Raw genomic sequence first — 57,390 nt, forward strand, 5'->3', positions numbered from 1 at the left:
CCGCTGGACCCGCCGATCGCCGCGGCGGTGGGGCAGCAGGTCGCCCGCTGGCTGCACGACCAGCACGCGGCGTACGGGATCGAGACGGTGACCACGACGCTCGAGTCGGTCCAGGTGACCGGCGGCGGCGTAGCCGCCCAGCTGCACGGCGAGCCGGACTCGCGTACGTTCGACGCGGTGCTCGTCGGGGTCGGCATGGTGCCCGAGACCGGGCTCGCCGAGGCGGCCGGCCTCGAGGTCGACCGCGGCGTCCTCGTCGACGAGGACCAGGTCACCAGCCACCCGCGGGTGCTCGCGATCGGCGACTCCGCCCGGCTGCGCGACCACCCCCGCACCGAGCACTGGGAGGCCGCGCAGCGCGACGGCGAGCGGGCCGCCGCCACGATCCTCGGCGGGGCCCGCCCGGCCGGGGCCGCCTCCTGGTTCTGGACCGACCGCCACCACCGCCACGTCGAGGGCGTCGGCACCATGCGCGAGCCCGACGCTGAGCACGCCGTCGTCCTGCGCGGGGAGCCGGGGGAGAGCCCCTTCTCCGCGTTCACGCTCCATGCGGGTCGGGTGATCGGGGCGGTCGCGGTCGACGACTCCCAGGCCGTACGCGCCGCGCGTCGGCTGATCGACCGCGGGATCGCCGTCGACCCCGAGCTTCTCGCCGACCCCGCGACCAACCTCCGCAAGCTGCTGCGCGGCTGAACCACCGGGCCCACTGGCCCGCAGACCCACGTGCCGAGCGGCGGAACAGGCCGAGTCGGCGCCGCCTCCGAAGGGATCGAATGTGACCGTGACCACTGCATCCACCATGAGCGGGGCTGCTGCCGCACCAGCGGCCGGAGCGCTGGCAGACCTGCAGACCCACTTCGAGGTCGAGCAGCTCTACTTCCGCGAGGCCGAGCTCCTCGACGAGGGCCGCTACGCCGACTGGCTGGAGCTGCTCGCCGACGACCTCGACTACTGGATGCCGACCCGCACCAACCGCCTCCGTCGCCAGCAGGCGCTCTCCGTCGCCCAGCGCGGCGAGGCAGCGTTCTACGACGAGAGCAAGGAGTCCCTGGCCTGGCGGATCCGGCGCTTCGACTCCGGGATGGCCTGGGCTGAGGACCCGCCCTCGCGCACCCGCCACCTGGTCACCAACGTGACCGCCCACCACGTCGACCCGGTGGAGCACGAGGGATTCACCACCGTCGACCTCGTCGTACGCTCCGCCTTCCTCGTCTACCGCAACCGGCTCGAGCGCGAGGAGAACGTCTTCGCCGGCGGCCGCACCGACGTGCTCCGGCGTACGCCGCAGGGGCTGCTCGTCGCTCGCCGGACGATCTTGCTCGACCAGAACGTCCTCATGTCCAAGAACATCTCCACCTTCTTCTGAGAGGACCCCACGTGACCGCCACCGAGCTCGAGCTCACCCGCCACACCGTGTCGACCAGCCGCGGCGAGATCGCCGTCGCCGAGGCCGGCACCGGGCCGGCACTCGTGATGCTGCACGGCGGTGGTCCCGGCGCGTCCGGGATCGCCAACTACCACCAGAACCTCGCCGCGCTGGCCAAGCACTTCCGGGTCGTGCTGCCGGACCAGCCCGGCTTCGGTGACTCCTACCGGCCGAGCCAGGACGAGCTCGACGCCGACTCGATCACCCAGATCGCGGTCGAGGCGCTCGTCGGGGCCCTCGACCACCTGGGCATCAGCACGTTCCACCTCCTCGGCAACTCGCTCGGTGGCGCTGCCGCGATCGCGCTGGCCCAGCAGCACCCCGACCGGGTCGAGAAGCTCATCCTGATGGCACCCGGGGGTGGCTGGCTGCCGTTCGGCCCGACTCCGACCGAGGGCCAGAAGGAGATGTGGAAGTACTACAACGGCGAGGGCCCGACGCTGAAGAAGATGAAGTCCTTCATCGGCGTGATGACCGCTCAGCCGAAGAAGTGGGCCGAGACGGCGCAAGCGCGCTACGAGGCCTCGCTCGACGAGAGCCACATCGATTTCTACCACCGGCTCAACGACCACTTCGCCAAGCGCCGCGGCATGGACCCGCTCTGGCGCGACCTGCACAAGGTCAAGTCGCCAACGCTGCTGCTGTGGGGTCGCGACGACCGCACGATCACGCTCGAGGGCGCCCAGATCATGCTCAAGTACATCCGTGACGTGCAGCTGCACGTCTTCGGCAGCTGCGGCCACTGGGTGCAGGTGGAGCGCCAGGCGGAGTTCGAACGCCTCGTCACCGACTTCGTCGGCGGTGGACAGTGATGGGCTGGCTGGAGGGCTACGTCGCCCTGATCACCGGCGGCGGCTCCGGCATCGGCGCCGCGGTCGCGCACCGCTTCGTCGCCGAGGGTGCCAGCGTCGCCGTGCTCGGACGCGAGCAGGACCGCCTCGACGCCGTGGTGAAGAGCTCGGCCAACCCCGGTCGTATGCACGCGGTCGTCGGCGACGTACGCAGCATAGAGGATGTGGCGGCCGCGGTCGCCGGCACCGTCGAGCGGTTCGGGAAGCTCGACACGCTGGTGCCCAACGCCGGGATGTGGGACTTCCAGCGGCAGATCACCCGGCTCACCGCCGAGCAACTCTCGGAGAGCTTCGACGAGCTGTTCGCGGTCAACGTCAAGGGCTATCTGCTCGCCGCGCACGCCGCCTGGCCCGAGCTCGTCAAGACCCGCGGCAGCATCGTGATGACCCTGTCGAACGCGTCGTTCTACGTCAACGGCGGCGGCCCCGTCTACACCGCGAGCAAGCACGCGTGCCTCGGCCTGATGCGTGAGCTCGCTTGGGAGCTGGCCCCCAAGGTTCGTGTCAACGGCGTCGCCTGCGGCGGCATGAGCACCGACCTGCGCGGCCCGGCTTCTCTCGACCTTGCCGACCGTTCTATCTCGGCCTCGTTCGCCAAGCAGCTGCCCGACGGCCCTCCGCCGCCGATCCCGCTGCACGACTCCAGCACCGACCCCCACGATTTCACCGGTCCGTACGTGCTGCTCGCCTCGCGCGAGCAGTCCGGGCCGATCACCGGCCATGCCATCTCCGTCGACGGCGGAATGGGCGTACGCGGCTTCCGCAGCGACGCCGGTGGCGACCACCTCTAAGGAGCACCGATGAGCAACCAGATCTCGATGCCCGTGTCGGCCGAGCAGGTCGACACCCCGGCAGGTCCTGTCACCGGCCACCCGGCCAACTCGGGTCACCGGGTCGACATCAACCCGGCGACTGCTGTGGCCCGCCATGCCCGGTTCCGTCCGGACGCGACGGCGGTGATCTACGAGGGCGGCGATCTGACGTTCGGCCAACTCGACGACCGTGCCGCGCGGCTCGCGGCGGCGCTGGCCGCGGGCGGGCTCGGCACCGGCGACCGGGTGGCCTACCTCGGCCTCAACAGCCCTGCGTTCCTGGTGACGATGCTGGCCGCCTTCCGGCTGGGCGCGATCTTCGTGCCGGTCAACTTCCGCCTCGCTGGGCCTGAGCTGTCCTCGGTCGTCGCGCGTAGCGGTGCCACCGTGCTGGTCGCCGAGCAGGGGCACCGGGCCGCAGTCGACGCGCTCGGCGACACCGCCGTCGCCCGGCGCCTGCTCGTCGATGACGACCCGGCCTGCCCGGCGGACACGCTCGATGCGGCCTGGGAGTCCTGGTCGGCTCTGCTCAGCGACTCCTCACAGCCGCCGTCGGTCGCCGTGGCGGACTTCGACAACCCTGCCATCTTGATGTTCACCTCCGGCACGACCGGCCTGCCGAAGGGAGTCGTGCTCACCTACGGCAACGCCTGGTGGAACTCGATCAACGTCGAGCTCATGGTCGACAGCCGCGTCGGTGACACCACGCACGCCGCGGCGCCGATCTTCCACATCGGCGCCCTGAACTCCTTCGCGCTCCGTTCCCTGGTCCGTGGCAACCGGCTCGTGCTGCGTCGCGCCTTCGACCCGGAGCAGACCCTCGACGACTACGTCCGCTACCGCGTCGCCTCTACCTTCGCGGTCCCGGCGATGTTCCAGGCGCTGAAGCGGGTGCCCGTCTTCGCCGAGGCCGACCTATCCGCGCTGCGCTCGATCGTGGTCGCCGGTGCGCCCGTGCCGCCCTCGATGATCCGGGAGTACGCCGAGCGTGGCATCCACCTGCAGCAGGCCTGGGGCCTCACCGAGACCGCTCCGTTCGCCACCCACCTGCCCGTGGAGTTCACGCTCACCAAGACCGGGTCGGCCGGCGTCCCGATGCCCTACACCGAGGTCGCCGTCGTGGACATGCAGACCGGCAAGCCGCTCGCCGCCGGCCAGCCCGGCGAGCTCGTCGTACGCGGGCCCAACGTGACACCCGGCTACTGGGAGAACCCTGACGCGACCGCGGCCGCGTTCGATGAGGAGGGCTGGTTCCACTCCGGTGACGTCGGCTACCTCGACGAGGACGGCTTCCTCTACATCGTCGACCGGCTCAAGGACATGATCATCAGCGGCGGCGAGAACGTATATCCCGCCGAGGTCGAGCGTGCACTCGCCGACCTGCCCGGAGCCGTGGACGTCGCGGTCGTCGGTGCACCGGACGAGAAATGGGGCGAGGCGGTGGTCGCCGTCGTCGCGGTGGCGCCCGGGGTGGAGCTTACCCTCGAGCAGGTACGCGAGCATGCGGGCGCACGGCTTGCCCGCTACAAGCTGCCCAGCAGGCTGCAGGTCGCCGAGGCGGTGCCGCGCAACGCCTCTGGCAAGCTCGACAAGGGGCGTATCCGCACGATGGTGTGGGAGGGCTGATGGTCACCCCGCCGCCGCCCGTCGACCTCACAGGCTGGGGCCAGGTCGACCACTCGGCGAGGCGGGCCACCAACCGGACGACGTTGCGTGGGGCGTCCGGTGCCGCCGTCGACGTGGAGCTGGTGCGCTGCGCCGCGGGGCGGCTGCGGGAGGCGTACCCGGTCAGCGAGCATGACGTGGAGGTGCGTGTGGGGGCGGCCAGCGCAGGGGGAGTGGAGCCGGCCGCACTGACGGCACTGCTCGGCGACCTGGTGCAGGCGGTGCTGGCGAGCGACCCCGAGTGCCGTCGGGTGGTCCTCGCGATCCCCGAGGGCGACCTCGAGGTGCTCGCCGCGGCCGAGGACGCCGGGTTCCGGTACGTGGTGGACGTCGACCTCCCCGACGAGGCGGTCAGCCTGGCCGTCGCCGAGCCGGCCTGGGTCACCGCGATCGACATGGACCTCGACCATGTCCCGACCTGACCGGGCGGCGAGCCAACGGCTCAGGCGATCGCTCGCTGCCGGCGCACGGTCGAGCCGACCCCGGACCGCTGCAGGGCCTGCGAGGCGGCACGGGCGACCCGGCGCAGCGGCGCGGCCTGGGCCCGAGGGTCGAAGGTGGCCACCGGGCCGCTGACCGAGAGCGCCGCGAGCGGGCGGCCATCGGAGCCGAAGACGGCGACGGCGACGCAGTTGAGGCCGGGGGCGGCCTCCTGGTCGTCGAAGGCGATGCCCTCCTGCCTGATCCGCACCAGCTGCGCGGCCAGCACGGTGGCATCGGAGAGCGTACGAGATGTGAGGGCTCGCAGCGGAGCCGCTGTGACGGTGTCGAACGCGCTCGGGCTGTAGGCGAGGAGCACCTTGCCCACTGCGGTGCAGTGGGCCGGCACGCGGCCGCCGACCCGCGACGGGCTGGGCACACGTCGATGACCGAACAGCTTGGCGAGATAGACGACGTCGGTCCCGTGCAGCGAGGCGAGATGGACGGTCTCGTGGGTCATCTCGTAGAGATCAGCCAGGAACGGGGTCAGCACCTCGCGCAACGCCTCGTGCTCGGCGGAGTAGACCTTGGTCCCGAGATCGTGGAGGCGGGAGCCCAGACGATACGACCTGTCCACCTTCTCGACGACGCCGTTGCGTTCGAGCATGCCGAGGACCCGGAACGCGGTGGACTTGCTCAGGGCCGCACGGCGGGCCAGCTCGCTGACCCCGAGGCCCGTGCTTGCTTGATCACCGAAGGAAAGAAGCAGGCTTACGGCCTTGTCGATGGCGGCTCGATCGTCGCGAGTGGGGGTGATCGTGGTCATCGGTGCCTCCATCGTTCTTCATGTCGTGCTCTATATGTGACAGACTGCACAACAGAAGTGACGTTTGGCAAGAGTGACGTAGAGTCAATTAAAAGTGACGCAGTCATCACCTATTTCAATGGGTGATGCGAGGAGGTGCTCCATGACCGAAGGCAACGACCTGGTGGCACGCAACGTGAGGCGGTTCCGTATCGAGCGTGGCCTCTCGCTGGGCGAGGTCGCCCGCCGCTCGGGCCTCTCCAAGCAGACCGTCTCCAAGCTCGAGCTCGGCACAGGCAATCCCACCGTCGACACGCTGATCGCGCTCGGCGCGGCGCTCGACGTGCCCGCCCGGCGGTTGCTCACCGAGTGGGGCACGCCGGTCTTCGTGCAGAGGACCGACGAGGCAGAGTGGATCGACCAGGGAGGGACTCAGGAGCGTTCGTTGGACCAGATCTACGGCTCGGGCTACGTCATCACCCGTGTCCTACGACTCGAGAAGGGCCGCGACACCGCCGAGCTCGCGCCGCAGCCGCAGGGCACGCTGCACCACGCGTACGTGATCAGTGGCAAGGTCCGGATGGGGCCGGTCACCGACGCGGTCGAGCTCGCGGCCGGCGACTTCGTGCGCTTCCCGGCCGACGTCCCCTACAGGCACGTGTGCCTTAGCGAGCGAGCGGTAGTGCAGGTGACGGTCACGATGCCGCAGGTGCGGCAGTTCGCGCCCGAGGTCCTTGGGACCTGAAGTGTGCGGTGTTGAGACAGAATCGTCCGAAGGCTCGAGTCCTAAAGGCTCGGGGTCAAGAGGGTTCAGATCCCCGGCGTCAAATGTCGTGCATCACTGAAACACTGGGGGCACGTTGGCGGCCAGGAAGGCGACCTGGTCGCTGACTACTCGCTCGAACCCCTCGCCGACGTAGATGTCGAAGTGGCCGACGTCGTATCGCTTCAGGGTGCCCCGAGGTGCCTTGGAGAGGTGACGGATGGTCGTCTTGGCTGGCGCCACGCTGTCGCGGTCGCACACCGCGAACAGCGCTGGGCAGGCGATCTTCTTCGCACTCTTACCGGGCATGTAGGTCGCGACCTCGAACATGACGCGCGCCGGCACGGCGATGTTCGCTTGATCGAGACCGGAAGCTGCCAGCAAGGCCTCGAAGCCTGGCAAAGCGTCCGGAGAGGTCATCACGGCCAACCCTCCTGGTCGTCCCATCGCGTCGATCCGTACGGGCACTCGTCCGAGACGAGCAGCGAGGACGTCCTGGAACGCCTTGCCCATCAGCTTGAAGGCAGTCAGCCGGGGCATGGCCATGCCTGCCGCTTGACCGTCGGTGAAGGGACATTGAGAGATGACAGCGGCGATCCCGGGATCGTGCGCGGCCGTCACCAGGACGTGCCCGCCAGCGAACGACGTGCCCCACAAGATGACTCGGTCAACGTCGGCCTCGGGCACCGAACGGGCGAACGTGACCGCGTTGCGCCAGTCCTGAAGTTGGCGCTTGATATTGACGAGCTCGCGCGGCATTCCTTCGCTTCCGCCGAAATGGCGGTAGTCGAATACCAGGCACGCGTATCCAGCGGTTACGAAGCGGTCGGCGAACGCGTCGAGCCGTTGCTCCTTGACACCGGTGAACCCATGCGCCATCACGACGATCGGAACCTGGTGCTCGGGGCCGGCCCCGTCGGGCAAGTACAGCCAAGCCGCGCAGTTGTCCTCTTCGGACTGAAAGTGCGCGTCTGTACGGGTCGGTCTGGGGGTAGTCATGTCGTCCTCGATTAGAATCAGCGCCCATCTGGAGCGCGGATGGCTGCCGTGGTGTCGGTCATGAACTTCCTCAGGCGGGGTTGCGGCCGATGAAGAACTCCCGGAACGGGTCCATGCTCGGCTCGAGACCTGAGTCGATGAGCCCCTTCCTCAGGGCGTACATCTGGCTGTCGTGGATTCGCTGTGTCGGCTGGCGCAGCGGTCCACCGTTGTATCCCTGGAGCCATCCTTGGTACTTCCAGGCCTGGCGGTTGATGAAGGCACCGCCGTTGAGCGTGGGCGCCAGAGCCGCCTTGGCCTTGCGGGCCGGGTGTGTCTGCCAGAACAGCTCGGTCGCGTCGTCGAACTTGCCGTCACGCAGCAGGTTCATGACCCGCGGAATGATCGGTCCGTAGTACTCGTGGTCGCTGGTGGCCGACAGCTGGATGGGAAACAGCTGGGACAACGTGATGAGGTCCGCCTCGATCGGCATCGAGATGACGACTTCGTCGCCGAAGAGACGCTGGCACTCGATGAGTCCCTGGACGTAGGGAAAGCCGCCCTCCGCCTTGATAACGGCGATGTTGGGGCAGTCGTCGAGCAGCCGGCGGATCAGGCGAGCCGGGATGTCGGCAGGGTGGATACGAGGACTGAATCCCCACAGGAACATCGGGAACAGGATCACGGCGAGGTCGGTGGCGTCGCAGACGGCCTTGGTGTAGTCGTAGATGTCCTGCTCGGACTCGGGATAGAAGTTCGGCGGGTACGACAGCAGCACGATGTCCGCCCCCGCGTCCTCGGCGCCGCGGACGGCTTCGAGGTTGTCCTCGAGGGTGCTCCAGCTCCCGTGGTGCACGATGACGAACTCACTCCCGGCCTCGTCGCGAGCCATGCGCATGAAGTCGAGGTACTCGGGGAGCGTGATGGCTACCTCCGAGACCGCCAGGGAACCGAGGAAGCCGTGCTCCTTCGCAAGCCGGATGTCGTGACGGATGCCGGCCTCGTTGAGCCCCTTCAGGTCGCCGGTGAACGAGGGGATCGTGCAGTTGATGGCGCCAAAGAGCTTCTCGCGCGCCCATTCGCGAGCCTCGCTGCGGGTGTAGTCAGCCATGGTGGCGTTTCCTTTCGTCGTGCAGATGGACCGTCTGCGGGAGAGCACGCAGATCGGGTGAGAGCGTGGGTGGACCTATTGCGAGCCAGCACCTTCCCAGGCGACGTACTTCATCTCGAGGTACTCGTCGATGCCGTAGACCGAGCCCTCACGCCCGAGACCGGATTGCTTGACGCCACCGAACGGAGCGATCTCGTTGGAGATGAGTCCGGTGTTGATGCCGACCATGCCGGTCTCCAGCGCCGCGGCGACGCGCCAGGTGCGCTCTGCGTCTCGGGTGAAGAGGTACGCCGCGAGGCCGAGCTCGGTGTCGTTGGCCCATGCGATAACCTGCGCCTCCTCCTCAAAACGGATCAGAGGCAGTACCGGACCGAACGTCTCCTCGCGCGTCACGAGCATTCCGGGCACCACGTCGACGAGCACAGTGGGCTGGTAGAACAGCCCGCCGCGCTCGTGCGCGGCGCCGCCGGCGAGGACGCGGGCCCCGCCGGCTGTCGCGTCGGCGACGTGCTTCCTGACCTTGGCAACGGCGTCGTCGTCGATCAGCGGGCCGATCTGTGCGCCCTCCTCGAGGCCCGGGGCCACCCGAAGGGCAGCCGCTCGGTCGGCCAGCGCCGCCGCGAACGCCTCGTACACGCCGGACTGGACGTAGACGCGGTTGCCGCCGATGCACGACTCACCGGAGTTTCGGAACTTGGCGGTCATGACGCCGTTGACCGCGGTCTCGATGTCGGCATCGTTGAAGACGACGATCGGGGCATTACCGCCCAGCTCCATCGATGTCTTCTTGATGGTCGTCGCGGACTGCGAGAGGAGGAGGCGCCCGACCTCGGTCGACCCGGTGAAGGTCACCTTGCGGACGAGCGGGTTGCCGGTGAGCTGCGGTCCGATCTCGTGAGGATCGCCGACCACGACGTTGAAGGCGCCGGCAGGAACGCCGGCGCGCTCTGCGAGCTCGGCGAGCGCCAGTGCGGTCAACGGGGTCTGCTCGGCCGGCTTGACGACCATGGTGCATCCCGCTGCGAGTGCCGGGGCTGCCTTGCGGGTGATCATTGCTGCGGGGAAGTTCCACGGCGTGATGGCAGCGCAGACACCGACCGGCTCGCGCAAGACGACGATGCGACGTGATGCCTCCGGCGCGTCGAAGACGTCACCGCGCACCCGCTTGGCCTCCTCGCCGAACCACTCGATGAACGATGCGGCGTACTTCACCTCTCCGACCGCCTCGGCAAGGGGCTTGCCCTCCTCGAGCGAGATCAGCCGAGCCAGGTCATCGATGTTGTCGCGCACCAGCTCGAACCATCGGCGGAGGATCAGCGACCGCGCCTTGCCCGACAGTGCGCGCCACGCGGTCAAGGCGCGATCGGCAGCCTCGATCGCCGCCGCGGTCTCGGCGGCCCCGGCGGCCGGGATGTCGGCGAGGGTCTCGCCGGTCGACGGGTTGTCCACAACCAACCGGGGGCCTCCGGCCCAAGCGAGCCATTGCCCGTCGACGTACGAGGAAGTCCTGAACAGCGACGGGTCATTCAGCCCGAGGGACGGCAGGGAGGTGGTTGTCATGGTGGGAGCGCCTTACTTCTGCACAGGGGGGATGGAGATCGGAAGAGGGACGCCGGCGCCGTTGCGACGAGCCTCGGCGAGACACATGGCGGCCACCGCGATGTCCTGCACGGCAGACCCCACCGACTTGTAGACCACAATCTGGTCGGGGTCGGTGCGTCCCAGGCGGCTGCCGCCCACGAGCTCGGCCAGCGAGATCGTCTTCGCCCCAAGGTCGACGCCAGCCTCCGCGGCCGCCAGGGCGTCGCCGGTGTCGTGCAGGACCTCGTTGACCATGTCGGCCACGATCACGTGGGCGCGGTCGAGCAGCTCGGGGTCCACCTCGCGCTGTTCGGGCAGGGTCGACCCCACGGAGATAACCGTGGTCCCGGGCTCGAACCACTCGCCGATGACCGTCGGGGACTCGTCGTGCGACCGAGCTGCGCAGATCACCAGCGTCGCAGAGCGGACCGCGCTCTCGGCGGCGTCGGCAGGAGTGATCGGGAACCCCAGGTCGGACAGCTCCTCCGCGAAGGCCTGCCGGCTCGCCTCGCGCGGACTCCACACCGTGGCGGAGCGAACGGGACGAATAGCGGCTAGGGCACAAAGGTGCTTCTTGGCCTCGAAGCCGGAGCCGATGACGGCGACGGCGAGTGGGTCGGGTCCGGCCAGGAGATCAGCTGCGACGGCCGAGGTGGCGGCGGTGCGGATGCCGGTGATCGACTGCCCGTCGAGCAGTGCGACGAGCGCGGCGTTGTCGTCGAAGAGCGGGATCAAGTACGACGCCTGGCGCGCCTTCATCGAGGCCGCGATGAGCTTCGTGCCCATCAGTCCAGTGTCCGCAGAGACGCCCGCCAGCGTTCGGAGCCACGTGTCGTCACCGCGAGCCATTGTGCGGTCCGGGTAGCGAGAGGCGGAGACGTCGCCGCCGTACGTCGCGCGAAGGGCTTCGATGGCGAGCTTCCAGTCGAAGGATTCCCGGACGGTCTGGTCGTCGATCAACAGGGTCATCGATGGTTCTCGCATCTGATTGAGCGGGCATGGAACATTCACGTCGCGACGCACTCGATCCGTCGGGATGAAGCCGTCAGGGAGTCGGCGGCGGGCGCGTATGTCGGTGCGTTAACACCACCGACATACGCAGATTAGGTCGACCCACCTCCGCGGTCTAACACTCTCTTTAGATGGCATGCCATTGATGGCATCGATACATCGCCGGATTCGTAGCGGAGGACGCCAACCCAGATGCACAGCGTGGGGATGGATCTCAAGATGCCGGATGTAACTTGGAACTCATCAATGACATCAATGTCAGAGCATCGAGAGATGTGGCTTCCGCGCCTGTGACGACAGTCATACGATGCTGCCGAGAGGCCGTTGGCACCACGCCGCAGGTCTCGTCTAGGACGTGCTTGCAAGGAGCCGAAATGACCGTAGTAGAACCGAACGTCGCCCACGGGGTCTTGAACATCCTCGCCCGGGTGGAGAACGAGCTGGCGAGGAACCGTGTGCCGGTCGAGATCTGGAACAGCGACGCCGTGTTCCGTGCCGAGATGGATCAGGTCTTCGGAACCTGCTGGGTGTTCGTCGCTCATGAGAGCGAGATTCCCAAGGCGGGTGACTTCGTCCAGCGTCGAATCGGTCTGGATCCCGTCATTGTCACGCGTGACGGCAAAGGCGGTATCAACGTGTTGTCGAACTACTGCCGTCATCGCGGCACCCAGGTGTGCCAGACCGATGCTGGCAACTCGCGGTTCTTCAAGTGCCCGTACCACGGCTGGACCTACTCGAACAACGGCGATCTTGTGGGCACCCCCCACATGCACGAGGCCTACGGCGAGCGCATGGACCCGAAGGAGTGGAGCCTGAAGAAGGCACCGCGCGTCGACGTTCGTTCGGGCTTCATCTTCGCGTCCCTGGCCCAGGAGGGGCCGACGCTCGAGGAGTACCTCGGCGGCGGCGGCTGGATGCTCGACATTCTGGTCAACCTCGCGCCCGGAGGGATGCGCGTCGCTGGGCCTCCGGAGCGCTACCAGATCAACGCAGACTGGAAGGCAGGGGCCGAGAACTTCTCGGGCGACGCCTACCACGTGGACACGCTGCACTGGAGCAACGAGGAAGTCGGGATGATCCAGGGAACGACCGCGAACGCCGAGATGATGCACGCCTACGATCTCGGCGGTGGCCACGGGACCCTCGGGTTCCCATGGCCGATGATCGGTCTCCCTCTGTGGGGTTATCCGCCCGAGATCGTCGAAAAGTTCGACTTGTCCACGTTCGACGATGCGCAGCGCTACGTTCTCGAGACCAATCTGCCGACGGTTGGCAACATCTTCCCGAACTTCAGCTACTTGCGAGCCTTCGCGCCGGTCACTCCGGGCGGCCCCACGACGACGGTCACGACGTTCCGCGTGTGGCAGCCGATCGCCCCCGGCAAGATGGAGCTGTGGAACTGGCAGTTCGTGTTCGACTTCCAGACCGACGAAGAGGCGCATGACTCCTATGTGACGGGTCAGCTGCTGTTCGGCTCGGCCGGCACGTTCGAGCAGGACGACACCGTGGCCTGGGAGGGTGCCGGTCGTGCCGCGCAGAGCGCGTGGATGCAGCGTGAGCAGATGAGCTTCAGCTTCGACCAGGCCGGCCGCACGACGGCAGACACGACATTCGACGCGGATTACCACGGGCCTGGCACGAAGCGGCGCACCGGCTTCGGGGAGTTCAACCAGCTGAGCTTCTACAAGCGCTGGCTGGCTGTCATGCGCGGCGACACCGCAACCGTCTCGGGTGAAGGAGCCACGACGCGATGACCACGATCGACACCCCTGATCTCGCTCCGGCCGGCCCGGTGGTGGGTCCGCTGGCCGATGCCGCGCTCCAGAACACGGCGACCCAGTTCCTAGCCCTCGAGTCGAAGCTGCTCGACGAGGCTCGTGAGGAGGACTGGTTCCAGCTGCTCGATACCGATCTCCTCTATGTCATCCCGATCCGGCAGGCAACGGAGAGACGCGAGGACGAGGTCAACCGCAAGGCCTACCGTGTCCGCGACACGCTGGCGCACGTCCGCCTGCGTCTCGACCGGCTGGCAACGGGTGTCGCCTACTCGGAGATTCCGCCGTCGCGAACGATGCGCCTCGTCGGCTCGGTCCTTGCGACGCGCACCGACCAGGAGGACGTCATCGCCGTCTCGAGTGCCGTGCTGCTGTACAGGCAGCGCGGTATCGATCCGCACTTCGACCTGCTGCCGTACCGGCGTAACGACACGTTGCGACTCACCTCCGACGGGCCCCGGCTGCTCTCGAGGGAGATACTCCTGACCGAGGTGGCGCTTGCCACCCCCAACCTGGGACTCTTCCTGTGAGCGCCGCGACGACTGTCGAGCTCGATCAAGGCCGTTGTCGCGGCTACGGCATCTGCGTGAGCATCTTGCCCGACGTCTTCGACCTGCCAGCAGATTCCAAGGTCGCCGTGCTGCTGCGTGACGAGGTCGACGCGGACGACGTCGACGACCTGGAGGAGTCGGTCCGCGCTTGCCCCGCGCAAGCCATCATCCAGGGCGCAAGGTCCATCTGATGACAGGTCTGGATCAGAGCCGACGAATGGTCGTGGTCGGAGCTTCGGCGGCCGGTCTCTCAGCCGCCGACGGCTTGCGGGAAGCGGGCTTCGAAGGCTCCATCACCGTGCTCGGCTCGGAGCTGCACCATCCGTACGACCGACCGACGCTCTCGAAGGGCCTGCTGCTTGCGCAGGGCGAACCTGAGCTCCTCGAGCTGCGCTCGGCCGAGCGCATGGAGGAGAGCAGGATCGACCTGATCCTCGGTCGACGGGCAGTCGGTCTCGACGTAGACCGCAAGTACGTCGTCACCGATCACGGTGACGCCCTGCCATGGGATGCGGTCGTCCTGGCAAGCGGCGGACGAGCTCGGCCGCTGACGACCGACGGGGGCGAGGTCCTGCCTGTGCTGCGAACGCCGGACGATCTGCGTGCGCTGCGTCAGGGGGCCGCGCGACACGGTGAGGTGACCGTCGTCGGTGCCGGCCTGATCGGGCTCGAGATCGCCGCAGGTCTGAGTGCGCACGGTGTGGCTGTCACGGTGCTGCACGACACCGCCCTGCCCGTCGATCGCATCGTCGGGCCCGAGCTGGGCCAGGTATTCTTCGAGCTGCACTCCCAGCACGGTGTACGGCTCCGCATGCTGAGTGCCGTCGTCTCCGTCGGGGGTGTGGAGGGGGACTACGAGCTGCGTCTGGTCGACGGAACGATCCATCGGACTCCCTACGTCGTCGTCGGGATCGGGGTCGAGCCCGACGTCGACTGGCTAGAAGGATCGGGGGTTGCCCTCAGCGGAGGAGTCCTCACCGATGCCGCAGGGCGCACCAACGTGCCCGGGGTATGGGCGGCGGGAGACGTAGCCCGCTCGGCTCATCCGATGTTCGGTGATCCTGTCCGGGTCGAGCACTGGACGCACGCGGTCGAGAAGGGCCGTCACGTCGGGCTCAACGCGGCACGCGGCACGGCGGAGCCGTTCGCAGGCGTCCCCTACTTCTGGAGTGACCAGTTCGGCCGGCGATTCCAGAGCTTCGGGCGGCGGCGTGACGGCGACACGATGTTCGTGGCCGAAGGGTCGCTGGACGCCGAGGAGTTCCTGGTGCTCTTCGGAGCCGACGGTGAGTTCCACGCGGCGTTCGCGAGCGGACAGTCGCGCTCCTTGCGCGGCTATCGCAAGCTCCTCGCTCGCGGTGCTCGCTGGGACGAGGCCATCGATCTGGCCCGCCCGGCCAATCCCGACCTGGCCGACTCAGTCGCCAGATGACGCTTTGACCCGCCGCACGGCCGTCATCGCACCACACACCACGAGTTTCAAAGGACTGCACATGACGCTTCTTGACGACCACGTCGTTCTCATCACGGGATCGGGCTCGGGCCTCGGCCTGGGCATTGCCCGCCACTTCCAGCAGGAGGGGGCGCAGCTGGCGTTGCTGGAGTACGACGACGACAAGGTGAGGACGCTGAGGGACGAGTTCGGCGACGACGTCGTGGTGGTCCACGGCGATGTCCGCAGCCTCGACGACCTCGAGCGCTGCCGCGATGAGATCGTCGCGAGGTTCGGACGCCTGACCGCAGTGGTCGGGGCCCAAGGGATCTGGGACGGCAACGTCAGGCTCCGCGACATCCCCGCCGATCGGGTCGACTCACTGCTCGACGAGGTCTTCGCGGTCAACGTCAAGGGCTATGCGCTCACAGCTCGTGTCTTCCTCGACCTCCTCGACGCGGAGCAGGGCGCGTTGGTCCTGACCTGCTCACAAGCCGCCTTCGCCGCCGACGGCGGCGGCATCGCCTACACGGCAAGCAAGGGCGCGGTTCGGAGCCTGGTCAATCAGCTGTCCTTCGAGCTCGCTCCACGCATCCGGGTCAATGCGGTGGCACCCACCGGGATCGCCAACAGCCAGCTTCGAGGACCGGCGGCGCTGGACCTGCAGGACTCCAAGCAGTCAGACATCCCGGCCGACGCCTTCCGGCAGCAGTTCGAGTGGCTCGCCCCGATGCAGCACATGCCGTCTCCGGAGGAGTACGGGCCGCTCTATGCCTTCTTGGCGTCGCGCCAGAACACCATCATGACGGGGCAAACAGTGCTCGCAGACCAGGGCAGCCTCAACCGCGCGCTCATCAGCATGGGTGATCTCCTCACCACGATGCCGAGGGCCTGAGCGCCGAGCTCGACCGCTCCCGACGACCCCACGACAGAAGTAAGGAAACACATGTTCGAGTACTTCCCCGGCAACTACGTCTGGAGCTTTGCCGTCATCGGAGCCATCAACTCCGACAGTCAGATCGATGAGATCGACCGTGCCTGTCGTCCGCTACTCGAGGTGGCCAAGGCGGGCAGCGACGCGGGAACGGGCGACTTCCTGAGGGTCTGGACCGATCTCACCGACTCGCTGGTGGTCAAGGCGGAGGAGGCAGAGAAGGCCGGTCACCTCCTCACGGCTGGTGGCATCTACTCTCGCGCGGCCAACTACCTGAGCACCGCGGAGCGCATGCTGTCTGCGTCCGACCCCGATCGGGCGTCGGTCTACCGCCGTGTGCTCGAGCTTGCACAGAAGGGATTCGACCTCCGCGACCACACGATCACCCGCGTGGCCATCCCGTTCGAGGACACGACGCTGCCAGCCTACTTCTCGGCCGCGCCGGCCACTGCGGACGGTCCCGCCCCTGTCGTGGTGCTGCTGAACGGACTGGACTCCACGAAGGAGCATCAGTACGGCTCGGGCTTCTGGTCCGAGCTGGCCGATCGCGGGATCTCCTGCTTGATGCTCGACCAGCCGGGATCAGGCGAAGCGCTCCGCCTGCAAGGACTGACCGCACGTCGCGAGTCCGAGACGTGGGCCAGCTGGGTCGTCGACTGGCTCGAGGCCCGCGGCGACGTCGACCCGGCTCGGATGGGCGTCGTCGGCTGGTCGCTCGGCGGATACTACTCACCACGCGTGGCGGCGTTCGAGAAGCGTTTCTCGCTGTGCGTCGCGTGGGGCGCCAACCACAACTGGGGTGCCGTGCAGCGGCGTCGGCTCCAGCGCGAGGGGGAGCACCCGGTGCCGCACTACTGGGACCACGTCAAGTGGGTCTGGGGCTACGACGACCTCGATGAGTTCATCGAGTTCGCCGACACGATCCACCTCGACGGAGTGGTCGAGAAGATCACGGTGCCCTTCCTGATCGTGCACGGCGAGAACGATCGGCAGATCCCGCTGGAGTACGCGCACCGATCGTACGACCAGGCAGTCAACGCGGCATCTCGCCAGCTGCGGATCTTCACGCGGGAGGAGGGCGGGGCCGAGCACATCGGTCTCGACGACCTCCCGAAGGTCAGCTCCTACGTCGCGGACTGGGTCAGCGACAGCTTCGGGTCCACGTCGTCACAGCCCACCGTCTAGCTTCCTCCGAGCACAGAAGGACTTCTTCATGTCCAAGTACGACCAGGTCGACACCTCGAGTCCGTTCTACTCCCCGGTCGCGGAGGCAGCCATCGCAGAGGTAGCGGCGCGAGTCTCCAACCACGGCCGATGGGGAGATGACGACGTCCTCGGCACCATGAACTTCCTCGACGAGGCCAAGCGGATCGAAGGCGCCAGCCGTGTTCAACGCGGGGTGACCTTCTCACTGGCCCAGAGTTACGACGGCAACGGGCCGCAGATGGGGTGGCGTCGGCGCATGAACCCCATCCACACCATGCTGGTGTCGGGCCTCGATGCCGAGTTCGGCCCCGTGGACATGCCCCACGGTTTCGGCGGTTCCGACGACTACGTCGTGATGCCGTTGCAGGCATCGACCCAGTGGGACGGTCTCGGGCACATCTTCGACCACGGCGTCGCTTACAACGGGCGTCGCGCGGGTTCGGTCGTCACGAGCGAAGGTGACCAGGTGACCGGCATCGAGACGGTCGCCGACCGCATAGCCGGACGAGGAGTCCTGCTCGACGTCGGCAGGGTGCTCGGCGAGAACGGCGAGCTCCCCGACGGGTACGCCATCACCGTCGACGACCTGGAGAAGACCATCGCCGCACAGGGCGAGACGTCGGCCGTCGGCCGTGGCGACATCATGCTCGTGCGGACCGGCCAGCTGTCACGCGTTCGCCGAGACGGTTGGGGCAGTTACGCCGGCGGTGACGCCCCCGGCCTGTCGTTCACGACGGCCGAATGGCTTCACGAACGCGAGATAGCCGCGATCGCGACCGACACCTGGGGCTTCGAGGTAAGGCCGAACGAGTTCGAGAACGCATTCCAGCCTCTACACCAGGTGGTGATCCCGCACATGGGACTGTTCATCGGCGAGATGTGGGATCTGGAAGATCTCGGTGCCGACTGCGCGATCGATGGCGTCTACGACTTCCTCCTGGCCGCCGCCCCGGTGCCGGTGACGGGTGCCGTCGGGTCCCCGGTCAACCCGATCGCCATCAAGTAGTAGACCGGCCGTTCCGGCTCACTTTTCTTTCAGCACACGTCATGACAGGAGCTCGAATCGATGCGTTTCGCCACGTGGGAGCACGATGGTCACATCACCACCGGAGTCGCCAGCGATGCCGGCCTGCACGCCTTCGAGCACCAGGTCTCCATTCTCGAGGTGGTGAGGTCCGGCCTACCGGCGGCCTTGAGGCTGGGCGCCGCGACGCTGCTAAGAGATCCGGTCGACGCGGCGGAGGTACGCCTGCTCCCGCCGATCGAGCCGCCGACCGTTCGTGACTTCATGGCCTTCGCGGAGCACGTCGACGGGGTCTCACGCGCCTTGGCGAGTGAGGGCGGCGTCCCGGCCGAGTACTACTCGGCGCCAGTCTTCTACTTCACCAACCCCTACGCGATGATCGGTGCGCACGACGACGTGGCGATTCCGCCAGGTTGCCGGGTGTTCGACTACGAGCTCGAGGTGGCGGCCGTGGTTTCGCGTGACGGTTCGTCCGTCGCTCCGGCCGACGCGAGCGACTACATCTTCGGTTATGTGATCTTCAACGACTGGTCGGCCCGCGACATCCAGAAGCAGGAGATGAAGGTGGGACTCGGTCCGTCGAAAGGAAAGGACTCCGCGACGACGTTGGGCCCGTTCCTCGTGACCGCCGACGAGCTGGACGGACGCCGCACCGCCGAAGGATTGCTGGATCTCGATGCCTCCGTTTCGGTGAACGGCACCGTCATCGGACGGGACAACCTGCGCAACATGAGCTGGTCGTTCGACGAACTACTGGCCCACGCGTCCCGTGGGACGTGGGTGAAGGCGGGCGATGTCCTCGGATCGGGCACGCTCGGCAACGGCGGATGCCTCGTTGAGCTGTGGGGACGCTCGGGGGAACAGAAGCCCGAGCCGCTGAAGATTGGCGATGTCGTGGAGATGACCGTCGAGATGCTCGGTACGACCCGCAACGTGGTGGTGGCGGGCGATGACGCTCCGGCCATTGCCGAGGGCCGGCGATATCACTGGGACAGCAACCGCCGAAGCTGAAATGTGCTGACCAAGAAGAGTGTGGCGGGTTCGGACTGGTGTTCGTCTTCGTCGCCGTCGTGATCTTGTTCAGTGTGTTGCATGATGTGCGCCATCCCGAGTGGCGCTGCGTGACGCCTTGGCCGGCACGATCTTGTTCCTGGCATCGGATGCTGCTGGGTTCGTGACCGGTCAGAACATCATGGCCAACGGGGGCTCCACCTTCTCGTGAGCGTCGTCCTGCCTGTCAGTGACCAGGCGTGGCGATGAGCTTGGCCGCCTGAGCCCGCAGCTGGTCGCGGAACCAGACCTGAGCTGGGTCCCCATCCATGCGCCGCAGCCACAGCAGCGATTCGCTGATCGGCTGGAGCTGCATGGGGGGATCGATGAGCTGGAGGTTCGCGGACTTTGCCACTCGGCTGGCCACGATCTGCGGGATCAATGTGACTAGGGTGGTGTCGCGCAGCATGAAAGGCGCTACCGCGAAGCTGGTGCTGACCTCGACCCGACGAGGGATGCCGAGCACGTCGAGGTTGGAGTCGCCGAGCGACTGCATCGCGTTGCCGAAGGTCGCCGCCAGGTACGGCATGGAGCTGAACTCATCGATCGTCATGGTGGGCCGGATCGCGCGATTGTTGGCGTCTGCTGCAAGGACGTAACGGTCTCGATACAAAAGCTCGTGGCGGACGTCATCGCTCTGCAGCGCGGGGAATGTGGAGATGGCGTTCCGCGGAACGACGATGACATCCACTCGACCGCGGAGCAGCGCGAACGTTATGTCCTCCGAGATGGGGTGAATGTGGACACGGATGTTCGGATTGGTCGACGAGATCTCGACCAGCAGCGGGTGGAGAAGTGCGACTGCGGCGTAGTCGCTGGCCATGACGGTGAAGGAGTGCTCGTCGGTGTCGGGGTCGAACGACCCTTGGCGACTGAGGGTCACCTGGAGCTCAGCCAGCGTGGTGCTGACGGTGTCGGCGACCGCATTGGCCAGCGGGGTCGTGATCATGGCCCGGCCCTGGCGCACGAGGATCGGGTCGTTGAAGAGTTTGCGGATGCGTCCCAAGGTGGAACTCATCGCCGACTGCCCGATGGCGAGCCGCTCGGCGGCCCCCGTCACGCTTCGCTCGGACATCAGCGCCTCGAAGGCGACCAGCAAGTTCAGGTCGACACGGCTCAGATCGACAAACGGTCGGCGGGGCGCCGCGCCTTCTTCCGACTCGATCTGGTTGCTCATCGCTGATCCACCGGCTTCGTTGACCAAGTCCTGCGCGCCGCGATATCGATCAACTGTCCGCGCAGCCAGGAGTGCCCCGGGTCTTCGCTGTTTCTCGTGGACCAGACCATGGTCTCAATCACTGGCTCGAGCTGCATGGGTGGTTCGAGCAGCTTCAGCCGTGCACCTGCGCCCACGGTCGACGCGAGACTGGCCGGGAGAAGGGCAACCAGTTGGGTGTCGCGCAGCAGGAACGGCGCGAGCCCGAAGCCGGTCGTCACTTCGAGGCGGCGTGCGACACCGAGACTGTCGAGCTGGGTCTCGACGAGAGTGTCGTCGTGTCCACTGCTGCTCGCGAGATAGGGCAGGGACGAGAATTGCTCGAGCGTCATGGTGTCGCCAACGAGAGGGTTCGCCTCGTCCACAGCGACGACGTAGGGGTCGCTGTACAACTGCTTCTGCCCGAAGTGATCGGCGATGGGAACTACGCCTGGAGGAATGACAGCCAAGTCGACGATGCCGGCCGTGAGCTCGTCGAGAAAGTCGGTGGACACCGATCGGATGCGAAGTTCGACGTGCGGCGCGGCATGGCGCAGTTCGACCAGTAGTGGCTGAATTACGGCGAGAGCTGCGTACTCGCTGGCCATGACCGTGAAGCTGCGTCGGTCGCGGTCCGCAGTGAAAGTCGGCGGTTCCGTCAGGACGGAGTTGAACCGCGCCAGAGCTTCGCGGACGGGGATGATGAGTGATGTCGCGAGCGGTGTCGGGACCATGGTGCGGCCCTGGCGTTCGAGAACGGGATCATTGAGCAAAGCGCGAAGTCTCGACAGTGTGGAACTCATTGCGGACTGGCCGACGGAGAGACGACGAGCTGCCGCCGTCACGTTCTGCTCGACCATCAGTGTGTCGAAGGCGACCAAGAGATTCAGATCGACGTGAGCGAGATCCACTCGGCGATCGTAGTACGCGAAGCGTACGTCAAGCAATTGATCAGATCGATGCGTCGCCATCAGAAAGGATTGTTGGCGCACTGTGATCGGGGACACTAGCGTTGATCGGGCCGGCGCCTCTCACGGGCGCAGTCGATGATGGAGGAGTGTTCCGATGGCGTCTGGTTTCAGGCCGATTACACATCTGCGGCATGTGGGTATTGCCGTTCCCAACTATGAGGGGGCGGTGGAGTTCTACACAAAGGTGTGGGGCTTGGTCCCAGTGGCCAACGACTCGGGTGTGACGTTCTTCGGGACGCCGGCCGATCCGGAGCACTTCATCTTGCGCGTGCGTGAGGATCGGTTGAAGCGCCTGGATCTGATCGCGTTCGCTGCGGGGTCGGCGGGTGAGGTTGATGCGCTCGCGGAGCGGCTGGGAGCCGCTGACGTGAAGATCGACCGCGATCCAACCGTCCTGACCACTCCTGGCGGTGGATATGGTCTGCGATTCTTCGATCCCGACGGTCGTCTGGTGGAGGTGTCGGCTGATGTGGAGCAGCGCCCGTACCGGCTGCTGGAGGAGCGGGAGTCGATCCCTCAGAAGCTGAGTCACGTGGTGATCAACTCGACCGACGTGCAAGCGACGAAGGCGTTCTACGAAACGCACCTGGGATTCAGGTTGTCGGACTGGCTGGGGGACCTGATGTGCTTCATGCGCAGTGGGCCGCAGCATCACATCCTGGCCATCTCACGGGCTCCTAGTACGTCGTTGAATCACATCTCGTTCGAGATGCGTGGCGTCGATGAGTACATGCGGGGCACGGGCCGGATGATCCGCAGTGGTCACCGGCCGTTGTGGGGACCGGGGCGTCACGGTGCGGGCGACAACACGTTCTCGTACTTCTTGGATCCTCTCGACAACGTGATCGAGTACACGACCGAGCTCGAGACTATCCCCGATGACGACACCTGGGAGCCGCGGACGTTCGACCCGATGCTGCCTGAGACCTCGGACCAGTGGGGCACCGGTGGAGCGATGACCGAGGTCATGCTTCCCATCATGCTCAAGCAACGCGACGACGGCGGCCTCTGGACCCCGTCACCCCTCTGAACCCATCCACCCTCAAAGTCACCCCGTCCCGCGCTCCGTCGTGGGAGGGATAAAGGAAGATTTCATGCCGGATCTGAAGGGCAAAGTTGCTGTCATCACCGGAGGTGCTAAGGGCATCGGCCTGGCGTGCGCGCAGAAGCTGAGCGACGAGGGCGCAATGATCGTCATCGCCGACATCGATGTGGACGAGGGGAAGAAGCGCGCCGCTGAGCTCACGACCGAATCACTGGTCATGCATCTCGACGTCCGGGACTCGAGTTCGGCGAACGAGCTGGCGTCGGCCGTCCTCAAGGACTTCGGCCGCGTCGACATCCTGGTCAACAACGCCGGCATGAACATCGGTGCGCGCAACACCGTAGACGTGACGGACGAGGAGTTCGACCGTGTGATGTCGATCAACGTGCGAGGCACTTTCACGACGACCCGGGCCTTCTTGCCTGCCATGATCGAGCAGCGCGGCGGCAGCATCATCAACATGTCGTCGATCGTGGGTCAGCGGGGTGTCGCGCTGGTCGCGGCGTACTCGGCGTCGAAGTTCGCCATCGTGGGCATGACGCAAAGCCTCGCGTCGGAGCTGGCGGCCCATGACATCACGGTCAACTCGGTCCATCCCGGCATCGTGGCGACCGACCTGCACGTGAAGGTCGTCCAGGAGTTCACCGGGCTCAAGGGGATGAGCTTCGACGAGGGCTGGGAGAGTTTCCGCGACGTGATCCCGCTCGGCCGTTTCCAGACGACCGACGACATCGGGGACATGGTGGCGTTCCTGGCGTCGAGCAAGGCACGCAACATCACCGGGTCGGCGTTCAACGTCGACGGTGGACTGATGCTGGCCTGATCGGACCAGGGGTCGAGTTCCCTCGAACCGAGGTGTCGCTCGCTCCGCGTTGAGCGGTCGTACGGCGTTAACACGTCTGCCAATGAAGGCAGCAGGCCTGTACCAAAGCACTAGGAGTTGAGATGTCGCTTAGCAAGGAAGGCGCCGCCCGCGAGGTCACCCTCGCGTCAGGCACCTACATCCGCTACTACGAAGCCGGCGCTCCCGGCGATACGCCGGTCGTGCTGTTGCACGGCTCTGGGCCGGGTGCAACCGGTTGGTCGAACTTCTCCCAGAACATCGGCGTCATCGCGGATGCGGGCTTCCACGTTCTCGCGCCGGACATGCCGGGCTGGGGCGACTCCGACGCGGTAGCGACCCCCGAGATGGACCACGATGCGACCTTGGTCGAGTTCCTCGACGTTCTCGGCCTGGACTCGGCCGCGCTGATCGGCAACTCGATGGGCGCGCACACCGCCGTCCGGTTCGCCACCTTGCACCCCGAGCGGCTTACGCACTTGGTGACCATGGGTGCCTCCCTCGGCCGAGGTCAGGCCTCCCTGTTCGGGCCCGCCGACGGACCGAGCGAGGGTCTGAAGGTGATCGTCGAGACCTACAAGGACGTCAGCCCGGAGAACATGAAGGCCCTGGTCGACATCATGACGTTCGACAAGGAGCGGTTCGCGACGCCGGAGCTCACCGCGGCGCGCTCCGACGCTGCCCTGTCGCGGCCGGACCACCTCAAGAACTACGTCGAAGGCCTCGCCTTCGGAGCGCCGATCCCGTTCAAGGTCGACCGGTCCAAGATCCCCGACATCGCGGTACCCACGCTCCTGATCCATGGCAAGGACGACCGCGTGCTGCACTACGAGACCAGCCTGCGCCTCCTGGCCGACATCCCGAACTCCCGACTCGTGCTGCTCAACCGATGCGGGCACTGGGCGATGATCGAGCACGCCGACGAATTCAACCGGCTGGTCGTCGACTTCCTCACCCACAACTGAGACGACCGGAAAGCACCCTCATGTCGACACTTGACACCGACGTCATCGTCATCGGGGCAGGCCCCGTGGGGCTGACCCTCGCTAATCTGCTCGGAGTGCAGGGCCAGCGGGCCCTTGTCCTCGAGGTCCGCTCGGAGCTGATCGACTACCCTCGTGCCGTCGGACTCGATGACGAGTCGGTCCGGACGCTGACGGCCGCCGACCTCTGGGACAGGGTCGAGCCCTACACCGTGCCGCACCACGCCGTTCGCCTGGTCAATGGCCGTGGGCAGGTTTTGGCGCTCAACGATCCGAAGCTGGAGGAGTTGGGCACGTGCCGCAAGCACGGCTTCAACCAGCCGGTCATCGACCAGCAGTTGGCCGCAGGCCTCAGCCGCTTCGCCGAGAACGAAGTGCGTTTCAGTCACCGCGTCGTCGACATCGTCGACCACGGGGACCACGTCGCCGTGACGGCCGAGAGGCTCGACTCCGACGGTGCCGTGCTCGACCGGGTCACCCTCACTGGACGGTATGCCGTCGGATGCGAAGGGGGGTCCTCCTTCACCCGCAAGTGGATGGGAGTCGACTTCGAGGGCAAGTCGCCCGCCACTCGGTGGGTGGTCCTCGACATCGCGAACGACCCGATCGGTGCTCCCAACGTCTACCTGGGCGCCGATCCGCGACGCCCCTACGTGTCGATGGGGCTTCCGCAGGGCGTACGCCGATTCGAATTCATGCTGCACGACGACGAGCCGTCCGAGCTGGTCGACGACAAGGCGTTCATGAGCAGCCTGCTCAAGCAGTTCTTGCCCGAGCCGGAGTCCATCGAGGTCATCAACCAGCGGGTCTTCACCCATCATGGCCGTATCGCCACCTCGTTCCGCAAGGGGCGGGTCTTCCTCGCCGGCGACGCCGCCCACCTGATGCCTGTCTGGCTCGGCCAAGGCTGGAACTCGGGGATGCGCGACGCGACCAACCTCGCTTGGAAGCTGACTACCGTGCTTCGCGGTGACGCCGACGACCGGCTCCTCGACAGCTACACCGAGGAGCGTCACAAGCACGCCCTGGACATGATCGAGGTGAACATGGCGGCCGGAGCGGTCATGAAGATGAAGCCACTCGGCGGCTGGGTGCGCGATCGGGCGGCCGCCGCGCTCAACGTCGTTCCGACCTGGAAGAGCTACTTCACCGAGCTGCGGTTCAAGCCGATGCCCCGCTACGCGAGCGGGGTGGTCGTCGACCAGGTCTCGCTCCGGCCGGGGAGTGCGGCCGCGAGCTTCAAGGAGAGCACCTCGCTGCTGCCGTTCGTGGATTCGCCCGGAGGGGTCTCGCCCGTCGGACTGCAGTTCATCCAGCCACGCGTCACCACCGCCGAACTCGCGGACGTGCTCCTCGACCGCGTGGTCGGGCACTGGTGGGCGATCGCGGCCTGGAACGTCAACCCGACCCACTTCATGAGTGCCGACGATCTGGCGTTCTGCGAGCGACACGGGATCCGATTGTTCTCGTTCGTCCCCGAGGTGCAGCGGGAGTGGGCCGAGAAGCACGTCGCGAACTCGCCGGCACATGTCACCGTGGTCGGCGACAGCTCCGAGGCGCTCAAGCGCTGGTTCGACACGCGCGCCTGCGGTGCCATCATCCTGCGCCCCGACCACTTCGTCGCTGCGGCCAGCTTCAACCAACAGCTCTCTCGCGCGCTACGTGCCATCCAGAAAGCAGGATCGATGCGATGAGCCTCGCGCTGGTCACCTTGTCCCACAGTCCCTTGCTCGAGTACGTCGACCCGCCGGCCGACGTCGCAGCCGAGGTCGAGTCGGCATTCGCGGTGGCTCGCTCGTTCGTCGAGCGGTTCGACCCCACCCTCGTCGTCTCCTTCGCGCCCGACCACTACAACGGGTTCTTCTACGACCTGATGCCCCCGTTCTGCATCGGGTACGAGGCGCAGGGCGTGGGCGACTACGGCACCGCCGCGGGTCCGCTCGACGTGCCCTCCCCGATTGCCGAGGCGCTCGCTGAGTGGGTCGCCGAGCACGATGTCGATGTGGCGATCTCCCGTCGCATGGAAATCGACCACGGCGCCGTCCAGCCGCTTGAGATCCTGTTCGGGGCGATCGACGCCGTGCCGACCATCCCGATCTTCGTCAACGGCGTCGCCAAGCCGTTCACTACCATGCGCCGCGTACGCCGGCTGGGCGAGACCGTCGGCGACTTCCTGGCTGCCCTCTCTGATCACCGTGTCCTGGTGGTCGGCTCGGGCGGACTCTCCCACGACCCGCCCGTGCCGCAGTGGGCCACGGCCACCGAGCAGCAGCGCGCGATGCTACTCGACGGACGGCATCCCACGGCGGCCGCTCGGGACGCGCGCCAACAGAACGTGATCGACGCGGCCAAGGCGTTCGTCGCCGGCACCGCCGCCATCCAGGACCTCAATCCGGTGTGGGACCGCGCATTGATGGCGGTGCTTGCGTCGGGGGACCTCTCACCGATCGATGCGATGACTGCGGATCAGATGGCGGCCGACGCCGGCAACTCCGCTCACGAGGTCCGCACCTGGGTCGCGGCATTCTCCGCGCTTGGCGCTGCCGGTCCCTACCAGGTGCAGAGCTCGTACTACCGACCGATCAAGGAGTACATTGCCGGCTTCGGGGTGATGACGGCTGCGCCCGCCTGAATGGGTGCGGCGGGGGTCGGCGCGCAGGCGGCCCCAGGCGTCGGGGGCCTGGTTGCCGAAGGCTAGGTGCTGCTCGATGTCGACGTAGACGATGTGAAACGTACTCACCGAACGCCGCTCTCATCGACTTGGGAATCGATGAACTCACCCGTGAGGCCACGCTCGGCGAGTAGGCCGATCCAGTTCGGCCGTGAAGAAGCCCGAGGCTGACTTCAATATCGCGTTCGCCCTGTGAAGCTAACGGTTTCCCGCTCCAACTCGATCCGCGCCGCGTCACTGCTCGTGGTGCCCGGCACCGCGCCCGCAATGCCTCAGGGTGTACCCAGGCTGAGTTCGCGGCCCGCTTGACCGTCCCGATCCGTGACACGGACCCTGCCGCCACCACCAAGAAATCTAAGCGAGGGTCCTTCGCGTCTGCGACCTCCGAAGTCCGTTGCCAACGAGACGGTCTGGAGTCGACACTGCAGATTCTCTCCCTCGATGGCTGTCCTGATGGTTCTCGATGGATGACGACGGATCCGAAACTCAACGCCTGAGCAGGGGTTCGCCACTAATGAAATGGTCGGCACGCATGCTACACAGTTCAGTAGGAAAACCGGTGATGACCTGCGGCTATGTGGTTCTCGACGGTTGTTGACGGAGGTGTCGAGTGTGCATGGTGGGGTGAAGTTCTACACCGGCCGTGCAGTCGACGCGCGGCGTTATGTCGAGGCCGACAATTTCGGGGCTGATGACTATTACCTGGGTGAGGGGTCGGGGGTGGCCGACCGCTACGTCGTCTCTGGCAGCAAGGTCGAGCGGGCGCCGGCGATGGATGCCGAGACGTACGAGCGATGGGTGAGCGGTCTTGATGTCGAGACCGGGCAGCCGAAGGGACGCCTACGCAAGGAGGGTGTGAAGTTCGTCGAGGTCACGGTGAACGGACCAAAGTCGTGGTCGCTGGCGGCGGCTGCGCATCAGGATGTTTCTGTGGCGTACGACGCGGCTCAGCGGAGGGCGGCCGAGCAGATCTTGGCGTGGGTGGGGGAGCACGCGACGACACGGGTGGGGCCTCAAGGGCGTCAGGTGCAGGTGCGGGTCGATCAGTTGGACGCAGCGGTGGTGGCGCACCGTACGTCTCGGGCGGGGGATCCGCATTGGCATCTGCATCTGCAGGTCTCCTCACGGGTATGGGCGCAGGGCAAGTGGCGGGGGCTGCACACGGTCGGGTTCCGGGAGAGCATCGCTGCGATCAACGGGATCGGGCACGCGGCGGTGATGACCGACCCCAGCTTCCGGGCGGCGCTGGCTGCGCACGGCTATCACCTGGATCTAGTCTCGGGGGAGGTCATCGAGCTCGAGGCGTACGGGGAGGCGTTCTCGGCGCGGTCGAAGCAGATCGGGCACAACATCGATCGGTACGAGACCCTGTGGCGGGGTGAGCATCCGGGAGGGGAGCCGGGTCCGCGGCTGCGGCAGGCATGGGATCGTCGGGCGTGGGCTGATGAGCGTCCGGACAAGGTGGTGCCCACCTCTGGAGCGGAGTTGGAGAAGCACTGGCGCGATGAGCTGGCCGAGCTCGGGTTCCGTATGCCGCGGCGGTCGGTGGACCTGCTGGCGCCGTGGCCGGGGATGGTCGACCGGGACGGGTTGGCGGCGGAGGCCCTGAGTCGCCTGGGTGCTCGGCGGTCAGCCTGGAGCCAGGCCGATGCTCGGGGTGAGGCTGAGCAGCTCGTCGCCGAGAGTGGGCTCGTCGTCGCGGCGGGCGTGCGGGGCGAGGTGGCAGAGGACGTGGCTGCTCGGATCATCGCGGCGTCGGTGCCGTTGCTGGGTCGCGACGATGTCCCGGTGGATGTACGGGCGTTGACCTCGCCTCGGGTGGCGGCGGTCGAGCGGCAGCTGATCCGGCGCTTCGCTGGCAGGGCCGGGGAGCAGGGGCGGCGTGTGGACCTGAGCCGGGCCCGGCGCACGATCGCGGGGTTGGGGCGTGACCAGATCGCAGCAGTGGCCTACCTAGCGGGTAGCGAGCAGCTGGTCGTCATTGAGGGCGCGGCGGGGGCGGGCAAGACGGCGGCGCTCGCGGCCACGCGGCGGATTCTGGGGATGCAGCGGCGGCGGATGGTGGTGGTCTCGCCGACCTTGAAGGGCGCCAAGGTCGCCGCCGGTCACGTCGGCGGATCGGCGTACTCGGCGGCCTGGTTGCTGCGGCAGTACGGGTTCCGGTGGGACGACCACGGGCACTGGGATCACGTCGAGACCATTCCGCACGAGGCGGCGTGGCTGCGCCGAGGGGACCTGTTGGTCGTTGACGAGGCCGGGATGCTCGACCAAGACAGCGCCGTCGCATTGGTCAAGATCGCCGACGCCACCCGAGCTCGGTTGGCGTTGGTCGGCGACCGGCATCAGCTCCCGGCGGTGGGTCGGGGTGGCGTACTCGATCTTGCTTGTCACTACGCCGGTGACTGTCATGTCGACCTGGATGGCGTGCGGCGCTTCGCGGACCCGGAGTACGCCAAGATCAGCCTGTGGATGCGCGCCGGGAAGCGACCTGAGGCGGTCTTCGACCGATTGCTCGCGCGCGGTGAGATCGTCGTACACGCCTCCGAGGTGGAACAGCTCGCCGCACTGGCTGACGCTGCCGCGACCGCGGAGCAGGATGTCGCAGTGGTGGCCGATACCCGTGAACAGGTCGCCAGGATCAACGGACTTGCCCAACAAGAGCGAGCGGCGGCGCTCGACCCGAGCTGCAGGTTCGCAACGAGGAAGGGCGAGCAGATCGAGGCCGGTGACCGGGTCGCGACCCGCCGCAACAACCCCGACGCGGACGTCGCCAACCGCGAGACCTGGACCGTGCACGAGGCCGACCGCAAGGGCGTCGTGCTCCAGAGCCACGTCCACGGCCGCTCCGGCCGTCGCCGTGTGTCGTGGGACTACGCCCAAGACCATCTCGAGCTGGCGTACGCGACCACGACCTATGGCGTCCAGGGCGAGACCGTCGCCGTCGCCCATGTCGCGGTCGGCACCCACACCAGCGCCTCTTCGGCGTACGTCGGTATGACCCGAGGTCGCGTCCGCAACGTTGCCCACCTGGTTGCCGACTCGATCGACGACGCACGGAAACAATGGGTCGAGGCCTTCAGCCGCGACCGCGCTGACCTCGGGCCCACTCACGCCGCTCAGCGCGCCGCGGAAGACATCGAGCGGTACGGACCGCGGCAGATACGCCGTGCTCGAGGATCTGCGGGAACTGGCATGGACGGCCTCGCCCGTCGACCAGCGGCGACCTCGAACACGCATGGGATTGGACTCTGACAGGCTCTCATCGACTCCAAGAGACATACCAGGTGGGTTGAGCCGTGGCGCCGTACCTCCCGATTCCGGGTTGCTCGCCCGCGTCATCCCCAGGGACGGCCGTTAACGGGATCGACCCGGCGCTCGCGGCGCGACGGTGTCTCAGGCGACTGCGGAGGCAGCGGCTCGTATCCACGGATCTGAGCGTTCCCGGTGCTTTCCGGACCGAGAACGCGAGAGAAGTCGAAGTCGAAGATGTCGACGGTCTTGGCCGGGGTGGCCTGCGCGATCGCCGGGGTCCAGCAGGTCCGGATCTCCTCGGGCAGGTTGAGTTCGTCCCAGAGGTCGATGAGCAGAGCGCCGTCGAGCCAACGGAGCATCGAGTGGGGGAGTCCCCAGCGGATCAGGATCTCGTACGCCCGGGCACGGTCGGTGCGGTCGCTCAGGTCCCAATGGGTCTGGCGGGTGTGGTTGACCATGTCAGGCACGTGGAGGATGACGAAGCAGGTTGGCGGGCCCACGTTCCACAGCATGTTCGGGACCCAGAACGGTTCGACTCCAGGAACGGTCCGTTCTTTGAAGTCGACGTGGGTCCGAACCGAGAGCTCGAGTCCGGTCACATGAAGGATCCGCTCGGCAACCTTGAGCGCCGGCGACTTCGCGCCACGTTCATACGCCGACAGTGTGGCCTGGGACGTGCCAGCCCGCTCGGCGAGCTCGGCCTGGGAGAGGCCGGCAACCCGTCGGGCCAACTTCAGAAGCCTGGTTCCCTCGATCAAGCCAGGATATCCGATCAGACATGCACATCCGATCGGATCTAAAAACGGGGTCCGCTGGGGACCCCTGCACACCTACCTCCTGCACATGGCTCGCCGCTGATGGTTGGCGCTGGTCCTCGACAACCTCGCAGGGGCCACCGGTCACCGGTCACGGCGATCCGAAACCCGCCAACAGGTAGGAACATCGTGAACACCACTCACATCCCGTTCCCGGAGCGCGACTCCGAGGAGCTTCTCACCCTGATCGAGACCGCCGAGATCCTCCGGGTCCCGGTCAACACGCTGCGCTGGTGGCGCCAGCTCGGCACCGGACCGCGGTTCTTCAAGATCGGTCGCCGCCTGGTCACCACCGTCGGCGATGTCCGCAGCTACATCCGCCAGCAACGCCGCAACGGCTGGCCGGGCACGCGACACGACGGGCCGGGCGCAGCATGAACGGCCCGCAGCACTACCGCGCCCAGCGTGGCGGCGTCGAGGACCGCTGGCGCAAGCGCGTCAAGGACGAGCACGGCAACACGATCGAGGTCCCGTCCGCGGTCGCCGGCACCGTCACCCGCTGGCGCGCCCGCTACGTCGACCCGGCAGGCGAGGAACGCACCCGCCACTTCCAGCGCAAGGCAGACGCCCAGAGCTGGCTCGACCAGCAGATGGCCGCGGTCATTCGCGGCGACCACGTTGCGCCCAAGGACGCCAAGCTCACCGTCGGTGAGTGGGCAGACAAGTGGCTCCAGGGTTACGGCACCAGACGCAAGTCGACCGTGACCCAGGCCAAGACGCACCTCAAGCTCATCAAGGAGACCTTCGCCGCGGTCCCGCTCAGCGCAGTGCGCCCCTCCGACGTACGTGCCTGGTCCGCGGTCCTCAAGGCCGAGGGCTACTCGACCTCCTACGTCTACGCACTTCACTCCAGGCTCTCGCAGCTGTTCACCGAAGCCGTCCACGACGGCCTGGTGGTTCGTAACCCGTGCTCGCGGCGTACGTCGCCGGGCATGGGACGACAGCGACCGTACGTCGCCACCACCCAGCAGATCTGGCGTCTGTACGACCTGGTGCCGATCGGCGTACGGCCCGCCATCCTGCTCGGTGCCCACGCCGGGCTGCGGCTCGCGGAAGCTGCGGCGCTGCGGCCGAGCGATGTGGACTTCAAGACCGGGGTGATAAACCCCGCCATCCAGTGGCCTGACGAGCCGCTCAAGTCCGAGACCAGCCAGACCGCCATCCCGATCCCGACCCAGATGGTGCGGGAGCTCGCGACCGCGGTGAAGCGCGCTCGCGGGCGCAGCATCCTGACCGACGAGTGGGGCAAGCCGGCGAGCCCGTGGACCATCGAGCGGGCGATGCGTGCCGCGCGCCGGCAGGTCCGTGGTTTGCCGGAGGACTTCCGCTTTCACGACCTGCGTCACTACTTCGCCTCCCTGCTCATCGCCTCCGGGGTCGACGTCAAGATCGTGCAGGCACGGCTCCGGCACGCCTCGGCCAAGACGACACTCGATACGTACGGCCACCTCTGGCCCGACCGCGACGACACCTCCCGTGCCGCGGTGGCGAAGGTCTACGCCCAGCGTCCAGCGCCGAAGATCGACCGTCCGACGTCGGCATCAGCGGACCCGCCGGGGATGTCGATCTGAGCGCTGACGGTTCTCCTGCGGAATCCCTGCGGAATTTCGGTCGAGCAGAGAGAACGAAAGTGGCCCCCGAACCTGCAAATCGGCAGGTCAGGGGCCACTTATATACTAGAACGAATTCTAGATGTCGTAGTAGAGCTCGAACTCGTGCGGGTGCGGGCGGAGCTGGATCGGGAGGATCTCGTCGTTGGTCTTGTAGTCGATCCAGGTCTCGATCAGGTCGGGGGTGAAGACGTCGCCCACGGTGAGGAAGTCGTGGTCGTTCTCCAGCGCCGACAGGACGGCCCCGAGGGAGGTCGGGACCTGGTTGATCTCGGCCATCTCGTCGGGCGGCAGCTCGTAGATGTCCTTGTCGATCGGAGCGGGCGGCTCGATCTTGTTCTGGATACCGTCGATGCCGGCGAGCAGCAGGGCGGAGAAGGCGAGGTAGGGGTTCGAGGACGGGTCCGGGAACCGGGTCTCGACGCGCTTGGCCTTCGGGTTGGTGCCCGTGATCGGGATGCGGACCGCGGCGGAGCGGTTGCGCGAGGAGTAGACCAGCGAGATCGGAGCCTCGAAGCCCGGCACCAGGCGGTGGTAGGAGTTCACGGTCGGGTTGGTGAACGCCAGGACCGACGGAGCGTGCTTCAGGATGCCGCCGATGTACCAGCGGGCCATGTCGGAGAGGCCGCCGTAGCCGGTCTCGTCGTAGAACAGCGGCTCGCCGGCGTTCCAGATCGACTGGTGGACGTGCATGCCCGAGCCGTTGTCGCCGAAGACGGGCTTCGGCATGAAGGTGACGGTCTTGCCGGCCTCCCAGGCGGTGTTCTTGACGATGTACTTGAACTTCATCACATCGTCGGCAGCCTTGAGCAGCGTGTCGAACCTGTAGTTGATCTCGGCCTGGCCGGCGGTGCCGACCTCGTGGTGGGCGCGCTCGACGAGCAGGCCGGAGGCCTCGAGGTTCTTGACCATTCCGTCGCGCAGGTCGGCGAAGTGGTCGGTGGGGGAGACCGGGAAGTAGCCGCCCTTGTAACGTGTCTTGTAGCCCAGGTTGTTCGAGCCGTCGGGGTTCTTGTCCGCGCCGGAGTTCCACCAGGCCTCGACGGAGTCGATCTTGTAGAACGACTCGCCCTCGGAGGTGCTGTAGGCGACGTTGTCGAAGATGAAGAACTCCGCCTCGGGAGCGAAGAAGGCGGTGTCACCGATGCCGGTCGAGGCGAGGTACGCCAGCGCCTTGCGCGCGATGTTGCGCGGGTCGCGCGAGTAGGCCTCGCCGGTGATCGGGTCGTGCACGAAGTACATCAGCGCGAGGGTCTTCGCGGTGCGGAACGGGTCGATGTACGCAGTCGTGACGTCCGGGTACAGCGCCATGTCGGACTCGTTGATCGTCTGGAAGCCGCGGATCGACGAGCCGTCGAAGGCCTGGGGCTCCAGGGTGAACGACGACACCGGCACCGTGAAGTGCTGCTGAACGCCGGGCAGGTCGACGAAGCGGATGTCGACGAACTCGACTCCCTCGTCAGAGATGAACTTCAAGAGTTCGTCGTCAGTGCTGAACATCAATCCTCCTTGGCTCACCCGTGCGGGCAGAGCCAGATAGGTCTCTCGCGATCGAGGCCGGGCCCTCGTGGACTCGACCGTGCCACGCAAATTACGAAGGGACGGTTGCACAGGAGTGTCGCAAATGTTTCGGGCGTGTAACAGGTTGTGTGATTTGATCGGCAACCATCCCGATCTCACCCCTCAAGACATCTCCGCCTACGATTGGCCGATGTGACCGGTTCCGCCACCCCTGTGACGCCTACTCTGCCTTACCCGACCGCGAGCTGGGGTAGGCGCGTCCTGGCGCTCTTCATCGACTGGCTCGCGTCGTCGCTGGTGGCCTCGGTCTTCCTCGGCGTACGTGCGCTGCCCTTCGGGTCCCTGATCGCCGGCGTCGACCCGCGGCCGATCGACAACCTGTGGATCCTGGTGGTCTTCATCGTCCAGACGGCAGCCTTCACCGCGCTGGGCGGCGGCTCGTTCGGCAAGCTCGTCACCCGGCTGCGTACGGTGCGGGTCTCGCCGGGCACCCCGGACGTACGCCCGCCGGATCCACTGCGGAGCATCGCGCGCCAGGTCCTGGTCGTCCTCGTGATTCCGCCGTTGGTCTTTCGCGGCGACCGACGTGGGCTGCACGATCTGGTGGCAGGCACCGCGACGGTGACGCTCGAGACCTATCGACACGTGTTTCGCCGGGTGGGTTGAGCACCCCGCGAGGGTAGGTTGGAGCGGTACGCCGCAAGCAGCGGCACACACGAAGGGAAGCTCAATGACGCACAACCGTACTCTCGGGCCACGTGGCCTCTGGCGCCGCGCTGCTGCAGCGGGCGTGCTGGCCGTATCAGTCTCAGGCCTGGTCGCCTGTGGCGGTGGTGAAGGCGCTGGCGGCGCCAGCGAGGGGGAGTCGGTCTCCGCCGAGGAGATGACCGAGGTCATGAAGAAGGCGACCGACATCGACACCGCCCACTTCACCACGAACATGGACGCGAAGGTCTCGGGTCAGGCCGTCTCGATGACCGGCGAGGGCGACATCCAGATGGAGCCGTCGGCCCACCACTCCACGATGAAGATGAGCGGTGGCTCGATGGACATGGATCTCGAGACCATCCTCGTCGACGACAATATCTACATCAAGGGCATGATGGGCGACTCGTGGATGACCGCGACCGCCGACCAGCTCGAGCAGATGGGCGGCACCAGCCTGGAGTCGATGAGCAACCCGCTCGCCTTCTTCGACGGCATGGAGGAGTCGATCAAGTCCGCCGAGTTCGAGGGCGAGGAGAAGCTCGACGGCACCGACACCGAGCACTACAGCTTCACCGTCGACTCCGCCGGTCTCGCCAAGAGCCTCGGCGCCGACAGCAGCAAGGGCATGCCCAAGACGATCGAGCAGGACATCTGGGTCGACGGCGACGGCCTCCTCCGCAAGGCCGAGGTCGCCATGGGCGACATGGGCACCGTCGAGATGGTCCTCTCCAAGCTCGGCGAGGACGTCTCCATCGAGGCGCCGCCCGCCGACCAGGTCACCGACATGCCGAGCATGGCCGGCTGATAGGTCAGCTCGAGACGCAGCGTTCAGGACGCAGCAGGGCCGGTCCCCGAGCGGGGACCGGCCCTTTGCCATCTCAGGCTGGTTCAGCGGCTGAGCAGGATCCGACTGAGCAGGTTCAGCGGCCGCGCAGGTTGCCGCGCATGCCCTTCATCGAGGTCGGGACGGGGCCCTTCGGGATCGGCACGGCACCGCGGGTGGCGTCGACCGCCTTGAGGCGGTTGATGATGTCGGTGATCTCGGGCCCGGCGACCTTGCGGCCGATCTTGGTGACGTGCTTGGTCAGCCGCGGCAGCGGGATCTCGTCCTCACCGTTGCCGGCGACGATGGTCGTGATCGGGACCTCGCCCAGGACCCGGGCGTGGTTGCGCTTGGTGCTGGCCAGCAGCGAGCGGACCTTGCTCGGGCTGTTGCCCTCGCCGACGAGGACGACCCCCGGAGGGCCGACCACCCGGTGGACCAGCGTCTGGCTGCGCGGCTCGACGCCCACGGCCTGGGTGACCGTCCAGCCTCGGCGGAGCATGGTCAAGGCTGCGTACCCGCCGCCGACCTGGCCATCGAGCCGGGCGTACATCACCTTCTGGGCACGCCGCGAGAACACCACCATGGCGGCCAGGAGGCCGGCCAGGAGGGCACCGACGATCGTGAAGATCCAGGAGAAGATGCCCTCGCCGGGGAGGAACCAGAAGATCACGCCGGCGACCGCGGCGACGACCACGAAGATGGCGCCGAGGATGAGGCCGATCTTCGGGTCTGACTGCTTGGTGAGCTTGTAGGTCTCCACCATCTGCTGGCGGCGACTCATGGTGCTCGGGTCGGTCTGGGACATCTTCCTCTTTCAGTCTTCAGATTTCGTACGCTGCGTCAGGCGCTGGTCTCGACAGGCTCGACGGTCTCGACAAGCTCGACCACCGTAGACTTGCGTGCTTCGATCGCCTGACGGTACAGCCGACCGGCGCGGTAGGACGAACGAACGAGCGGACCGGACATGACACCGGAGAAGCCGATCTCCTCGGCCTCGGTCTGGAGCTCGACGAACTCCTCGGGCTTGACCCAGCGCTCGACCGGGTGGTGACGCACGCTCGGACGCAGGTATTGCGTGATCGTGATCAGCTCGCAGCCGGCGCCGTGCAGGTCGCGCAGCGCCTCGGAGACCTCTTCGCGGGTCTCGCCCATGCCGAGGATCAGGTTGGACTTGGTCACCAGGCCGAAGTCGCGGGCCTGGGTGATCACATCCAGGCTGCGCTCGTAGCGGAACGCGGGACGGATCCGCTTGAAGATCCGCGGGACGGTCTCGACGTTGTGGGCGAGGACCTCGGGGCGGGACTCGAAGACCTCGGTGAGGAGCTCCGGGATGCCGTTGAAGTCGGGGATGAGGTTCTCGACGCCGGTCTCGGGGTTGAGCTCGTGGATCTGCTTGACCGTCTCGGCGTAGAGCCAGGCGCCGCCGTCGGCCAGGTCGTCGCGGGCGACGCCGGTGATCGTGGCGTACTTCAGGCCCATGGTCTGCACGGACTCGGCCACGCGGCGCGGCTCGTCACGGTCGAGGTCCTGCGGCTTGCCGGTGTCGATCTGGCAGAAGTCGCAGCGGCGGGTGCACTGGTCGCCACCGATGAGGAAGGTGGCCTCGCGGTCCTCCCAGCACTCGAAGATGTTGGGGCAGCCGGCCTCCTGGCACACCGTGTGCAGGCCCTCGGACTTCACCAGCGCGGTGAGCTCCTTGTATTCGGGCCCCATCTTCGCTTTGGTCTTGATCCACTCGGGTTTGCGTTCGATCGGGGTCTGCGCGTTGCGGACCTCGAGACGGAGGAGCTTGCGACCTTCTGGGGCAGGAGCTTGAGTCACCCCACAAGCGTACGCCGCGGGGGCGCGGAACCCCGAAGCCAGGTTGTTACTGGTCGGTCACAGGCTGGGGGAGAGCAGCGGAACCCTGGGGGTCTTGGCCGGGTCCGCCTTTGCTGGATCAGGCCGTGGGTCCAGGCTCGGACCGGGCTCGTAGTCACGCCAGGAGAGCATCTCGGCGACCTTCTCGTGGAGCACCGGCATCGCCTCGGCGTTGCCGATCTGCCGCCCTGCCTCGATCGAGAGCGTCGTCACCCCGGCGTCGGAGATCCCGCACGGCACGAACCGCTCGTACCACCCCAGGTCGACGTCGCAGTTGAGCGCGATGCCGTGCATCGTCACGTGCTGACTGACCCGCAGCCCGATCGCGCCGACCTTGCGCTCCAGGCGGCGTACGCCGTCCGGGGTCTCACCCGCAGGCAGCCACACGCCGCTGCGGCCAGGGACCCGGTAGACGGTGACCCCGAACTCGGCGCAGGTCAGGATCATCGCCTGCTCCAGGCGGCGGACGAAATCGACGACCTTGACCTTCTCGGGCAGCCGCACGATCGGGTAGGCGACGATCTGGCCGGGGCCGTGGAAGGTCACCTCACCGCCGCGGTCGACGTCGATCACCGGCGCGCCACCGGGATCCGCCGGCCGGTCCTCGGGCTTCGTACGTTTCCCGGCGGTGTAGGTCGGCGGGTGCTCGAGCAGCAGCACCGTGTCGGGCTCTGCCCGGTCGACCACGCGCTGATGGATCTGCTTCTGCAGCTCCCAGGCGTCCAGGTAGTCGATCGTCCCGACATCGACGAAGCGCAGCTCACTCACATCGAGATCGTACGCCCCGCGCCGAGCGAGCCGGGCAGTGACCGGAACGGTGGAACGCCGGCTCGGCCGGATAACGGTTTGGCGATATCCCGGCGGGGGTAAAGAGAATGTGTGCAGAATGCGCGTGTTTCGACCGGCCGCGCTCGGGAGCGATCGGTCTTCGGATCAGTCTTGAAAGGCACAGACGTGCACACCATGAAGTACGGCCGCCGACTTGCGGCGGCCGCTCTCGCGCTCAGCGCGATGTCCACCCTCGCCGCGTGTGGGAGCGAGGACTCCGGAAAGGACTCGGCGGCCGATGCCGCCGATGCCGCACCGGCGTTCAAGGAAGGCGCAAAGCTGTCGGAGGCCGAGGCCACCGACGTGTTCGAGAAGGCTGCCGAGTCGATGAGCACGGCCCACGTCGCCATCTCCCTCGATGCCGTCGAGGAGGGCGAGGCCGTGGCGGGAAAGGGCGAGGGCGACTTCCAGCTCGACCCGCTGGCCTTCAGCGTGAAGGGCGAGGTCACCGACTCCTCCGGCGCGAATGCGGTGGAGTTCGTCACGATCGAGGACGAGGTGTACGCCAACATGGACGGCGAATGGGTCAAGGGCGGTTTCGTCGCGTTGATGGCCGTCATGATGCCGCCTCCGAATCTCTTTCTCGACTCGGTCACGGGCGCCATCGCCGACGGCTCCACGACCTATGTCGGACAGGAGTCGGTGAGCGGTGTCGACACCGCTCACTACACGTTCGCCGCGGGCGAGACGGACTTCGGAGCAGAAGGCTCACATGTCGATGTCAACATCGACGCCGAGAACCAGCTGATCCGTCTGGGGATGGACGGTGGAGACGCCGGGACGGTCGCCTTCGACTTCTCCGCCCACGGTGAGCCGGTGACCATCGAGAAGCCGGCTGGTGACGTCACCGACATGTCGGACATGGACATGGGCTGACCCGTCGTAGCGGAGCCCTAGACCCAGCCTCAACGCGCAGCGGCGCGGTCCGTGAAGGACCGCGCCGCTGCGTACGAGCTGATGCTCAGAGCTCGAAGGCTCCGGCCTCCAGGCGCTTCTTGACGTCCTGCAGGAAACGGCCGGCGTCGGCACCGTCGACCAGGCGGTGGTCGTAGGTGAGCGCGACGTTGACCATGTAGCGCACCGCGATCGTCTCGCCGAGGTCCGGGTCGTCGATGACGACCGGGCGCTTCACGACCGCACCCGGGCCGAGGATGGCGACCTGCGGCTGGTTGATGATCGGGGTGTCGAAGAGCGCACCGAACGACCCCAGGTTGGTGATCGTGAAGGTGCCACCGGAGAGCTCGTCCGGGGTGATCTTGTTGTTGCGGGTGCGGTCGGCCACGTCGGCGATCTTCTTCGCGATGCCCGCGATCGACAGGTCGCCGGCGTCCTTGACGACCGGGGTCAGCAGGCCCTTCGGGGTGTCGACGGCGAAGGCGATGTTCTCGCGGTCGTAGTAGGTGACCGTGCCGGCCTCGATGTCGATCCCGGCGTTGAGCTTCGGGTGCACCTTGAGCGCGTCGATCGCGGCCTTGGCGAAGAACGGCAGGTAAGTCAGCTTGACGCCCTCACGCTGCTGGAACCCGGCCTTGTTGGCCTCGCGGAGGCGGGCGATGTTGGTGACATCGACCTCCATGACCTGGGTCAGCTGTGCTGCGGTGTGCAGCGACTCGGTCATCCGCTCGGCGATCACCTTGCGCAGGCGCGAGATCTTCTCGGTGGTGCCACGCAGCGGCGACGGGGACGCGGGGGCAGCGGACGACGCGGCCGGAGCGTTCGAGGCCGCCGGAGCCGCAGCTTCCGGGGCAGCGGCGGGAGCCGACTTGGCCGCGGCCGCCTGGAGGATGTCCTCCTTGCGGACCCGGCCGCCGACGCCGGAGCCCTGCACGCTGTCGAGGTCGACGTTGTGCTGGGCCGCGAGCTTGCGCACCAGCGGGGTCACGTAGCCGCCGGGCTGGATCGCCGGGGAGCTCTCGGTGGTCGGCTTGGCGTGAGCAGGGGCGGCGGGAGCAGCGGGAGCGGGCTTGGCAGCGGCCGGGGCAGGGGTCGGCTCGGGGGCCGGCTCCGGGGTGGGCTCAGCAGCGGGCTCCGGCTCGGGCTCCGGCTCGGGAGTGGGCTCGGGGGCCGGAGCGGCGGACTCGGGCTCCGCAGCCGGCGCGGCGCCGGCCTCACCGACGAGCGCGAGCGCGGCGCCGACCTCGACGGTCTCGTCCTCGGCGACCTTGATCTCGATCAGGGTGCCGGCGACCGGCGAGGGGATCTCGGTGTCGACCTTGTCGGTGGAGACCTCGAGGAGCGCCTCGTCGACAGCGACCTCGTCGCCGACCTGCTTGAGCCAGCGGGTGACGGTGCCCTCGGTGACCGACTCACCCAGCGCGGGGAGGGTGACCTCGGTGGCGTTGCCGCCGGCGGGCTTGGCCTCAGCCTTGGGCTCGGCGGGGGTCTCGGGCGCGGCGGGAGCTTCCGGCTCGGCCGGAGCCTCGGGCTCCGCGGCGGGAGCGGACGCCTCGGCGGGCTCCTCCGCAGGCGCGTCGGGCTCGGCCGGGGTCTCGACAGGCTCGACCCCCTCAGAAGCGCCGGCCTCATCGGCCGCGCCGACGACGGCGAGCAGGCCACCGACCTCGACGGTGTCGTCCTCGGCAGCCTTGATCTCGATCAAGGTGCCGGCGACCGGCGAGGGGATCTCGGTGTCGACCTTGTCGGTGGAGACCTCCAGCAGGGCCTCGTCGACCGCCACGGTGTCGCCGACCTGCTTGAGCCAGCGGGTGACGGTGCCCTCGGTGACGGACTCGCCGAGTGCCGGGAGAGTTACTTCGGTGGCCATGGGTTCCTTCGTTCTACGTCTGTTCGTTGCTCTACTTGTATGTCCGGACACGCGCGCCGCCAGGACCGAGCTCGAGGGCTCGGTGCGGAGAAGGTCGCATCGGTCTGGGCCGACACCTGCCCGACGCACGCATGATGCCGCCAGAAGGGCGGCCGAGGGCGTCGATCACGGCCCCATCTTGTCACTACCCTTGCAGCGCTGTGTCAACCGGACCACTACTGAGCGGTAGCCATCTCGCGTACGTAGTCCACCAGTGTCGCCACCGCCACACCCGTGCCTCCGGGAGTGAGATGGCCGGACGCGCCGCCGCTGTTGAAGGACGGTCCGGCGATGTCGAGGTGGGCCCACGGCAGGCCGCCGGTGAACTCGCGCAGGAACGCGGCGGCGTACAGCCCGCCACCCGGGCGGATCCAGTCGTGCTGGTTGAGGTCGGCCACCTTGGAGGAACGGATCCGCTCGTCCATCCATTCCGGGATGGGCATCGGCCACATCTGCTCGCCGGCCACGTCGGCGGCAGCGAGGACGCGGTCGACGATCTCCTTCGACCCGAGCACGCCGCCGACCCGGTCGCCCAGCGCCAGCACCATGTGACCGGTGAGCGTGGCCACGTCGATGATCGCGTCCGGCGAGACCTCGGTCGCCCGGACCAGGGCGTCGGCGAGGATCATCCGGCCCTCGGCGTCCATGTTGGAGACCTCGACGGTCTTGCCGCCGTAGTGGGTGACCACGTCGCCGGGCCGGTAGGACGAGCCGGAGACCATGTTCTCCGCCATCGGGACGAACGCGGAGATCTTCACCGGCAGGCCGAGGCGGGCGATCGCGAAGGTCGCCTGGGCGACGGCGGCGGCCCCTGCCATGTCCGACTTCATCGTGGACATCGAGTTGCCCGGCTTGATGGTCAGGCCGCCGGAGTCGAAGGTGATGCCCTTGCCGACCAGCGCGATGTGGCCGCGGGCGTCGTCGGGGGAGTAGGTCAGCTCGACCAGGCGCGGCATCGCCGCCGATCCCATGCCGACGGCGAGGATGCCGCCGCAGCCGAGGTCGGCCAGCTGCTTCTCGTCGTAGACGGTCGTCTCCACGCCGTCGACCAGCCCGGCCACGTGAGCGATGGCGTCGGCGAACGCCGGGGGAGTCAGGTCGGCGGGCGGCACGTTGACCCATTCGCGGGTGCCGGCGATCGCCTGCGCGACGATCTGCGCCTCCTCGAAGGCGGTGACCGCATCGCTACGCCGCGCGATCGCGCTCAGGAACGCGACGTCGCTCGGCCCCTTGCCCTCCTGCTTCGACCCGGCCTTGTCCGACTTGCCCGCGCCCGACTTCGCCGAGCTCGACTTGTAGGAGGTGTAGGTGTAGCTGCCGAGGAGGTAGCCCTCAGTGACCGCGCGGACCAGCTCGGGAGTGTCGGCCGGAAGAGCCACGGCGACGGAGGTCGCGTTGGGCACCGATCGGGCGGCGGCGCCGGCGGCGCGGCGTACGGCATCGGCCGAATGGCTCCCGTTCTCAAGCTTGCCGAGTCCGACCAGCACCAGGAGCTGGGCGCCGATCTCCTCGCCCGCGGGCAGGCGGGTGACCTCACCGGCCTTGCCGCTGACGCCGAGGGTGGCGAGCAGTCCGCGCCACCGGCGACCGTAGGCGGCCTTGACGTCCTCCGCGCCGGCGACCACCTCGACATCCTTCGCGCCCTGGCCGATACCGATGACCACCGCCTCGGCCCGGGTCTTGGCAGGAGAGGCGGTACGCAGCGTGTAGGTGATGTCAGGCAGGGTCACGCATTGCAGTGTAGGAGACGGCTGACGATCGCTGTGCGCAGCAGGCGGATCGTCAGCAGTCTCCGATGTGGGCACGCCGGGAGGGGGCGCGGACCGGGCTGTGCCGCTGAGGTGCGATAAGTTCGCAGTATGGCTGAAGAGACCTCCATGGGGGGCGGGTCGGAGCTGCTCCAGTCCCCTCTGCACAAAAATCACGTCGAGCTCGGCGCGAAGTTCGGTGAGTTCGGCGGCTGGTCGATGCCGCTGGAGTACGCCGGCGTCGTCAAGGAGCACACCGCGGTCCGTGAGGCGGTCGGGGTCTTCGACGTCAGCCACCTGGGCAAGGTCATGATCAGCGGGCCGGGTGCGGCCGAGTTCGTCAACGCCTCCTTCACCAACGACCTCAACCGGATCAAGCCCGGCAAGGCGCAATACACACTGTGCTGCGACGAGGAGACCGGCGGCATCGTCGACGACCTGATCGCCTACTACCGCGACGACGAGCACGTCCTGATCGTTCCCAACGCCGCCAACACCCCGGAGGTGGTGCGCCGGCTCGCGGCCGCCGCGCCCGAGGGGATCAATCTCGCCGACCACCACCGTGACTACGCGGTGCTGGCCGTGCAGGGGCCGAAGTCAGACGAGCTGCTCGAGGCGGTCGGTCTGCCGGCCGGCCACGAGTACATGTCCTTCGTGGAGGCCGCCGCTCCCGACGTGCTCGGTGACGAGATCGGCGTCGTCGTGTGCCGGTCGGGTTACTCGGGCGAGCGTGGCTACGAGCTGATCGTCGCCAACGAGGCCGCTGGCGCGCTCTGGGACGCGCTGCTGTCCCGGGGTGAGGAGCTCGGCGCGGTGCCGTGCGGCCTCGGCGCCCGCGACACCCTGCGTACGGAGATGGGCTACCCGCTCCACGGCCAGGACATCGCCCTGGACGTCACTCCCAACGAGGCCGGCCTGGGCTGGGCGGTCGGCTGGAAGAAGGACGCGTTCTGGGGCCGCGACAAGCTCGTCGCCGAGAAGGATGCCGGCCCGAAGCGCGCCCTGCGCGGCATCGTCGCCGTGGGCCGCGGCATCCCGCGCCCGCACATGTCGGCGTCGCTGACCGCCGACGTCCCGGTCGGCGAGGTCACCTCCGGCACCTTCTCGCCCACGCTGAAGAAGGGCGTCGGACTGGTGCTCGTCTCGACCACGGTCAACCCGGAGGCCGAGATCGGCATCGACGTCCGCGGCCGCCGCGAGATCTTCCAGCTCGCCAAGCCGCCCTTCGTCCCTTCGCACGTCCGGGAGGGCTGATGAGCATTCCTGACGTGCCCTCCGTGTTCAAGCAGCCCACCGCTGCCGAGCGACCCTGGTGGTGGCAGCTGGTGGACGCCTCGGGTGCCGAGGTGCCGATCGAAGGCGAGCTCGCCGGCCAGCGCTTCGCCAACCAGAGCGACGCCGAGTCGTGGGTGGGCGAGGTCTGGCAGGAGCTTCTCGACGCGGGTGTGGCCGCGGTGGTGCTGTTCGAGCACGACCGCCAGGTCTACGGCCCGATGAAGCTCTCCGCCTGAGGCTCTGCTGGCCCGGCTAGGCTCACGCGCGTGACTGCCTACGAGTTCAGCCAGGTCGACGTCTTCACCAACGAGCCGCTGCTGGGCAACCCGGTAGCCGTCGTGCACGGGGCCGATGGTCTCACCGACGAGCAGATGGCCGCCTTCGCGCGGTGGACCAACCTCTCCGAGACCACCTTTTTGCTGACGCCCACGGACCCGGCCGCCGACTACCGGCTGCGGATCTTCACGGTCAGTGGTGAGCTGCCCTTCGCGGGTCACCCGACGCTCGGTTCGGCGCACGCCTGGCTGGAGGCGGGTGGGAAGCCCAAGGGGGCGAACCTGGTGCAGGAGTGTGGCGTCGGGCTGGTCGAGCTTCGCCGCGACGAGCGGATCGCCTTCGCGGCGCCGGACCTGATCCGGGGCGGCGACGTCGATGAGGAGACCCTGGTAGCCATCGCGAAGGGTCTGCAGATCGCGCGGGACGACATCCAGGGCGCGCAGTGGTGCGACAACGGTCCGGGCTGGGTCGGGGTCATGCTGGCCGACGCGGAGGCCGTGCTCGCCGTGACGCCCGACCACGCCGCGCTGGGGGATCACAAGGTCGGTCTCGTCGGGCGCTACCCCGAGGGCAGCGAGTGCGCGGTCGAGGTCCGGGCCTTCTTCCCGGCCGACGGCGTCGCCTTCGAGGACCCGGTCACCGGCTCGCTCAACGCCGCGCTGGGGCAGTGGCTGGCGGGGTCGCAGCTGCCGGAGGCGTACGTCGCCTCGCAGGGGACCATCCTGAAGCGGAGTGGACGGGTGCACGTGGTCTCGACAGGCTCGACCACCGGGGGGTCGGTGTGGGTGGGCGGAGACACACTGACCACCATCCGCGGGACGCTCGAGCTCTGACCTAGGCTGGGGCCGTGCAGCCCTACCTCGATCTGTTGACCCGCATCCTCGACGAGGGTGTGGAGAAGTCCGACCGCACCGGGACGGGCACGCTCAGCGTCTTCGGTCATCAGACCCGCTACGACCTGGCCGAGGGTTTTCCCCTGCTGACCACGAAGAAGGTCCACACGCGGTCGGTCTTCGGGGAGCTGCTGTGGTTCCTGCGCGGTGACACCAACGTGCGCTGGCTCCAGGAGCGCGGCATCACGATCTGGGACGAGTGGGCCGACGAGAACGGCGACCTGGGCCCGGTCTACGGCTACCAGTGGCGCTCCTGGCCCACCCCCGACGGCCGTCACGTCGACCAGATCGCTCGGATCATCGACCAGATCAAGCAGGACCCCGACAGCCGCCGCCACGTCATCTCCGCGTGGAACCCGGCCGACATCGACGACATGGCGCTGCCGCCGTGCCACACGCTGTGCCAGTTCTACGTCGCCGACGGCAAGCTGAGCCTGCAGCTCTACCAGCGCTCCGCGGACGTGTTCCTGGGGGTGCCGTTCAACATCGCCTCCTACGCCCTGCTCACCCACATGGTCGCCCACGTGACCGGCCTCGAGCCGGGTGAGTTCGTGCACACCCTCGGCGACGCCCACCTCTACAGCAACCACCTGGACCAGGCCCGTCTCCAGCTCACCCGCGAGCCGCGGCCGCTGCCGACGCTTCGGCTCAACCCGGAGGTCAAGGACATCGACGCCTTCGAGCTCGAGGACATCACGGTGGAGGGCTACGACCCGCACCCCGTCATCAAGGCTCCCATTGCCGTCTGAAGCATTGCCGGCTGAGGCCGGTTCCGGGCGCATCGTCATGGTGGCTGCGGTGGCGGAGAACGGCGTCATCGGCAACGGCCCGGACATCCCCTGGAGGATCCCCGGCGAGCAGGCCGAGTTCAAGGCGATCACGATGGGTCACACGCTCGTCATGGGTCGCACCACCTTCGAGTCCATCGGCCGCCCGCTTCCGGGCCGCACGACCGTCGTCCTGACGAAGGACGAGACCTGGTCGTACGACGGCGTCCTCGTCGCCCACGACATCGACACCGCTCTCGCCCTGGCTGCGGGGGAGCAGGGCGACACGATCATTGCCGGGGGAGCGCAGGTCTACGAGGCCGCTTTCCCCTACGCCACCGACCAGGTCATCACTCGCGTCCACCTCACGCCAGAGGGCGATGTCTTCTACCCGTCCTTCGACGAGACGGAGTGGGTCGAGATGAAGCGCGAGCCGCACGAGGCTTACGACCGAGTCTTCCTGACTCGCGTCGAGGTGGCCGACACCGCCGACCCCGGCGAGCTCTGGCCCGTCTACCAGGAGGTCTGGGGTGATGAGACCCGCGACGCCTTCGACGGCATTTGGGCAGCGCACAGCGCCCGGGACGGCTTCAAGATCGCCGCTGTCCGTCGCGGAGGCAACCTGGTCGGTTTCGCGTGGGCGTACGTCGGGCAGCGCGGTCAGCCGTGGTCCGACCGGATCACCGAGGCCCTGCCGGCGGTCGCCGAGGAGTGGGTCGGCCGACATTGGGAGGTGGCCGAACTAGGGGTGTTGGACCAGTGGCGTGGCTACGGTCTCGGGCGAGCATTGCTCCGCGCTGTCACCGATGTACCGTGCGAACGCATGGTCCTGGAGACCGATGCGGACGAGAGCAAACCGGCCCATCGCCTCTATCTGTGCGAGGGCTGGCTTGACATCGCCCGCGTGCCAGACACAGACAACGTCCTTATGGGCAAACTGCAAGCACCCGGGTCGACGGTTGATCCTCCCTCGTAGAACGGGGGCTACGAGAGAGGATCCGAGCTTGTGAAGCGTTCACAAGCTCGGATCCTCTGTAATAGCGGCCGATCAGTCCCCTGCCATAGAGAGCCCGGAGCCGATCGCGTCATGATCGGCCCCCGCTTGTAGGCCCCGCAGTCTTGTCTGCAAGGACACCGACAATGAGCCAATACACGTAGACCCGCGAGTTCCCTGAGTCCGATGTGAGTGCGCCGATCCCGATGCACCGGAATCTGTCGGTGCTCGCACGTATGTTCGGCACATGTGGATCACTACGACCGAAGCCGTGCTCCGGCTCGCCGACCTGCACCTGCTGGGCGAGGCCCAGGCGAAACGGGTGCTGCGTGCGGGACTGGCCGGGCCGCGGCACCGGGTGGGGGCTGCATACTTCTATGAGAACGAACGGTTCCAAGAGCTGCTCGCGCGGCCGAGGTGCAGCGATGAGGCGCTGGACCGATGGCGGCCGTTCATCGCCCGCGTCGGACGTCAGCGACCCCTCGACCTGAACGCCACCTGGGAGGAGCAGGCCGCGGTCATGGCAGCGCATTGGCGCCTGCCGCTGCTGACCGCCTTCCAGATAGCCGCAAGGAAGCCGCTCCCGCTGGTGGCGACCCTCGGCGCTTGGGCGGTCTTCGTCGCCGACCTCGTCGGCCTGGACAGGGCAGACCTGCGGCTCGAGCCACCAGGGATCTGGGCGGAAGACTTCACCAACACCTGGCTCCCGATCGAGAACGGCCCGGCCTGGACGATGTGGGGTGCGCCGGTGACCACACTGCCACGCGCCGACCCGCTGAGCGCGCACTACTCCCAGCAGCTCGAGGCGGACCGAGAGGCCCGCAGGCTCCGCTCGACCGCCCGACGTCGAGCCCTGGCGCGGACTCTCTTTACCGAACCCCTAGAGTGACGACCATGGATCTGCGCATCTTCACCGAGCCACAGCAGGGGGCGTCCTACGCCGACATCCTGGCCGTCGCACAGAAGACCGAGGAGCTCGGGTTCGGGGCGTTCTTCCGCTCCGACCACTACCTGAAGATGGGATCGGTCGACGGGCTTCCCGGACCGAGCGACGCGTGGACGACGCTCGCCGGCCTGGCGCGCGACACGAGCACGATCCGGCTCGGCACGCTGGTGACCTCCGCGACCTTCCGGCTCCCGGGCGTGCTGGCCATCCAGGCCGCCAACGTGGACGACATGTCCGACGGCCGGGTCGAGCTCGGCCTGGGGGCGGGCTGGTTCGAGGAGGAGCACCAGGCGTACGGGATCCCGTTTCCCGCTCTGGGCGAGAGGTTCGACATGCTCGAGGAGCAGCTCGAGATCATCACCGGGCTGTGGGCCACCGAGCCCGGGGCGACCTTCGACTTCGAGGGCAAGCACTACGCCATCAAGAACAGCCCGGGCCTGCCGAAGCCGGTCCAGACCCGGGGCCACTCCGGCTCGATCCCGGTGATCGTGGGCGGCGGCGGCAAGAAGCGTACGCCGACGCTGGCCGCAGCCTTCGCCGACGAGTTCAACGCCGCTTTCGTCTCCGTCGAGGAGTCCCAGGCGCGATTCGAGAACGTCGGACGCTTCCTCGAGGTCGCCGGACGCGACGACTCGATCGTCTACTCGGCGGCCCAGGTGCTCTGCGTCGGCCGTGACGAGGACGAGATCGCCCGTCGTGCGCAGGTGATCGGTCGCGAGCCCGCCGAGCTGCGTGAGAACGGCCTCGCCGGGACTCCGGACGAGGTGGTCGCCAAGATCAAGCGCTTCGAGGACGCCGGCGCCAGCCGGATCTACCTCCAGGTGCTCGACCTGAGCGATCTCGACCATCTCGGACTCGTAGCCGACGAGGTCCTTCCGCGCGTCTGACGATAGTCTGTATGCCATGACTGATGCTCCGTTCGGCGCCGTGCTCTCAGCACTCGTCACGATCTTCAACGACGATGGGTCGGTCGACCTGGAGCAGACCCGATGCGTCGCCAAGCACCTGGTCGATCACGGACACGACGGCGTCGTCGTCTCCGGCACCACCGGCGAGTCGCCGACCACCACTCCGGCCGAGGACGGCGAGATCCTGGCCGCGGTCAAGGACGCTGTCGGCGACCGTGCCAAGGTCGTGGCCGGCATCGGCACCAACGACACCCGCACCACTGTCGAGCTCGCCAAGCAGGCAGCCAAGATCGGCGCCGACGGCCTGCTGCTGGTGACGCCCTACTACAACAAGCCCGGCGAGCGCGGCATCCGCGAGCACTTCCGCACCGTCGTCTCCGCGACCGACACCCCGGTCATCCTCTACGACGTCCCCGGCCGCACGGGCTCCCCGATCACCCTCGACACCTACCGTGAGGCGATCACCTGGGACACGGTCGTCGCGGTCAAGGAGGCCGCCGGCGACTTCCCGCGCGGCGCCCGGCTGCTCGACCTCGGTTACACGATCTACTCCGGCGATGACGCGCTCACCCTCGCTTGGCTGGCGCACGGCGCCGTCGGCGTGATCAGCGTCGCCGCCCACGTGCTCGGCGACCAGACCCGGACGATGATCGACGCCTTCGCGGCAAGCGACATCGAGACCGCCCGCAAGACTTATGCGCGGATGCTCCCCGCGATCGACGCCATCATGGGCGTCCCGAACTACGGAGCCACCACCGCCAAGGCCGCACTCGAGCTGACCGGCGTGATCGACAACCGTCGTGTGCGAGGGCCCCTGGTGGCGCTCGATGACGACGAGGTCGAGGCGCTGCGAGCCGGGCTGGAGGCCTCTGGCCTTCTCTAGAAGGAATGCCTTTGTCTCACCCACACCCGGAGCTGACCGAACCCGGCCAGCTCCCCAAGGGCGGCCTGCGAGTCACCCCTCTCGGCGGCCTCGGCGAAATCGGCCGCAACATGACCGTCTTCGAATACGACGGCCGACTGCTCATCGTCGACTGCGGCGTGCTCTTCCCTGAGGAGCACCAGCCGGGCGTCGACCTGATCCTGCCCGACTTCGGCCCGATCCGTGACCGGCTCGGGGACGTCGAGGCGCTGGTCCTGACCCACGGTCACGAGGACCACATCGGGGCAACGCCCTACCTCCTCCGGGAGCGGCAGAACATCCCGCTGGTCGGCTCCGAGCTGACCTTGGCCCTGCTGGGCTCCAAGCTGCGCGAGCACCGCCTGCGGGAGACCGTCCAGCACAAGGTGCGTGAGGGCGACACGATCTCCTTCGGGCCGTTCGAGCTCGAGTTCGTGGCGGTCAACCACTCCATCCCGGACGCGTTCGCGGTCGCGATCCGCACCCCGGCGGGCCTCGTCCTGCACACCGGTGACTTCAAGATGGACCAGCTTCCGCTGGACGGCCGGATCACCGACCTGCGGGCATTCGCGCGTCTGGGGGAGGAAGGCGTCGATCTCTTCCTGGTCGACTCCACCAACGCTGAGATGCCCGGTTTCACGACCGGGGAGAAGAAGATCGCGCCCGCGATCGAGCAGGTCTTCCGTGAGTCGGACCAGCGCATCATCGTGGCCTGCTTCGCCTCACACGTGCACCGCGTCCAGCAGGTACTCGACAGTGCGGTCGCGCACGGCCGCAAGGTGGCGTACGTCGGTCGCTCGATGGTCCGCAACATGCAGATCGCCGCCGACCTCGGCTATCTGCACGTGCCCGACGACGTCATCGTCGATGCCAAGGAGCTCGCCGACCTGCCGCCGGAGAAGGTCGTCATGGTCTCGACCGGCTCGCAGGGTGAGCCGATGTCGGCGCTGTCGCGGATCGCCAACGGCACCCACAACTTCGTGCACATCGAGCCGGGCGACACCGTCCTGCTGGCCAGCAGCCTGATCCCGGGCAACGAGAACTCGATCTACCGGGTGATCAACGGGCTCGCCCGCCTGGGCGCCAACGTGGTCCACAAGGGCAACGCGCTGGTGCACGTCTCCGGCCACGCGAGCGCCGGGGAGCTGCTCTACTGCTACAACATCGTCCGTCCACGCAACGTGATGCCTGTCCACGGCGAGGTGCGCCACCTGCTCGCCAACGGTGACCTGGCCCGCCAGACCGGGGTCGAGAGCGTGGTCTACGCCGAGGACGGCGTCGTCGTCGACCTCATCGACGGCAAGGCCGAGATCGCGGGCAAGGTCGAGTGCGGCTACGTCTTCGTCGACGGCACCACCGTCGGTGACGTCACCGAGTCCGAGCTCAAGGACCGCCGGATCCTCAGCGAGGAGGGCTTCGTCTCGATCGTCATCGTGGTCGACTCGGTCAAGGGCACCGTCGCCAGCGGACCCGAGATCCACGCCCGCGGCCACGTGTGGCCAGACAACGCCTTCGAGCCGGTCAAGCAGCCGATCATCAAGGCGGTCAACCGGGCCATCTCCGAGGGCGCGACCGACACCTACCAGCTGCAGCAGGCCATCCGGCGCACCTTCGGGCGCTGGGTCTCCAGCACCCACCGTCGCCGCCCGATGATCGTCCCGGTCGTCATCGAAGCGTAACGAGCGAGGCGCGAAGCCCTACGCGAGCGCGAGCAGCACGCCAGCCGTGATCAGCGCCTGGCCGACGTGATAGGTCACCATGATCTCCACGTTGGTCAGGCGCGGCGGCTCGTTGCCGTGCTCGGCCAGGTTGAGCCCGATCAGGGTGTCGCTGACCACGAAGACCAGCGCGCCGGCGGCGATCCACACACTCCCGGTCAGCCAGCCGAGCACGAGCATGGTGGCGATGACCAGGGAGTACGCGGCCAGTGCCGCCATCATGGGCCGCCCGCCCATCAGCCGCGCGCCCCGCAGAACTCGGCCCATCGGGATGCCGAGCACCAACGCGACCGCGACGCCGGCCCAGGACCACCCGGGCGCGTCCAGGCCGAGGGCGAGGAACGCAGCGGCGTACGCCAGATGGCCGACGAAGAAGAGCGCCACGCCGCCGAGGAAGCGCCGGGGAGACGACCCGATCATCGAGATGTCGCCGAGCATCCCGAAGAAGAGCGCGACGACCAGCCACCAGGTCGCCGTCTCGCCGTCGCTGAGTAGCAACGTCAGCCCCATCAGCCCCACCATCACCAGGGGCTTGGTCAGGTAGTGGAGTCGGCGCCGTTCGGACCACACGCACGTCCAGTCCGTCACGGCGTCGGCGACGGTCAGAAGGGCGATCAGGACGGCGATGCTCTGCATGGCGGCAAACTACACCGATGCAACACACCCCCACGGGGTCCCGGAGCCAGACCACCTGGTCAAATACCCTGTTTGTATGGCGACCCGTACGTCTTCCCCGCCGGGTTCGCGGAGCTCGACCACAGCCAAGAGCACCCGTCCCCGGAGTACGACCACGACAAAGCGAGCAACGGCCACGAGCCGGGCCCGCTCAAAGGCAGCGCCTCAAAAAGGACAGACCAAGCGCCGTCCCGCAGCAAAGACAAGCAACAGGAAGACGAACCGTACGCCACCTCGTGCCGTTCGCAACGGGCCCAGCCCGCTCGCGGTCCTCTTCGACGCCATCTTCTCGACCATCGCCAGCCTGTGGCTGGCGATCGCCGGGGGAGTGGCGGCCCTCTTCCGAGTCGGTGGCCAGGCCGCCAGCGACCTCGAGCCGGAGCACCGGCGGGACGGCGCCGGCCTGTTCCTGATCGGCCTCTCCGTCCTCGTCGCCGCCGGCGTCTGGTTCCAGCTCGGCGGGCAGTTCTTCGACGTCGTCCGGATCGCGGTGGCCGGGGTCGTCGGCAAGGTCGGCTGGCTGGTGCCGGTCGGCCTCGTCGTCGCCGGTGTCCGGCTGATGCGCGACCCGGTCGACGCCGCGCCGGTCGGGCGGATCGTGATCGGCTGGTCGGCGTTCTTGATGGCCACGCTCGGCATCATCCAGATCGCCAACGGCAACCCGCAGCCCACCTCCGGCGACAGCAGCGAGCTGCAGTGGGCCGGGGGTGCGATCGGCTACGTCGTGGCCAGCCTGCTCCTCGATGTCCTGCGCTCGACGGCCGTCGTCGTCGTACTCCTGTCGTTGCTCGTCGTCTTCGGCATCCTGGTCATCACCGGGACGCCGCTCTACCAGGTGCCGAGTCGGCTGGTGGACCTGCGCGACCGTGCGCTCGGCCTGACCCCGGTCGAGGAGCCGGGCGAGGGCGGCACCAACATGCGCCGGGTGCGCAAGGGCGGAAAGCTCTTCGCTGACGACGACACCTTCGACCCCGAGGGCTTCGAGCCCTACGAGACGCCGCTCCTCGAGGAGGAGAAGCCGAAGAGGAGGCGCAAGAAGGACGGGCTCGACATCGCGCTCGCGCTCGACGAAGACTCCGACGCCGACACCCAGCCGAACGAGGCGGCACCGAGCGACGCCGCCGGCCTCCTTCCCGCCGTCGGCGAGACCGCCCCGAAGGCCGGTAAGAAGCGCGAGCTGGAGCCGCCGCCCCACACCGAGCTGCCGCAGCGGGTCGAGCAGCTGATGCTCGCCGGAGACGTCGCCTACACGCTCCCGGCCAGCGACCTGCTCAAGCCCGGCTCGCCGCACAAGGCCCGCTCCAAGGCCTCCGACGACATCGTCAGCCGGCTCCAGTCGGTGCTGGAGGAGTTCAACATCGACGCGGCGGTCACCGGCTACACCCGGGGCCCGACGGTCACCCGCTACATCGTCGAGCTCGGGGCCGGCGTGAAGGTCGAGAAGATCACCGGGATCCAGAAGAACATCGCCTATGCGGTCGCCTCCGCCGACGTACGCATCCTCTCGCCGATCCCCGGCAAGTCCGCCGTCGGTGTGGAGATCCCCAACATCGACAAGGAGATCGTCACCCTCGGCGACGTGCTGCGCTCCAATGCGGCGCGCAACGACCACCACCCGATGATCACCGGTGTCGGCAAGGACGTGGAGGGCGGCTTCGTGGTCGCCAACATGGCGAAGATGCCGCACCTGCTGGTCGCGGGTGCCACCGGCTCGGGTAAGTCGTCCTTCATCAACTCGCTGATCACCTCGATCCTCATGCGAGCCACGCCGGACGAGGTGCGGATGATCATGGTCGACCCCAAGCGGGTCGAGCTCAACTCCTACGAGGGCGTGCCGCACCTGATCACGCCGATCATCACCAACCCGAAGAAGGCCGCCGAGGCGCTGGCCTGGGTCGTACGCGAGATGGACATGCGCTACGACGATCTGGCCAACTTCGGTTTCCGCCACGTCGACGACTTCAACAAGGCCGTCCGCGCCGGAAAGGTGCAGCTCCCGCCCGACTCCGAGCGGGTCCTGTCGCCCTATCCCTACCTGCTGGTCATCGTCGACGAGCTCGCCGACCTGATGATGGTCGCCCCGCGCGACGTCGAGGACGCGGTCGTACGCATCACCCAGCTCGCCCGTGCCGCCGGCATCCACCTGGTGCTGGCCACCCAGCGGCCCTCGGTCGACGTCGTCACCGGTCTGATCAAGGCCAACGTGCCCTCGCGGCTCGCCTTCGCGACCTCGTCGCTGGCCGACTCGCGCGTCATCCTCGACCAGCCCGGTGCGGAGAAGCTGGTCGGCCAGGGTGACGGGCTGTTCCTGCCGATGGGCTCGTCCAAGCCGATCCGTGTGCAGGGCTCGTGGGTGACCGAGTCGGAGGTCAACGCGGTCGTCAAGAGCGTCAAGGGCCAGCTGGAACCTTCCTACCGCGAGGACGTGACCGCGCCGGCGGAGTCCAAGCGGGTGCTGGACGACGACATCGGCGACGACATGGACCTGGTCATCCAGGCGATCGAGCTGATCGTCTCCACCCAGTTCGGCTCGACCTCGATGCTGCAGCGCAAGCTCCGCGTCGGGTTCGCCAAGGCCGGCCGCCTCATGGACATCCTCGAGTCGCGCGGCGTGGTCGGTCCCTCCGAGGGCTCCAAGGCGCGCGACGTACTCGTCAAGCCTGACGAGATCGACAGCGTGATCGCAACGATCCAGGGGGAGAAGTGAGCGAGAATTCACCGGCGGCCGAGACCGTCGACCCTGTTGAAAAAGTCGATACGACCGAGGCAACCGAGACGCCCGAGCCGGCCGAGACGGCTGCGAGCGACGAGGCTCCTGAGGTCGACGTCGACGTCGTCGAGGTACGCCGCAACGGCCGTCTCGCACTGGTCGTGGCGCTCGCCTCTCTCCTGGTCGGTCTGGCCTTCGTGCTGCGCGGCGGCATCGAGGGCTATCTGGTCGGCCTGATCCTGCTCGCCGTCGCGGCGGTGCAGGGCTGGACGGCATGGGACTCCCGGATGCCGCTGCTGCTCGTGGACGAGCAGGGCGTCCGCCTCCGCTTCGGCCAGACCTGGCAGGGCATCCCGTGGTCGAAGATCGAAGCCGTCGAGCACACCCCGCGTCCCGACGGGATCGAGCGGTTCTGGAAGGACGGTCGCATCGGCGTGCTGCTGCACGACGAGGACGAGGTGCTCGATGAGCTCTCCCCGAGCGCCCGGCGCCAGGCGATGTTGACCCAGCGTCTCTACGGTCTGCCGTTCTCGATCCCGCTCGGCCTCTCCACCCGTGTCCTCGGTGCCGGTGACGACGTGACCGAGGCCATTGCGATCGTGGCCGCCGACGGCGTCGAGGTCGTCGAGATCGACCCCGCGCTCGAGGCGACGGAACCGGAGACGGATACCGACGCGACCGCCGAAGAGGCCGGTCACGAGGCAGACGACGAGCTCGTCGTGGACGACGGTGACACCGCGGTCCGTCCGCCCCTCTCCGCGCAGGCCGACGACACCAACCCCCGGCTGCTCCGGGTCTTGGACGAGCCTGATATCAATGCCGCGGACGTGGTGGACGAGGCGGGACAGGACCAGGTGGATCGGGACACACAGGACGAGACGACGCCGACGACCGACCCCGAACCCGAGGTGAAGTCCGAGGCGGCGGTGCCGCTGCGTGAGCCCTCGACCGCGGTCCGGGTGGACGTACGCTACGTGCCGCCGGAGCCGCAGGAGGCGGTCGCCGTCCACGGCGCGAACGCGCTCCAGCTGGACGCGGCGCAGCCCCGCTCCCATGCTGATCTCGACGCAGACGCCGACGCAGACGCCGAGGACGATGCGTTCGCGATCGAGCTCGACGACGACTCCGAGCTCGAGGGCGTACGTCCGCTCGTCGGGCCCGACGAGCAGGTCGATGCGCTCTCGATCGACGGTGTGGACGACGAGCCCACCGCGCAGATGTCGAACCAGGTCCCCGGGATCGGTGCCGAGATCGCCGCTGCACGCCGCCGGCTCGCGCTGGACATGGACGGACTGGCCGAGTGGACCCGGATCCGGCCCCACGTCATCGAGGCGATCGAGGTCGACGACTTCGGCCCCTGCGGTGGCGACTTCTACGCCCGTGGCCACCTGCGCACGCTGGCGCGTGTCCTCGGGATCGAGGTGGCACCGCTGCTGCGCACCTACGACGAGAAGCACGCCTCCGGCCCGGTGAGCGCGCGCGCCGTCTTCGAGGCCGAGCTCGCCCACAGCGCCGCGATCCGCCCGGCCCGGCGGATGCGGGGCGGTCCGTCCTGGTCGGTGCTCGTCGCCGCGGTGATGGCGGTCATCCTGGTCTGGTCGGTCGCGCGCCTGGTCGTGGACGGCACCCAGGGCCAGCCCGAGGCCGGCGCGATCCAGCTCGACGGCTCGGCCGGCACCGACAGCCCCTACGGCAAGTCCTCGCCCGTTCCGGTGACCATCTCCGCTGCCGGGGGCGAGGCCCACGTGGTCGTGCGCGACTCGCGCGGCAAGGTGGTCTTCAGCGGAGACCTCGCCTTCGGCGAGTCCAAGGAGCTCCAGGTCACCCCGCCGCTTCGGGTCCAGACCTCCGACGGCTCTCTCAAGGTCGCCATCGGGGACGGCAAGGCCAACGAGCTCGGCAAGACCGGCGAGGCCGCTCAGCGCACCTACACCGCCAACTAGCCACGTCTCCTACGTCGAGGATGCCGAGTCGGCTCATCCTGACCAGATTCCCCGCCGAGTCGGCTCGTCATGACGCGCCGACTCGGCGTTGATTTCGGTCAGGACGCGCCGGCTCGGCGGGTTGTTAAAGAGTTCGCCATTTGGTGACGCGGGTCACATCGGCTTTGGGACCATCATCCGAGAGAGCGCTCTCACGAGTCGCCAGGACTCGTCGCTCGTTCCTCGGAAAGCGAGTCATCATGAGAAGTCTCAAGGCAATAGGAGCCGCCGTCATCGCGGCCGGCGTGGTCGCGGTGGCGGTCCCGCTGACCT

At 67.6% G+C, this 57,390-nt stretch carries 54 protein-coding genes (2 of these 54 cut by a window edge); 39 read left to right on the forward strand and 15 right to left on the reverse strand.

Annotation, left to right across the window (positions count from 1 at the left end; genetic code table 11):
- The 6 genes from ABZZ22_RS00545 to ABZZ22_RS00570 form a co-directional block, all read left to right on the forward strand.
- Positions 1–693, forward strand: partial view of an FAD-dependent oxidoreductase gene (locus tag ABZZ22_RS00545; RefSeq protein ID WP_354925632.1) — the 3' portion only. 534 nt of this gene lie to the left of the window's left edge; the window shows 693 of its 1,227 coding nt (coding positions 535–1,227); its start codon lies off the left edge, out of view; its stop codon occupies positions 691–693.
- A gap of 88 nt (positions 694–781) precedes the next feature.
- Entirely contained in the window at positions 782–1,366 is a 585-nt protein-coding gene (locus ABZZ22_RS00550; protein ID WP_354925634.1) for a 3-phenylpropionate/cinnamic acid dioxygenase subunit beta, read from the forward strand.
- Positions 1,367–1,377: 11 nt separating this feature from the next.
- Positions 1,378–2,238 carry an alpha/beta fold hydrolase gene (locus ABZZ22_RS00555; protein WP_354925637.1) on the forward strand — a complete coding sequence of 287 codons (861 nt, stop codon included), beginning with the start codon at positions 1,378–1,380 and terminating at the stop codon, positions 2,236–2,238.
- On the forward strand, positions 2,238–3,068 hold the full coding sequence (gene hcaB / locus ABZZ22_RS00560; protein WP_354925640.1) for a 3-(cis-5,6-dihydroxycyclohexa-1,3-dien-1-yl)propanoate dehydrogenase: 831 nt from the start codon (positions 2,238–2,240) through the stop codon (positions 3,066–3,068). The genes ABZZ22_RS00555 and hcaB overlap by 1 nt, the downstream gene beginning before the upstream one ends.
- A gap of 9 nt (positions 3,069–3,077) precedes the next feature.
- Positions 3,078–4,715 (forward strand): long-chain-fatty-acid--CoA ligase, encoded by a 1,638-nt coding sequence (locus tag ABZZ22_RS00565; protein ID WP_354925643.1) that lies wholly within the window; start codon positions 3,078–3,080, stop codon positions 4,713–4,715.
- Positions 4,715–5,176 (forward strand): hypothetical protein, encoded by a 462-nt coding sequence (locus ABZZ22_RS00570; protein ID WP_354925646.1) that lies wholly within the window; start codon positions 4,715–4,717, stop codon positions 5,174–5,176. Before ABZZ22_RS00565 ends, ABZZ22_RS00570 begins: the two co-directional genes overlap by 1 nt.
- A 20-nt stretch (positions 5,177–5,196) precedes the next feature.
- On the opposite strand, the gene ABZZ22_RS00575 is transcribed toward ABZZ22_RS00570, so the two are convergent.
- Complete coding sequence (locus ABZZ22_RS00575; RefSeq protein ID WP_354925649.1) at positions 5,197–6,000, reverse strand: IclR family transcriptional regulator; 804 nt, start codon at positions 5,998–6,000, stop codon at positions 5,197–5,199.
- 142 nt (positions 6,001–6,142) lie between these two features.
- Here ABZZ22_RS00575 and ABZZ22_RS00580 point away from each other — a divergent pair, with 142 nt between their 5' ends.
- Positions 6,143–6,724: a helix-turn-helix domain-containing protein gene (locus ABZZ22_RS00580; RefSeq protein ID WP_354925652.1), complete on the forward strand. Its 582-nt coding sequence runs from the start codon at positions 6,143–6,145 to the stop codon at positions 6,722–6,724.
- 93 nt (positions 6,725–6,817) lie between these two features.
- Here the strand turns inward: ABZZ22_RS00580 and ABZZ22_RS00585 are convergent, their stop codons facing one another.
- The 4 genes from ABZZ22_RS00585 to ABZZ22_RS00600 form a co-directional block, all read right to left on the reverse strand.
- Positions 6,818–7,741, reverse strand: a complete 924-nt coding sequence (locus ABZZ22_RS00585) for an alpha/beta fold hydrolase (RefSeq protein WP_354925655.1) — start codon at positions 7,739–7,741, stop codon at positions 6,818–6,820.
- 70 nt (positions 7,742–7,811) lie between these two features.
- Complete coding sequence (locus ABZZ22_RS00590) at positions 7,812–8,831, reverse strand: dihydrodipicolinate synthase family protein (protein WP_354925658.1); 1,020 nt, start codon at positions 8,829–8,831, stop codon at positions 7,812–7,814.
- 75 nt (positions 8,832–8,906) lie between these two features.
- Positions 8,907–10,391 (reverse strand): NAD-dependent succinate-semialdehyde dehydrogenase, encoded by a 1,485-nt coding sequence (locus tag ABZZ22_RS00595; RefSeq protein WP_354925661.1) that lies wholly within the window; start codon positions 10,389–10,391, stop codon positions 8,907–8,909.
- A gap of 12 nt (positions 10,392–10,403) precedes the next feature.
- A complete protein-coding gene (locus ABZZ22_RS00600; RefSeq protein WP_354925664.1) occupies positions 10,404–11,381 on the reverse strand; it encodes an ornithine cyclodeaminase family protein in 978 nt (325 codons plus the stop codon).
- 470 nt (positions 11,382–11,851) lie between these two features.
- On the opposite strand from ABZZ22_RS00600, the gene ABZZ22_RS00605 reads away from it, so the two are divergent.
- From ABZZ22_RS00605 to ABZZ22_RS00645, 9 genes are all read left to right on the forward strand, one after another.
- Positions 11,852–13,177, forward strand: a complete 1,326-nt coding sequence (locus ABZZ22_RS00605) for a Rieske 2Fe-2S domain-containing protein (protein WP_354925667.1) — start codon at positions 11,852–11,854, stop codon at positions 13,175–13,177.
- Positions 13,174–13,728: an aromatic-ring-hydroxylating dioxygenase subunit beta gene (locus ABZZ22_RS00610; protein ID WP_354925670.1), complete on the forward strand. Its 555-nt coding sequence runs from the start codon at positions 13,174–13,176 to the stop codon at positions 13,726–13,728. The genes ABZZ22_RS00605 and ABZZ22_RS00610 overlap by 4 nt, the downstream gene beginning before the upstream one ends.
- Complete coding sequence (locus ABZZ22_RS00615; RefSeq protein ID WP_354925673.1) at positions 13,725–13,940, forward strand: ferredoxin; 216 nt, start codon at positions 13,725–13,727, stop codon at positions 13,938–13,940. Before ABZZ22_RS00610 ends, ABZZ22_RS00615 begins: the two co-directional genes overlap by 4 nt.
- A complete protein-coding gene (locus tag ABZZ22_RS00620) occupies positions 13,940–15,181 on the forward strand; it encodes an FAD-dependent oxidoreductase (protein WP_354925676.1) in 1,242 nt (413 codons plus the stop codon). Before ABZZ22_RS00615 ends, ABZZ22_RS00620 begins: the two co-directional genes overlap by 1 nt.
- 61 nt (positions 15,182–15,242) lie before the next feature.
- Positions 15,243–16,076 (forward strand): SDR family oxidoreductase, encoded by an 834-nt coding sequence (locus ABZZ22_RS00625; RefSeq protein WP_354925679.1) that lies wholly within the window; start codon positions 15,243–15,245, stop codon positions 16,074–16,076.
- A gap of 51 nt (positions 16,077–16,127) precedes the next feature.
- Positions 16,128–17,300, forward strand: a complete 1,173-nt coding sequence (locus tag ABZZ22_RS00630; protein WP_354925682.1) for an alpha/beta fold hydrolase — start codon at positions 16,128–16,130, stop codon at positions 17,298–17,300.
- Positions 17,301–17,328: 28 nt separating this feature from the next.
- Positions 17,329–18,327 (forward strand): cyclase family protein, encoded by a 999-nt coding sequence (locus ABZZ22_RS00635; protein ID WP_354925685.1) that lies wholly within the window; start codon positions 17,329–17,331, stop codon positions 18,325–18,327.
- A gap of 282 nt (positions 18,328–18,609) precedes the next feature.
- A complete protein-coding gene (locus tag ABZZ22_RS00640; protein ID WP_354925688.1) occupies positions 18,610–19,356 on the forward strand; it encodes a fumarylacetoacetate hydrolase family protein in 747 nt (248 codons plus the stop codon).
- 100 nt (positions 19,357–19,456) lie between these two features.
- Positions 19,457–19,567, forward strand: a complete 111-nt coding sequence (locus tag ABZZ22_RS00645; protein ID WP_354925691.1) for an SDR family oxidoreductase — start codon at positions 19,457–19,459, stop codon at positions 19,565–19,567.
- 15 nt (positions 19,568–19,582) lie between these two features.
- Here ABZZ22_RS00645 and ABZZ22_RS00650 read toward each other — a convergent pair whose 3' ends face one another.
- The gene (locus ABZZ22_RS00650; RefSeq protein ID WP_354925694.1) at positions 19,583–20,572 is read right to left on the reverse strand and encodes a LysR family transcriptional regulator; all 990 of its coding nucleotides are present in this window, start codon (positions 20,570–20,572) and stop codon (positions 19,583–19,585) included.
- Complete coding sequence (locus ABZZ22_RS00655; RefSeq protein WP_354925697.1) at positions 20,569–21,501, reverse strand: LysR family transcriptional regulator; 933 nt, start codon at positions 21,499–21,501, stop codon at positions 20,569–20,571. Before ABZZ22_RS00655 ends, ABZZ22_RS00650 begins: the two co-directional genes overlap by 4 nt.
- A 154-nt stretch (positions 21,502–21,655) precedes the next feature.
- Here ABZZ22_RS00655 and ABZZ22_RS00660 point away from each other — a divergent pair, with 154 nt between their 5' ends.
- From ABZZ22_RS00660 to mobF, 6 genes are all read left to right on the forward strand, one after another.
- The gene (locus ABZZ22_RS00660) at positions 21,656–22,591 is read left to right on the forward strand and encodes a VOC family protein (protein ID WP_354925700.1); all 936 of its coding nucleotides are present in this window, start codon (positions 21,656–21,658) and stop codon (positions 22,589–22,591) included.
- 64 nt (positions 22,592–22,655) lie between these two features.
- Complete coding sequence (locus ABZZ22_RS00665; protein WP_354925703.1) at positions 22,656–23,429, forward strand: SDR family NAD(P)-dependent oxidoreductase; 774 nt, start codon at positions 22,656–22,658, stop codon at positions 23,427–23,429.
- Between the two features lie 122 nt (positions 23,430–23,551).
- Positions 23,552–24,412, forward strand: coding sequence for an alpha/beta hydrolase (locus ABZZ22_RS00670; protein ID WP_354925706.1), 861 nt, complete (start codon positions 23,552–23,554; stop codon positions 24,410–24,412).
- Positions 24,413–24,432: 20 nt separating this feature from the next.
- A complete protein-coding gene (locus tag ABZZ22_RS00675; RefSeq protein ID WP_354925709.1) occupies positions 24,433–26,124 on the forward strand; it encodes a bifunctional 3-(3-hydroxy-phenyl)propionate/3-hydroxycinnamic acid hydroxylase in 1,692 nt (563 codons plus the stop codon).
- A complete protein-coding gene (locus tag ABZZ22_RS00680; RefSeq protein WP_354925712.1) occupies positions 26,121–27,062 on the forward strand; it encodes a 3-carboxyethylcatechol 2,3-dioxygenase in 942 nt (313 codons plus the stop codon). The genes ABZZ22_RS00675 and ABZZ22_RS00680 overlap by 4 nt, the downstream gene beginning before the upstream one ends.
- A 651-nt stretch (positions 27,063–27,713) precedes the next feature.
- Entirely contained in the window at positions 27,714–30,353 is a 2,640-nt protein-coding gene (gene mobF / locus ABZZ22_RS00685) for a MobF family relaxase (protein WP_354925715.1), read from the forward strand.
- Positions 30,354–30,436: 83 nt separating this feature from the next.
- Here the strand turns inward: mobF and ABZZ22_RS00690 are convergent, their stop codons facing one another.
- Positions 30,437–31,084, reverse strand: a complete 648-nt coding sequence (locus tag ABZZ22_RS00690; RefSeq protein ID WP_354925718.1) for a helix-turn-helix transcriptional regulator — start codon at positions 31,082–31,084, stop codon at positions 30,437–30,439.
- A gap of 213 nt (positions 31,085–31,297) precedes the next feature.
- On the opposite strand from ABZZ22_RS00690, the gene ABZZ22_RS00695 reads away from it, so the two are divergent.
- Complete coding sequence (locus ABZZ22_RS00695) at positions 31,298–31,546, forward strand: helix-turn-helix domain-containing protein (protein ID WP_354925721.1); 249 nt, start codon at positions 31,298–31,300, stop codon at positions 31,544–31,546.
- Positions 31,543–32,739, forward strand: coding sequence for a site-specific integrase (locus ABZZ22_RS00700; RefSeq protein WP_354925724.1), 1,197 nt, complete (start codon positions 31,543–31,545; stop codon positions 32,737–32,739). The genes ABZZ22_RS00695 and ABZZ22_RS00700 overlap by 4 nt, the downstream gene beginning before the upstream one ends.
- A gap of 117 nt (positions 32,740–32,856) precedes the next feature.
- Here the strand turns inward: ABZZ22_RS00700 and glnA are convergent, their stop codons facing one another.
- Positions 32,857–34,278, reverse strand: coding sequence for a type I glutamate--ammonia ligase (gene glnA / locus ABZZ22_RS00705; RefSeq protein ID WP_354925727.1), 1,422 nt, complete (start codon positions 34,276–34,278; stop codon positions 32,857–32,859).
- Between the two features lie 213 nt (positions 34,279–34,491).
- Here glnA and ABZZ22_RS00710 point away from each other — a divergent pair, with 213 nt between their 5' ends.
- Positions 34,492–34,965: an RDD family protein gene (locus ABZZ22_RS00710; RefSeq protein ID WP_354925730.1), complete on the forward strand. Its 474-nt coding sequence runs from the start codon at positions 34,492–34,494 to the stop codon at positions 34,963–34,965.
- 64 nt (positions 34,966–35,029) lie between these two features.
- Entirely contained in the window at positions 35,030–35,812 is a 783-nt protein-coding gene (locus ABZZ22_RS00715; protein WP_354925733.1) for a DUF6612 family protein, read from the forward strand.
- A gap of 115 nt (positions 35,813–35,927) precedes the next feature.
- On the opposite strand, the gene ABZZ22_RS00720 is transcribed toward ABZZ22_RS00715, so the two are convergent.
- The 3 genes from ABZZ22_RS00720 to lipB are packed head-to-tail and all read right to left on the reverse strand — an operon-like array spanning position 35,928 to position 38,461.
- Positions 35,928–36,638 (reverse strand): DUF4191 family protein, encoded by a 711-nt coding sequence (locus tag ABZZ22_RS00720; protein ID WP_354925735.1) that lies wholly within the window; start codon positions 36,636–36,638, stop codon positions 35,928–35,930.
- 35 nt (positions 36,639–36,673) lie between these two features.
- Positions 36,674–37,654, reverse strand: a complete 981-nt coding sequence (gene lipA, locus ABZZ22_RS00725) for a lipoyl synthase (protein WP_354925738.1) — start codon at positions 37,652–37,654, stop codon at positions 36,674–36,676.
- Positions 37,655–37,711: 57 nt separating this feature from the next.
- Entirely contained in the window at positions 37,712–38,461 is a 750-nt protein-coding gene (gene lipB, locus ABZZ22_RS00730; RefSeq protein ID WP_354925741.1) for a lipoyl(octanoyl) transferase LipB, read from the reverse strand.
- Between the two features lie 186 nt (positions 38,462–38,647).
- Here lipB and ABZZ22_RS00735 point away from each other — a divergent pair, with 186 nt between their 5' ends.
- On the forward strand, positions 38,648–39,397 hold the full coding sequence (locus tag ABZZ22_RS00735) for a hypothetical protein (protein WP_354925744.1): 750 nt from the start codon (positions 38,648–38,650) through the stop codon (positions 39,395–39,397).
- Between the two features lie 85 nt (positions 39,398–39,482).
- Here the strand turns inward: ABZZ22_RS00735 and sucB are convergent, their stop codons facing one another.
- The gene (gene sucB / locus ABZZ22_RS00740; protein ID WP_354925747.1) at positions 39,483–41,285 is read right to left on the reverse strand and encodes a 2-oxoglutarate dehydrogenase, E2 component, dihydrolipoamide succinyltransferase; all 1,803 of its coding nucleotides are present in this window, start codon (positions 41,283–41,285) and stop codon (positions 39,483–39,485) included.
- A gap of 215 nt (positions 41,286–41,500) precedes the next feature.
- Positions 41,501–43,054, reverse strand: coding sequence for a leucyl aminopeptidase (locus tag ABZZ22_RS00745; RefSeq protein ID WP_354925750.1), 1,554 nt, complete (start codon positions 43,052–43,054; stop codon positions 41,501–41,503).
- A gap of 129 nt (positions 43,055–43,183) precedes the next feature.
- On the opposite strand from ABZZ22_RS00745, the gene gcvT reads away from it, so the two are divergent.
- The 9 genes from gcvT (at position 43,184) to ABZZ22_RS00790 (ending at position 51,711) form a co-directional block, all read left to right on the forward strand.
- Positions 43,184–44,326 (forward strand): glycine cleavage system aminomethyltransferase GcvT, encoded by a 1,143-nt coding sequence (gcvT, locus tag ABZZ22_RS00750; RefSeq protein ID WP_354925752.1) that lies wholly within the window; start codon positions 43,184–43,186, stop codon positions 44,324–44,326.
- On the forward strand, positions 44,326–44,583 hold the full coding sequence (locus ABZZ22_RS00755) for a hypothetical protein (RefSeq protein ID WP_354925755.1): 258 nt from the start codon (positions 44,326–44,328) through the stop codon (positions 44,581–44,583). Before gcvT ends, ABZZ22_RS00755 begins: the two co-directional genes overlap by 1 nt.
- A 30-nt stretch (positions 44,584–44,613) precedes the next feature.
- Positions 44,614–45,456, forward strand: coding sequence for a PhzF family phenazine biosynthesis protein (locus ABZZ22_RS00760; protein ID WP_354925758.1), 843 nt, complete (start codon positions 44,614–44,616; stop codon positions 45,454–45,456).
- Between the two features lie 14 nt (positions 45,457–45,470).
- Positions 45,471–46,265: a thymidylate synthase gene (locus tag ABZZ22_RS00765; RefSeq protein WP_354925761.1), complete on the forward strand. Its 795-nt coding sequence runs from the start codon at positions 45,471–45,473 to the stop codon at positions 46,263–46,265.
- Positions 46,266–46,302: 37 nt separating this feature from the next.
- Positions 46,303–47,259 (forward strand): dihydrofolate reductase, encoded by a 957-nt coding sequence (locus ABZZ22_RS00770; protein ID WP_354925923.1) that lies wholly within the window; start codon positions 46,303–46,305, stop codon positions 47,257–47,259.
- A 265-nt stretch (positions 47,260–47,524) separates the two neighbouring features.
- On the forward strand, positions 47,525–48,166 hold the full coding sequence (locus tag ABZZ22_RS00775; RefSeq protein WP_354925764.1) for a hypothetical protein: 642 nt from the start codon (positions 47,525–47,527) through the stop codon (positions 48,164–48,166).
- Between the two features lie 5 nt (positions 48,167–48,171).
- Positions 48,172–49,110: an LLM class F420-dependent oxidoreductase gene (locus ABZZ22_RS00780; RefSeq protein ID WP_354925767.1), complete on the forward strand. Its 939-nt coding sequence runs from the start codon at positions 48,172–48,174 to the stop codon at positions 49,108–49,110.
- A gap of 16 nt (positions 49,111–49,126) precedes the next feature.
- Complete coding sequence (gene dapA, locus ABZZ22_RS00785) at positions 49,127–50,014, forward strand: 4-hydroxy-tetrahydrodipicolinate synthase (protein WP_354925770.1); 888 nt, start codon at positions 49,127–49,129, stop codon at positions 50,012–50,014.
- A gap of 11 nt (positions 50,015–50,025) precedes the next feature.
- Positions 50,026–51,711, forward strand: a complete 1,686-nt coding sequence (locus tag ABZZ22_RS00790) for a ribonuclease J (RefSeq protein WP_354925772.1) — start codon at positions 50,026–50,028, stop codon at positions 51,709–51,711.
- A gap of 18 nt (positions 51,712–51,729) precedes the next feature.
- Here the strand turns inward: ABZZ22_RS00790 and ABZZ22_RS00795 are convergent, their stop codons facing one another.
- Positions 51,730–52,386 carry a lysoplasmalogenase gene (locus tag ABZZ22_RS00795; protein ID WP_354925775.1) on the reverse strand — a complete coding sequence of 219 codons (657 nt, stop codon included), beginning with the start codon at positions 52,384–52,386 and terminating at the stop codon, positions 51,730–51,732.
- Between the two features lie 76 nt (positions 52,387–52,462).
- Here ABZZ22_RS00795 and ABZZ22_RS00800 point away from each other — a divergent pair, with 76 nt between their 5' ends.
- The 3 genes from ABZZ22_RS00800 to ABZZ22_RS00810 all read left to right on the forward strand — a co-directional run.
- Positions 52,463–55,132, forward strand: coding sequence for a DNA translocase FtsK 4TM domain-containing protein (locus tag ABZZ22_RS00800; protein ID WP_354925778.1), 2,670 nt, complete (start codon positions 52,463–52,465; stop codon positions 55,130–55,132).
- Positions 55,129–57,078 carry a helix-turn-helix domain-containing protein gene (locus ABZZ22_RS00805; RefSeq protein WP_354925780.1) on the forward strand — a complete coding sequence of 650 codons (1,950 nt, stop codon included), beginning with the start codon at positions 55,129–55,131 and terminating at the stop codon, positions 57,076–57,078. The genes ABZZ22_RS00800 and ABZZ22_RS00805 overlap by 4 nt, the downstream gene beginning before the upstream one ends.
- Before the next feature lie 239 nt (positions 57,079–57,317).
- Positions 57,318–57,390, forward strand: partial view of a glycoside hydrolase family 16 protein gene (locus tag ABZZ22_RS00810; RefSeq protein WP_354925783.1) — the start only. Its footprint extends 1,301 nt past the window's final position; only the first 73 of its 1,374 coding nucleotides appear in the window; the start codon lies at positions 57,318–57,320; its stop codon lies beyond the right edge, outside the window.

It is taken from the genome of Nocardioides sp. NPDC006273, from assembly GCF_040613495.1.
GTDB lineage: Bacteria > Actinomycetota > Actinomycetes > Propionibacteriales > Nocardioidaceae > Nocardioides.

Coding starts and splice junctions, on each gene's coding strand:
- hcaB (WP_354925640.1), top strand. CDS start 2,238: ATGGGCTGGCTGGAGGGCTACGTCGCCCTGATCACCGGCGGCGGCTCC.
- ABZZ22_RS00565 (WP_354925643.1), top strand. CDS start 3,078: ATGAGCAACCAGATCTCGATGCCCGTGTCGGCCGAGCAGGTCGACACC.
- ABZZ22_RS00570 (WP_354925646.1), top strand. CDS start 4,715: ATGGTCACCCCGCCGCCGCCCGTCGACCTCACAGGCTGGGGCCAGGTC.
- ABZZ22_RS00575 (WP_354925649.1), bottom strand. CDS start 6,000: ATGACCACGATCACCCCCACTCGCGACGATCGAGCCGCCATCGACAAG.
- ABZZ22_RS00580 (WP_354925652.1), top strand. CDS start 6,143: ATGACCGAAGGCAACGACCTGGTGGCACGCAACGTGAGGCGGTTCCGT.
- ABZZ22_RS00585 (WP_354925655.1), bottom strand. CDS start 7,741: ATGACTACCCCCAGACCGACCCGTACAGACGCGCACTTTCAGTCCGAA.
- ABZZ22_RS00590 (WP_354925658.1), bottom strand. CDS start 8,831: ATGGCTGACTACACCCGCAGCGAGGCTCGCGAATGGGCGCGCGAGAAG.
- ABZZ22_RS00595 (WP_354925661.1), bottom strand. CDS start 10,391: ATGACAACCACCTCCCTGCCGTCCCTCGGGCTGAATGACCCGTCGCTG.
- ABZZ22_RS00600 (WP_354925664.1), bottom strand. CDS start 11,381: ATGACCCTGTTGATCGACGACCAGACCGTCCGGGAATCCTTCGACTGG.
- ABZZ22_RS00610 (WP_354925670.1), top strand. CDS start 13,174: ATGACCACGATCGACACCCCTGATCTCGCTCCGGCCGGCCCGGTGGTG.
- ABZZ22_RS00620 (WP_354925676.1), top strand. CDS start 13,940: ATGACAGGTCTGGATCAGAGCCGACGAATGGTCGTGGTCGGAGCTTCG.
- ABZZ22_RS00625 (WP_354925679.1), top strand. CDS start 15,243: ATGACGCTTCTTGACGACCACGTCGTTCTCATCACGGGATCGGGCTCG.
- ABZZ22_RS00630 (WP_354925682.1), top strand. CDS start 16,128: ATGTTCGAGTACTTCCCCGGCAACTACGTCTGGAGCTTTGCCGTCATC.
- ABZZ22_RS00635 (WP_354925685.1), top strand. CDS start 17,329: ATGTCCAAGTACGACCAGGTCGACACCTCGAGTCCGTTCTACTCCCCG.
- ABZZ22_RS00640 (WP_354925688.1), top strand. CDS start 18,610: ATGGCCTTCGCGGAGCACGTCGACGGGGTCTCACGCGCCTTGGCGAGT.
- ABZZ22_RS00650 (WP_354925694.1), bottom strand. CDS start 20,572: ATGAGCAACCAGATCGAGTCGGAAGAAGGCGCGGCGCCCCGCCGACCG.
- ABZZ22_RS00660 (WP_354925700.1), top strand. CDS start 21,656: ATGGCGTCTGGTTTCAGGCCGATTACACATCTGCGGCATGTGGGTATT.
- ABZZ22_RS00665 (WP_354925703.1), top strand. CDS start 22,656: ATGCCGGATCTGAAGGGCAAAGTTGCTGTCATCACCGGAGGTGCTAAG.
- ABZZ22_RS00670 (WP_354925706.1), top strand. CDS start 23,552: ATGTCGCTTAGCAAGGAAGGCGCCGCCCGCGAGGTCACCCTCGCGTCA.
- ABZZ22_RS00675 (WP_354925709.1), top strand. CDS start 24,433: ATGTCGACACTTGACACCGACGTCATCGTCATCGGGGCAGGCCCCGTG.
- ABZZ22_RS00680 (WP_354925712.1), top strand. CDS start 26,121: ATGAGCCTCGCGCTGGTCACCTTGTCCCACAGTCCCTTGCTCGAGTAC.
- ABZZ22_RS00700 (WP_354925724.1), top strand. CDS start 31,543: ATGAACGGCCCGCAGCACTACCGCGCCCAGCGTGGCGGCGTCGAGGAC.
- glnA (WP_354925727.1), bottom strand. CDS start 34,278: ATGTTCAGCACTGACGACGAACTCTTGAAGTTCATCTCTGACGAGGGA.
- ABZZ22_RS00715 (WP_354925733.1), top strand. CDS start 35,030: ATGACGCACAACCGTACTCTCGGGCCACGTGGCCTCTGGCGCCGCGCT.
- ABZZ22_RS00720 (WP_354925735.1), bottom strand. CDS start 36,638: ATGTCCCAGACCGACCCGAGCACCATGAGTCGCCGCCAGCAGATGGTG.
- sucB (WP_354925747.1), bottom strand. CDS start 41,285: ATGGCCACCGAAGTAACTCTCCCGGCACTCGGCGAGTCCGTCACCGAG.
- gcvT (WP_354925752.1), top strand. CDS start 43,184: ATGGCTGAAGAGACCTCCATGGGGGGCGGGTCGGAGCTGCTCCAGTCC.
- ABZZ22_RS00755 (WP_354925755.1), top strand. CDS start 44,326: ATGAGCATTCCTGACGTGCCCTCCGTGTTCAAGCAGCCCACCGCTGCC.
- ABZZ22_RS00770 (WP_354925923.1), top strand. CDS start 46,303: ATGGTGGCTGCGGTGGCGGAGAACGGCGTCATCGGCAACGGCCCGGAC.
- ABZZ22_RS00775 (WP_354925764.1), top strand. CDS start 47,525: ATGTGGATCACTACGACCGAAGCCGTGCTCCGGCTCGCCGACCTGCAC.
- ABZZ22_RS00780 (WP_354925767.1), top strand. CDS start 48,172: ATGGATCTGCGCATCTTCACCGAGCCACAGCAGGGGGCGTCCTACGCC.
- dapA (WP_354925770.1), top strand. CDS start 49,127: ATGACTGATGCTCCGTTCGGCGCCGTGCTCTCAGCACTCGTCACGATC.
- ABZZ22_RS00795 (WP_354925775.1), bottom strand. CDS start 52,386: ATGCAGAGCATCGCCGTCCTGATCGCCCTTCTGACCGTCGCCGACGCC.
- ABZZ22_RS00800 (WP_354925778.1), top strand. CDS start 52,463: ATGGCGACCCGTACGTCTTCCCCGCCGGGTTCGCGGAGCTCGACCACA.